The sequence below is a fragment of the Nonlabens xylanidelens genome (assembly GCF_002934445.1).
GTDB lineage: Bacteria > Bacteroidota > Bacteroidia > Flavobacteriales > Flavobacteriaceae > Nonlabens > Nonlabens xylanidelens.
Genome location: NZ_PTJE01000001.1, coordinates 115,343 through 173,013, shown reverse-complemented (window position 1 = coordinate 173,013; position 57,671 = coordinate 115,343). Strand labels below are relative to the sequence as shown.

The 57,671-nt window shown below is 35.4% G+C and carries 45 protein-coding genes and 1 tRNA gene (2 of these 46 running past the window's edge); 27 read left to right on the top strand and 19 right to left on the bottom strand.

Annotation, left to right across the window (positions count from 1 at the left end; genetic code table 11):
• The 7 genes from LY01_RS00780 to LY01_RS00750 form a co-directional block, all read right to left on the bottom strand.
• Nucleotides 1–1,732, bottom strand: partial view of a tetratricopeptide repeat protein gene (locus LY01_RS00780; protein ID WP_146080352.1) — the 5' portion only. 59 nt of this gene lie to the left of the window's left edge; only the first 1,732 of its 1,791 coding nucleotides appear in the window; it begins with the start codon at nt 1,730–1,732; its stop codon lies off the left edge, out of view.
• Nucleotides 1,733–1,744: 12 nt separating this feature from the next.
• The gene (gene serS / locus LY01_RS00775; RefSeq protein WP_104513911.1) at nt 1,745–3,016 is read right to left on the bottom strand and encodes a serine--tRNA ligase; all 1,272 of its coding nucleotides are present in this window, start codon (nt 3,014–3,016) and stop codon (nt 1,745–1,747) included.
• 412 nt (nt 3,017–3,428) lie between these two features.
• Complete coding sequence (locus LY01_RS00770) at nt 3,429–4,763, bottom strand: HTTM domain-containing protein (RefSeq protein ID WP_104513910.1); 1,335 nt, start codon at nt 4,761–4,763, stop codon at nt 3,429–3,431.
• The gene (locus LY01_RS00765) at nt 4,744–5,679 is read right to left on the bottom strand and encodes a bifunctional riboflavin kinase/FAD synthetase (protein WP_104513909.1); all 936 of its coding nucleotides are present in this window, start codon (nt 5,677–5,679) and stop codon (nt 4,744–4,746) included. Before LY01_RS00765 ends, LY01_RS00770 begins: the two co-directional genes overlap by 20 nt.
• 146 nt (nt 5,680–5,825) lie before the next feature.
• Complete coding sequence (gene pth, locus LY01_RS00760; protein WP_104513908.1) at nt 5,826–6,464, bottom strand: aminoacyl-tRNA hydrolase; 639 nt, start codon at nt 6,462–6,464, stop codon at nt 5,826–5,828.
• A gap of 67 nt (nt 6,465–6,531) precedes the next feature.
• Nucleotides 6,532–7,152, bottom strand: a complete 621-nt coding sequence (locus LY01_RS00755; protein WP_104513907.1) for a 50S ribosomal protein L25/general stress protein Ctc — start codon at nt 7,150–7,152, stop codon at nt 6,532–6,534.
• A gap of 24 nt (nt 7,153–7,176) precedes the next feature.
• The gene (locus tag LY01_RS00750) at nt 7,177–8,118 is read right to left on the bottom strand and encodes a ribose-phosphate pyrophosphokinase (RefSeq protein ID WP_104513906.1); all 942 of its coding nucleotides are present in this window, start codon (nt 8,116–8,118) and stop codon (nt 7,177–7,179) included.
• 133 nt (nt 8,119–8,251) lie between these two features.
• Between LY01_RS00750 and LY01_RS00745 the strand changes: the two genes are divergently transcribed.
• The 6 genes from LY01_RS00745 to LY01_RS00720 all read left to right on the top strand — a co-directional run bounded on the left by LY01_RS00745 (nt 8,252) and on the right by LY01_RS00720 (nt 11,769).
• Nucleotides 8,252–8,333: transfer RNA gene (locus tag LY01_RS00745), tRNA-Leu, on the top strand.
• 276 nt (nt 8,334–8,609) lie between these two features.
• On the top strand, nt 8,610–9,353 hold the full coding sequence (locus LY01_RS00740; RefSeq protein WP_104513905.1) for a MotA/TolQ/ExbB proton channel family protein: 744 nt from the start codon (nt 8,610–8,612) through the stop codon (nt 9,351–9,353).
• Nucleotides 9,354–9,375: 22 nt separating this feature from the next.
• On the top strand, nt 9,376–9,849 hold the full coding sequence (locus tag LY01_RS00735) for a hypothetical protein (protein ID WP_146080351.1): 474 nt from the start codon (nt 9,376–9,378) through the stop codon (nt 9,847–9,849).
• Nucleotides 9,850–9,852: 3 nt separating this feature from the next.
• Complete coding sequence (locus LY01_RS00730) at nt 9,853–10,482, top strand: ExbD/TolR family protein (protein ID WP_104513903.1); 630 nt, start codon at nt 9,853–9,855, stop codon at nt 10,480–10,482.
• A 2-nt stretch (nt 10,483–10,484) separates the two neighbouring features.
• Nucleotides 10,485–10,970 (top strand): ExbD/TolR family protein, encoded by a 486-nt coding sequence (locus LY01_RS00725; protein ID WP_104513902.1) that lies wholly within the window; start codon nt 10,485–10,487, stop codon nt 10,968–10,970.
• A gap of 88 nt (nt 10,971–11,058) precedes the next feature.
• Nucleotides 11,059–11,769: a porin family protein gene (locus LY01_RS00720; RefSeq protein WP_104513901.1), complete on the top strand. Its 711-nt coding sequence runs from the start codon at nt 11,059–11,061 to the stop codon at nt 11,767–11,769.
• Between the two features lie 16 nt (nt 11,770–11,785).
• Here LY01_RS00720 and LY01_RS00715 read toward each other — a convergent pair whose 3' ends face one another.
• The 7 genes from LY01_RS00715 to pyrH all read right to left on the bottom strand — a co-directional run bounded on the left by LY01_RS00715 (nt 11,786) and on the right by pyrH (nt 21,693).
• The gene (locus tag LY01_RS00715) at nt 11,786–12,391 is read right to left on the bottom strand and encodes a hypothetical protein (RefSeq protein ID WP_104513900.1); all 606 of its coding nucleotides are present in this window, start codon (nt 12,389–12,391) and stop codon (nt 11,786–11,788) included.
• 6 nt (nt 12,392–12,397) lie between these two features.
• Nucleotides 12,398–13,855 (bottom strand): RNA polymerase factor sigma-54, encoded by a 1,458-nt coding sequence (rpoN, locus tag LY01_RS00710; RefSeq protein ID WP_104513899.1) that lies wholly within the window; start codon nt 13,853–13,855, stop codon nt 12,398–12,400.
• A 165-nt stretch (nt 13,856–14,020) separates the two neighbouring features.
• Entirely contained in the window at nt 14,021–15,469 is a 1,449-nt protein-coding gene (gene asnS / locus LY01_RS00705) for an asparagine--tRNA ligase (protein ID WP_104513898.1), read from the bottom strand.
• A gap of 124 nt (nt 15,470–15,593) precedes the next feature.
• Nucleotides 15,594–17,984, bottom strand: a complete 2,391-nt coding sequence (locus tag LY01_RS00700) for an efflux RND transporter permease subunit (protein WP_104513897.1) — start codon at nt 17,982–17,984, stop codon at nt 15,594–15,596.
• Between the two features lie 82 nt (nt 17,985–18,066).
• A complete protein-coding gene (locus tag LY01_RS00695; RefSeq protein ID WP_104513896.1) occupies nt 18,067–20,256 on the bottom strand; it encodes a DUF5686 family protein in 2,190 nt (729 codons plus the stop codon).
• A 131-nt stretch (nt 20,257–20,387) separates the two neighbouring features.
• Complete coding sequence (frr, locus tag LY01_RS00690; protein ID WP_104513895.1) at nt 20,388–20,942, bottom strand: ribosome recycling factor; 555 nt, start codon at nt 20,940–20,942, stop codon at nt 20,388–20,390.
• Nucleotides 20,943–20,985: 43 nt separating this feature from the next.
• Nucleotides 20,986–21,693, bottom strand: a complete 708-nt coding sequence (gene pyrH / locus LY01_RS00685; RefSeq protein ID WP_104513894.1) for a UMP kinase — start codon at nt 21,691–21,693, stop codon at nt 20,986–20,988.
• Nucleotides 21,694–21,935: 242 nt separating this feature from the next.
• Here pyrH and LY01_RS00680 point away from each other — a divergent pair, with 242 nt between their 5' ends.
• From LY01_RS00680 to LY01_RS00665, 4 genes are all read left to right on the top strand, one after another.
• A complete protein-coding gene (locus LY01_RS00680) occupies nt 21,936–22,499 on the top strand; it encodes a DUF3109 family protein (RefSeq protein WP_104513893.1) in 564 nt (187 codons plus the stop codon).
• 354 nt (nt 22,500–22,853) lie between these two features.
• Nucleotides 22,854–23,846, top strand: coding sequence for a ribonucleotide-diphosphate reductase subunit beta (locus tag LY01_RS00675; protein ID WP_104513892.1), 993 nt, complete (start codon nt 22,854–22,856; stop codon nt 23,844–23,846).
• A gap of 148 nt (nt 23,847–23,994) precedes the next feature.
• Nucleotides 23,995–26,601, top strand: coding sequence for a ribonucleoside-diphosphate reductase subunit alpha (locus tag LY01_RS00670; protein WP_104513891.1), 2,607 nt, complete (start codon nt 23,995–23,997; stop codon nt 26,599–26,601).
• A 285-nt stretch (nt 26,602–26,886) separates the two neighbouring features.
• Nucleotides 26,887–27,333: a ferritin-like domain-containing protein gene (locus tag LY01_RS00665; RefSeq protein ID WP_104513890.1), complete on the top strand. Its 447-nt coding sequence runs from the start codon at nt 26,887–26,889 to the stop codon at nt 27,331–27,333.
• Between the two features lie 125 nt (nt 27,334–27,458).
• On the opposite strand, the gene LY01_RS00660 is transcribed toward LY01_RS00665, so the two are convergent.
• Nucleotides 27,459–28,376: a hypothetical protein gene (locus LY01_RS00660; protein ID WP_104513889.1), complete on the bottom strand. Its 918-nt coding sequence runs from the start codon at nt 28,374–28,376 to the stop codon at nt 27,459–27,461.
• 407 nt (nt 28,377–28,783) lie between these two features.
• On the opposite strand from LY01_RS00660, the gene dnaE reads away from it, so the two are divergent.
• From dnaE to LY01_RS00635, 5 genes are all read left to right on the top strand, one after another.
• Complete coding sequence (gene dnaE, locus LY01_RS00655; RefSeq protein WP_104513888.1) at nt 28,784–33,133, top strand: DNA polymerase III subunit alpha; 4,350 nt, start codon at nt 28,784–28,786, stop codon at nt 33,131–33,133.
• 141 nt (nt 33,134–33,274) lie between these two features.
• Complete coding sequence (trxA, locus tag LY01_RS00650; RefSeq protein WP_104513887.1) at nt 33,275–33,595, top strand: thioredoxin; 321 nt, start codon at nt 33,275–33,277, stop codon at nt 33,593–33,595.
• Nucleotides 33,596–33,736: 141 nt separating this feature from the next.
• Nucleotides 33,737–34,477 (top strand): hypothetical protein, encoded by a 741-nt coding sequence (locus LY01_RS00645; protein ID WP_104513886.1) that lies wholly within the window; start codon nt 33,737–33,739, stop codon nt 34,475–34,477.
• Nucleotides 34,478–34,652: 175 nt separating this feature from the next.
• Complete coding sequence (locus tag LY01_RS00640; protein ID WP_104513885.1) at nt 34,653–35,651, top strand: NADP-dependent oxidoreductase; 999 nt, start codon at nt 34,653–34,655, stop codon at nt 35,649–35,651.
• A 124-nt stretch (nt 35,652–35,775) separates the two neighbouring features.
• A complete protein-coding gene (locus tag LY01_RS00635; RefSeq protein WP_104513884.1) occupies nt 35,776–36,705 on the top strand; it encodes a DUF58 domain-containing protein in 930 nt (309 codons plus the stop codon).
• A gap of 500 nt (nt 36,706–37,205) precedes the next feature.
• On the opposite strand, the gene LY01_RS00630 is transcribed toward LY01_RS00635, so the two are convergent.
• Nucleotides 37,206–40,088 (bottom strand): SusC/RagA family TonB-linked outer membrane protein, encoded by a 2,883-nt coding sequence (locus LY01_RS00630; protein ID WP_104513883.1) that lies wholly within the window; start codon nt 40,086–40,088, stop codon nt 37,206–37,208.
• A gap of 665 nt (nt 40,089–40,753) precedes the next feature.
• Between LY01_RS00630 and LY01_RS15210 the strand changes: the two genes are divergently transcribed.
• From LY01_RS15210 to LY01_RS00580, 11 genes are all read left to right on the top strand, one after another.
• Complete coding sequence (locus LY01_RS15210) at nt 40,754–40,975, top strand: hypothetical protein (RefSeq protein WP_211289254.1); 222 nt, start codon at nt 40,754–40,756, stop codon at nt 40,973–40,975.
• Nucleotides 40,976–41,047: 72 nt separating this feature from the next.
• Nucleotides 41,048–42,475: an alpha-amylase family glycosyl hydrolase gene (locus tag LY01_RS00620; protein ID WP_104513882.1), complete on the top strand. Its 1,428-nt coding sequence runs from the start codon at nt 41,048–41,050 to the stop codon at nt 42,473–42,475.
• A gap of 346 nt (nt 42,476–42,821) precedes the next feature.
• A complete protein-coding gene (locus LY01_RS00615; protein WP_104513881.1) occupies nt 42,822–43,532 on the top strand; it encodes a DUF2064 domain-containing protein in 711 nt (236 codons plus the stop codon).
• Between the two features lie 74 nt (nt 43,533–43,606).
• Nucleotides 43,607–46,588, top strand: a complete 2,982-nt coding sequence (locus LY01_RS00610; RefSeq protein ID WP_104513880.1) for a TonB-dependent receptor — start codon at nt 43,607–43,609, stop codon at nt 46,586–46,588.
• Between the two features lie 69 nt (nt 46,589–46,657).
• A complete protein-coding gene (locus LY01_RS00605) occupies nt 46,658–47,878 on the top strand; it encodes an ABC transporter substrate-binding protein (RefSeq protein WP_104513879.1) in 1,221 nt (406 codons plus the stop codon).
• 126 nt (nt 47,879–48,004) lie between these two features.
• Nucleotides 48,005–48,865, top strand: a complete 861-nt coding sequence (locus LY01_RS00600; RefSeq protein ID WP_146080350.1) for an ABC transporter permease subunit — start codon at nt 48,005–48,007, stop codon at nt 48,863–48,865.
• Nucleotides 48,865–49,632, top strand: a complete 768-nt coding sequence (locus tag LY01_RS00595; RefSeq protein WP_104513877.1) for an ABC transporter permease — start codon at nt 48,865–48,867, stop codon at nt 49,630–49,632. Before LY01_RS00600 ends, LY01_RS00595 begins: the two co-directional genes overlap by 1 nt.
• Before the next feature lie 5 nt (nt 49,633–49,637).
• Nucleotides 49,638–50,363 carry an ABC transporter ATP-binding protein gene (locus tag LY01_RS00590; protein WP_104513876.1) on the top strand — a complete coding sequence of 242 codons (726 nt, stop codon included), beginning with the start codon at nt 49,638–49,640 and terminating at the stop codon, nt 50,361–50,363.
• 112 nt (nt 50,364–50,475) lie between these two features.
• Nucleotides 50,476–51,435: a radical SAM protein gene (locus LY01_RS00585; protein WP_211289253.1), complete on the top strand. Its 960-nt coding sequence runs from the start codon at nt 50,476–50,478 to the stop codon at nt 51,433–51,435.
• A 162-nt stretch (nt 51,436–51,597) separates the two neighbouring features.
• Nucleotides 51,598–51,768: a hypothetical protein gene (locus LY01_RS15055; RefSeq protein ID WP_170034452.1), complete on the top strand. Its 171-nt coding sequence runs from the start codon at nt 51,598–51,600 to the stop codon at nt 51,766–51,768.
• A 65-nt stretch (nt 51,769–51,833) separates the two neighbouring features.
• Nucleotides 51,834–52,862 carry an App1 family protein gene (locus tag LY01_RS00580; protein WP_104513875.1) on the top strand — a complete coding sequence of 343 codons (1,029 nt, stop codon included), beginning with the start codon at nt 51,834–51,836 and terminating at the stop codon, nt 52,860–52,862.
• A gap of 120 nt (nt 52,863–52,982) precedes the next feature.
• Here LY01_RS00580 and LY01_RS00575 read toward each other — a convergent pair whose 3' ends face one another.
• From LY01_RS00575 to LY01_RS00565, 3 genes are all read right to left on the bottom strand, one after another.
• Nucleotides 52,983–54,083 (bottom strand): DUF4407 domain-containing protein, encoded by a 1,101-nt coding sequence (locus tag LY01_RS00575; RefSeq protein ID WP_104513874.1) that lies wholly within the window; start codon nt 54,081–54,083, stop codon nt 52,983–52,985.
• 107 nt (nt 54,084–54,190) lie between these two features.
• Complete coding sequence (locus LY01_RS00570) at nt 54,191–56,287, bottom strand: M56 family metallopeptidase (protein WP_104513873.1); 2,097 nt, start codon at nt 56,285–56,287, stop codon at nt 54,191–54,193.
• 2 nt (nt 56,288–56,289) lie between these two features.
• Complete coding sequence (locus LY01_RS00565; protein WP_104513872.1) at nt 56,290–56,655, bottom strand: BlaI/MecI/CopY family transcriptional regulator; 366 nt, start codon at nt 56,653–56,655, stop codon at nt 56,290–56,292.
• 426 nt (nt 56,656–57,081) lie between these two features.
• On the opposite strand from LY01_RS00565, the gene LY01_RS00560 reads away from it, so the two are divergent.
• A protein-coding gene (locus tag LY01_RS00560) for a cell wall anchor protein (RefSeq protein ID WP_104513871.1) crosses the window boundary here: on the top strand, nt 57,082–57,671 show its 5' portion. 883 nt of this gene lie beyond the right edge of the window; only the first 590 of its 1,473 coding nucleotides appear in the window; it begins with the start codon at nt 57,082–57,084; its stop codon lies beyond the right edge, outside the window.

The following is a 57,671-nucleotide window of genomic DNA, read 5'->3' as shown; positions in this document are numbered from 1 at the left end:
CAAAGTGAATACTGTCTGCGTGTGAAAATATTATTTTTTCAAAAAGCTCCTTGGCTTTTAATGGGTTTTCTAGGTGTTCTTGATACAATAGGCCTAGTCTGTAAATAGCGTCATCTGCAAGAATACCATCGCTGTAATTATCAATAATAAGCTGGTAATTATCTCTAGCTTTTTCAAATTTGCCATCTATTTCATAAAGCTGTGCTTGTTTTAATAAAGCTTCATCTTCGATAGGGTCTCCTTTGTGATCTAACAGTAATTGATCGTAAAGAGTTATGGCCTCAGATCTTTTATTCTGGTATTGTTTTAATTCCGCTTTCGCGAAAGCTTTTAACGCAACAAACGTCGTGTCTTCTACAGAGTGGTCTGCAATAGTCAGGCTTAACTCCATGGCATCATTTGCGATTAACTTACTGGCAGCGCTGCGCAATACTTTTAATTGAGTCAGACTCCAGGGAAAGTCACCCTGATAATAGCTGGTACGTGCTACTTTAAATTGAGATTCTTGAGCACGCAGGTCGTTAGGTAAGTCGTTTTGTACCTGACTGTAAAATATAAGTGCTCTGTTAAATTGCTCCTGTAGAACGAGTATGTCGGCAAGAAGTATTTTTACATCTGCTTTTTGAAATTTACTTAAATTAGTTTTTTCTAGAGCTATCAATAAATCGCTAGCCGTTTGAGGTTCGTTAGTTTTAAAAGCTAGAAAATCTGCATAGTCCAGTTGTAGTCTAAAAGTTTCTTTGTCCCTACCATAAGTAGTAAGTAGATTTTCATAATCTAATTTAATAGATTCAAACTCTTGAGCAGTAGCTGCGTTTGCACGCAATTTAATTTTTAAACTTTGCGCGATGTATTTAGTACTTAAAGATTGCGTTTCTTCAATCATGTAATCAAGAATGTCCTTTGCAGCTTCTAGATCATTTTCATCTATAGCAGTTATTACAAGATCTCTAAGGTTGTCCATATTAGATTCCTCACGTTTATAGATCGCTTTTTCTTGTATAAATGCTTTTTTAAAATCCTTTTGTTGCACAAATAACCAAGAGAGCAATTGATTATAAATAGGATCTGGATTTTCACGCAAGCGCAATAAAAGCACCTTTCTTAATAATTTGTTGCCTTCATTATCTGGATTATCGGTAACATATTGAGCAAATATAGCTTGTGCTCGAGAGCGGTAAACAGCATTTTGTTCTATTAAGGTCACGTTAGTGTCGAACATCTTTTCTAGATCACCTTGTTCACCATATAATTTAGCTAGTTGATAATTGTAGTTGAGTTTATCGTTGAGAGCCATTCCTTTTTCATAGGACAGTATAGCTTCTTCTAGCTCATTACGCTTTTCAAATCTATAGGCTATTTGATAGGTAAGTTGTGGTAAGGAATCTATAACATGAATCGCTTTTTGGTAATAGTTAGTTGCGATACTGTCTTTGCCTTGTAGCGTTGCATTATAACCACGTTCTATGTAAAATTGCTCTTTGCGAGGGGTGCTTTTTTGTGCAATATCGATAATAGAATCTACACTAGAATAACGTTCTAACTGTTGATATACTTCAATAAGCGCAAACACCGCTCTGGGATTGCGCTTATTTTTATCGTATATTTTTTGATAGATTTTTAATGCCTTATTGTACTCACCTTGATCCATGTAATTTTCAGCAAGTTTAGAATCTTGAGCAAAACTAAAGGTGCAAAAAAGTGCCGTAAAAACTACAAAAAGGTAACGCATAAGGTTTTAAAGTTAATCTATAGTATCAAAACCACAATAAGGAATCAATACTTTAGGAATTTTAATTCCACTCTCTACTTGAAAGTTTTCTAGAATACTAGCAAGAATACGTGGTAATGCTAGTGAGCTACCATTTAAAGTATGTGCCAATTCTGTTCCTTTTTCTCCACTTCTATAACGCAATTTCAAACGATTTGCCTGAAAAGCTTTAAAGTTAGAAACACTACTTACTTCTAGCCATTTCTCTTGTGCCGTACTGTACACTTCAAAATCATAAGTTAGAGTAGAGGTAAAACCTAGGTCACCACCACAAAGGCGTAAAATACGGTAAGGTAATTCTAGTTCTTCTAGAATTTCCTGTACATGTGATACCATGTTATCTAGTGCTGCATCACTATTTTCTGGATGCTCGATACGTAAAATCTCTACTTTATCAAACTGGTGTAAACGATTAAGACCTCTTACATCGCTACCATAACTACCAGCCTCACGACGAAAACATGGTGTATAACCAGTCATTTTAATAGGGAAATCTTTATTATCTAAAATACTGTCTCTATAAATGTTAGTTATAGGTACTTCTCCAGTTGGGATTAAATAAAGGTCGTCCACACCTACGTGGTACATCTGTCCTTCTTTATCTGGTAATTGTCCAGTTCCATAACCACTAGCTTCATTTACAAGATGCGGTACTTGCATTTCTTCATATCCAGCAGCGGTGTTTTTATCTAGAAAGTAATTGATTAACGCACGTTGTAAACGAGCACCTTTCTTCTTATAAACAGGGAATCCAGCACCAGTAATTTTATTACCTAGTTCAAAGTCTATGATATCATAATCTTTTACTAGTTCCCAGTGTGGTTTTGCACCGTCATGTAAAGTAGGTATTTCTCCATGTTGAGATATTACCTCGTTATCTTCATCACTGTTCCCAGCTGGAACGCTGTCTTGTGGTATGTTAGGAATCGTGTATAAAATGTTTTGTAACTCTTCTACGGCAGCATTTAATTGCTCACCTATTTCTTTTGAAGATTCTTTTAAACCAGAAGTTTGTGACTTTAGTTCATTTGCTTCAGCACCTTTTCCAGATTTAAATAAATCTCCTATTTCTTTAGATAGTTTATTGCTTTTTGCAAGAATTTCATCTAGTTGACCTTGTAGGTTACGTCGATTTTCATCTACAGCAATAGCGCTCTCTAATAAAGGAAGTGCATCGATGTTTCTCTTTTGCAATGCGATTGCAAACGCGTCTTTGTTTTCACGTATTTCTGCTATTTGTAGCATGTGATCTGATTTAAAGTATGATGGTAAAATTAGGGATAATCGTTAACATAACGATAGGAACAGCTGCTTAGTTTTTAAGCGTGGGAATTTCTTCATAAAGTGAAGGCAGTAATTCCCTTCTTTAAGGTAGAAAAGCAATTTTGTTGCGTTTCGCTTTCGCGAAAGATAGTTAACAATAGCTCTCGATTATTGGTATGACGTACTTTGAATATATTTTCTCTATTAACACTACAAATACCCAACTCTTATCTTCTCTCAAGAGAAGACGGTATTTTCTCAATAGCATTAATTTACAACTGTAGCTAGTTATTAAGGTTTCCCTTGAGGGAAATGTCCGCATGACAAAGGGTGTTGCGATGCCAGATTTAAATAAAAGCTCTGTTTTTATATAAATGAGACATTATTTACCCTATTAATCCAGTTGTTTTTCTTCATAAAGTGAAGAAGGCATAATCCAAGAATGGTGTTTAAAGTGGCTCCATTCTTCTTGTGTAAGATCTACCGTGGGATCAGTAAGTTGTTTTCTAGGTCTTCCATTTATAGAAACCTTTATGTCAGCATAGACCTCTATTTCTTTACCTTCTTCGGCATAGATTTCTTCTAGCTTTTGTGCAAACTGCCAGATAAAATCAGGTTTAGATTGTACAGAACGTTGTTGCTTTTTACTCAAATACTGGTTTACATGTACAGGCATCTTTTTGCCATTTTCTTTATCTACTACATAAAAAGTACCATATCCAGACCTGCTGCGCAACATCATGCGCCAGCTTAATCTATGTCCTTCTTCTGTCCATAATACATCGTCTTTTATAACCCAGTGTCTTAAGGGTAGTAAAAACATGGTGATTAAAAACGTGACGGTACAAAATAGGATAACAGGTTTTGTTTTAGGTACAATAACCTCTGCTGCGGCATAATAGGCTTTTTTCCAAATCAATCTTTTGTGTAATACCTCGGTGGAGAAAAAGAACAGTAAAAAGGATAGTGCGAGATAAGGGAAAATACCTATTTGAAAAACAATACTATTAAATATATGGAAGAAGATAGAAGCGATAATGGCTATCCATCTTGTTTTTTTCCATAATAAGAAAGGGACGATTAACAAATCAAAGAATAAACCGAAATACAATATCGCCTGATGTGACCAATCGTGTTGTAAAATTTCAAAGGACTTACCTCTTGTGCTCATTAAGTATTTTGCAAAACTACCGTCTAACCAATCTGGGTAGAACTTTGCGATACTTGCATAGGCATAAACGATCCATATAAAGGTAATTATAAAGGCGTAAATCCATCTAGACATGTGCTCTTTTCTATAACTGTCGTCTAGTCTCGCGTCTATGGAGGTAGATCTGTTTGCAGGTAAAAAGATCATGATAAAGTTAAGCAACATAAGTAGGTAACAATGGTTGTTATAACTACTCTTTTGCAATAAATAAACATAAGCCCAGCTTATAGCATAAAATATTATCGCCATGCGGTATTTGTAGCCTACCATAACCATTAAACCAGCGATTCCCATAATCGAGTACAGTACATACATCCAGTTACCAGGCAATGGTTCTAGAAATTCAAAACCTATAAAAGTAAATGTGAAATCTGGCTCTATAAATAATCTTCTCACGGCACCTAAGGCAATGGAACCAAATGCTTCACAGGCTATAAGTAATCCAAAAATCATCCTGAAAAGGACTAGAGCAGTATTGTCTACCTGTGTAAAAAGCCATTTATCCCACTTGCTGTACATAGGCTCTTGTTTTATGCTCGTCTAGTTGCATAGCTTTTACTAGATCGTCGAGATGATTAAATTTTTCTTCTTGTCTCAATCTTTTATGAAAGAATAATTCTAAATTCTTACCATAAAGATCTTCATTAAAGTCTAGGTAATAGGTCTCTATAGTTTGAATAGCTTCGTTAGAGACAGTAGGATTTACACCTATATTAGTCATTCCATACACACGTGTGTCGTTGATAATAGAACTCGTGATGTAGACACCTGGCGCAGGAATAAGTTTATAAGATTCTTTAATCATTAAATTTGCAGTAGGATAGCCTATAGTGCGGCCCACTTGTTTTCCAGTAACTACAGTGCCGTGCATGCTGAAATTGCAGTTTAAATATTTATTGGTTATTTCTATTGCTCCTTTTTCTAAGGCATGTCTAACCTTGGTACTGCTTACAGCAACTTCTTCTACTTCTTTTTTTGAAATTTCTATAACCTCAAAGTCATATTCTTTAGAATATTCTATGAGTTGTTCAATACTAGCAGATCTATTGATTCCAAAACGGTGGTCATAACCTATAACTATTACCTTGGCTTTCAGTTTATCTACTAGAATGTCCTTAACATAATCTATCGCAGTTGTTCTAGAAAATTCTTTAGAAAAGGGGTGTATGACGATATTCTCGATACCTTGATTTGCAACTAGATCGACACGCTCTGCGATAGAATTGATTAATTTCAGATCATGATCTGGCTGTAATACCATTCTAGGGTGTGGGAAAAAGGTTAGAAGAAGGCTCGTTAGATTGTCTTCATCAGCTTTCTTAACTACACGTTGCAAGATTTTCTGATGTCCTTGATGCACGCCATCAAAGGTTCCTATAGTTACCACTGCGCCTTTTACAGCTTTATATTTATCAATATTATCGTAGGTATTCAATTCAGAGTTTTCTTTTGAGAACTTGCAAATTAAAATAATCTGCGCATATTTTTATGTTTTTAAGAGCCTTTTAATGAGTGTGATGGTGGTTGCTGTTTCGCTTTCGCGAAAGCGAGATCTATATACACCCATTATTAAGTGTCCAGCTACTTGCCATTGTATTGATTCATGGTGTTAGCTAGTCCTGCGTGAGTGAAGGATAGCGCCATGTCTGCAGTAGTGCTGAGGCGTTCTGGAAGGTCTTTTTGTTCTTCTTTATTCCATTCTCCAAGTACATAATCTACCTGTCTGCCGCTGGAAAAAGTATTGGAAATACCGAAACGTAAACGTGGATATTTAGGTGTGTTAAGTGTGATTTGAGTGTCTTTTAAACCATTGTGGCCGCCATCGGTTCCTTTTGCCTTCATGCGCAGCGTACCGAATGGTAGGTTCAAGTCATCGGTGATAACAAGTATGTTCTCTATATCGATACCTTCTTGTTTCATGTAGTATTTAATCGCTTTACCGCTTAAATTCATGAAAGTGTTAGGTTTAAGCAGGATAACGCTTTTACCCTTGTGTTTAATAGATGCAACGTCGCCTAGTTTTAGAGTTTCAAAACTAGCCTCTTTTAATGAGGCGATTTCGTCTAGTACTTTAAAGCCTATATTGTGTCTGGTCTCTGTGTATTTTGCGCCTGGATTACCCAAGCCTATGATCAAGAATTTCTTCATGGGGTCTTCTTTCTTTAAGATGATAGTGGTTTGAGGTTCACTATTCCATATGTTTTGTAACCATTTAAACATGCTGTAAAAATAAAAAAGCTGCAAGAAATAAATCTTGCAGCTTTTAAGAATATTAAAAAGATACTGATTATTCAGCAGCTGATGGAGCTTCAGCACCTTCGGCTGGGGCTTCTTCCTCTTCCTCTTCTTCATCTGCAACAGCAGTACGAGACGTTTTGATCATACAAACTACTACAGAGTCTTGGTGCATGATTTCATATTCATCTACTCTTAAGTCACGTACGTACTTCTTAGCACCAATTTTCATTGGAGAGATGTCGATTGTGATGTAATCTGGTAAGTTAGCTGGTAAAGCTTTTACTTTTAATTTACGGTTGTTACGACGTAAAACACCACCATTAAGTACACCTCTTGCAGAACCTTCAAGAATAACAGGTACTTCCATAGTTACAGCTTTATCATCAAATATTTGATAAAAATCTGCGTGTAAAAGTAATTCTTTTACTGGGTGCCATTGCATATCTTGAGCGATTGCGTTGAACTGTCCGTCTTTTCCTAAATCGATAACTACAGTGTGTGCATCTGGAGTGTAGATAAGTTTTTTGAACGCTTTTTCTTCTGCTGAGAAATGTATTGCTTCGTCTCCTCCGTAAATTACGCAAGGTACCAATCCAGCATTACGTAGGGCTTTAGTTGCCTTTTTGCCCACGCTTTCTCTTTTAGATCCTAAGATCGTGATTGATTTCATGTTATATATATTTAGTTAATGAAATTACATTATAAAGTTGTCACTGATAGATTCATTGTTTTGCACGCTTTGCATAACGCCTGCAAATAATTCGGCGCAAGATAACACTCTTATCTTATTACTTTGCTGCTTTAAAGGAATCGAGTCTGTAACGATTAATTCTAATAATTGTGAGTCTTCTATGCGTTCATATGCTTTACCAGATAAAATAGCGTGTGTACAAATTGCTCTTACACTTTTTGCGCCTCTTTCCATCATCACATCTGCCGCTTTAGTAAGTGTGCCTGCTGTATCGACCATGTCATCTACTAAGACTACGTTTTTACCAGTTACATCACCTATAAGCTCCATGTGAGATATCACATTTGCTTTCTGACGTTGTTTGTAGCATACTACTACATCACTTTCTAATACTTTAGCATATGCATAAGCACGTTTTGATCCACCCATGTCTGGAGATGCTATAGTAAGGTCGCTTAAATTAAGACTCTTTAAATAAGGTATGAATAAAGAACTTGCAAAAAGATGATCTACTGGCTTTTCAAAGAAGCCTTGTATCTGGTCTGCATGTAGGTCCATCGTTATAATACGAGTTGCTCCAGCAGATTCTAGAATTTTTGCGATCATCTTTGCACCTATTGGTACACGAGGCTTGTCTTTGCGATCTTGTCTAGCCCAACCGAAATATGGTATTACTGCTGTGATGTGTCTCGCGCTTGCGCGTTTTGCAGCATCCATCATTAATAGCATTTCCATTAAATGGTCACTACTAGGTTGTGTAGACCCTATAATAAAGACACGGCGGCCTCTTATAGATTCTTCAAAAGAAGGTTGGAATTCTCCATCACTAAATGTAGAAAAATTTACCTTACCTAAAGTTGCGCCGTACTTGTCTGCTATAGCAATAGCAAGGTCCATACTTTGGCGACAGCCGAATAACTTAGCGTTGTTTAAAGGGTAGTTCATATTAAAATCCTTTAGGTCTTGATTTTAAGGCTGCAAATGTACTTATAATTTTAGAGAAGGCTCTCTAAATAAGAGTCAAATTGTATTTAAAAATAATTTTAATGTATTACTTTTGCCGCTCCAATTGATTAATGCCTCAGTGGTGGAATTGGTAGACACGTTGGATTCAAAATCCAATGCTTCACGGCGTGCCGGTTCGATTCCGGCCTGAGGTACAAAAGGAGTATTCTGTATAATAAGGATGCTCCTTTTTTTTATTTAGAAGCAGATTTTTAAATATTAACATTTACATAACATCACATCTTTTGATTAGATCTAAACTTCTGAAAGTCTTACGGTTTCTAGCAGTTTTTCTTACCGTTGAAATAGCTGTTCCTATACGTTTACTAGAATATTTAATTATAGATTAACATTAGTTGTGCTATTTTAGCTCAAGAAATTATATATTTACCTCCTTTAATCTGAAAATTCAAATAAATCAAATAAGTCAAATGAAACGATCACTTTCAATTTTATTCACGGCAGCCATGACATTAGGTGTTACTGGTGTTGCTTCAGCATCTGCATTAATTCAAGAAGCTCCAGAGGTAATTAAGACAGAGTCTTTCCACCAAGTTTTAAAGAAAAACTTTATTGATGGAGGACCTGGATTCATGGCCATCGTATTAGTATGTCTTATATTAGGACTTGCAGTTGCTATAGAAAGAATTATTTATTTAAATCTTTCTACAACAAATTCTAAGAAACTTGCTGCTGATGTAGAGCAAGCTCTAAAAAGTGGTGGTATAGAAGCTGCTAAAGATGTGTGTCGTAACACAAAAGGACCTGTAGCATCTATCTACTATCAAGGACTTGATAGAGCAGATGAGAGCATTGAAGCTGCTGAAAAAGCTGTCGTAGCTTATGGTGGTGTTCAAATGGGTCAATTAGAAAAGAATGTATCTTGGGTATCTTTATTTATCGCTCTTGCACCTATGTTAGGTTTCATGGGTACGGTAATAGGTATGATTGGATCATTTAACAGTATTGAAGAAGCAGGTACTATGGAGCCTTCTCTTGTAGCTGGTGGTATTAAAGTAGCACTTCTTACAACAGTATTTGGTCTTATCGTAGCGATTATCCTTCAAATCTTTTATAATTATATCGTTTCTAAAATCGATAGTATTGTAAACGATATGGAAGACGCTTCTATTACTCTTATCGATATTCTTGTAGACTATAAGAACGGTAAGTAATTAACCATTACAAAAACAAATCATGGTTTTACATAAAGTATTAAAATACCTAGTTCTTCTTTTGAGCCTTATAGCGATGGGATTCTTTTTCTATACGCTAGCTTTAGGTGATGAAGCAATTGAACTAAATACGGAAGGCAGCCAGGCTGTTACCGTATCGCCATTAATCTATTTGGCTTATATTTCGTTAGCTCTTATCGCTGTTATAGTGATAATCTTTGTTTTCAAAGGACTTTTCTCTAGTGCTGAGGTTTTAAAGAAATCTTTGATTTCTGTTGGACTTCTTGCAGTTGTTGCATTGGTGTCTTATTTCGTTCTTGCAGATGATAGCGTTTTAGATGCGTCTGGCAAGGTTATTGAGTTAGAAGATGGAGAGCTGTTAACTGCTGGAACTTCTAAATGGATAGGTGCTTCTTTATATATGTTCTACATATTAGGAGTAGTTGCTGTTGGAACAATAGTATGGGCAGGAGTAAGTAAACTTATAAAAAAATAAATTATGGCTAGAAGATCTGCACCAGAAGTAAACGCGGGATCGATGGCAGACATCGCATTCCTACTATTGATCTTCTTCCTGGTTACTACCACGATTGAAGTGGATAGTGGTATCGCAAGTAAATTGCCACCACCTCTTCCTGATGAGGTTCAGCCGCCATTAATTAAGGAGAAGAATATTTTCCAAGTAATTGTGAACGCTGAGAATCGTCTACTTGTAGAAGATGCTGACATGGATATCAAGGATTTGACTGCAGCTGCTGTTAAGTTTTTAGATAACGGTGGAGGAACAGATGCTAGAAATGCTTGTACGTACTGTAGAGGTGCTAAGGATCCAGAATCTTCTGATAATCCTAAGAAAGCAATTATTTCTTTAGTTAATGATAGACAAGCGTCTTATAAGATGTATCTAGCGGTGACTAATGAGCTGGTAAGAGCTTATGCTACTCTTAGAGATAGAGAAGGGCAGCGTCTTTATAATGAGACTTATGGTTCTATGACAAAAAGATTGTCGGATTGGCCTGCAACAGAAGTTGAGTCTCCAGAATATGAAGAGCTAAAGGGTAAAATTGATAAAGTGAGAGAATTGTTTCCTAGAAACCTTTCTGAAGCTGAACCTCAAAACAGAGAATAATTATGTCTAAGTTTAAGAAAAAAAAGAGTGGTGAATTGCCAGCTGTTTCTACAGCATCTCTTCCAGATATTGTTTTCATGTTATTATTCTTCTTTATGGTTGCGACTGTAATGAGAGATGATGAACTACAAATTGAAAACAAATTACCACAAGCTAATCAAGTTGAAAAGCTAGCGGAAAAGAAGAAGGTAGTTACTATTTACATAGGTAAACCTAGTCCTAACTTCCAAAAGACTTATGGTCTTACTGAAGTTGTTCAATTAGGAGATAAGATTGCCCCAGTCAGTGATGTTCAAACCTTCGTTAATACTAAGAGAAATCTTATGGACGAAGATGATAAGGATGCGATGACTGTTTCTTTAAAAGTAGATCAGAATTCACAGGTTGGTATTCTAACTGATGTTAAACAAGAATTAAGAGATGCATATGCTCTTAAAATTAGTTACACTTCAGTAGAAGGTGATCCTTTAAAAAACTTAAAGAATTAATAATAAGTTCTTTAATTTAATATTAATAGCCGTTCTTTTTTAGAGCGGCTATTTTTTTGCTTTAACTTTACGGCCTTATCTTTTCATTATGAGATTATTTTTGCTTGTTTTATTGTTTTTAACCGCTTTTACAGTTGTAAGAGCTCAAGATGTTAAACGTTCTGAAAATGCTATTCCTACGGTAGTTGATTCGCTTTATAGAGAAGATCAATTTTATGTAGCTTTATCTTTTAACCTTATTAATAACGAGCCTGATTCTTTTTCTCAAAATGGATTTTCTGGTGGTTTAAGTCTTGGTTTTATTAGAGATATGCCGGTAAATAAACGACGTAATATGGCTTTAGGCGTTGGTCTTGGGTTTTCTACAAATTCCTATAATTCTAATTTGTTCATTGGAGAAGACCCTTCGGGAGCAACAGTTTTTAGTATTCTTGAAGATGAGGATAGTGTAGATAGAAATCGTTTTTACACGAATTTAATAGAGATGCCTATACAATTTAGATGGCGTACTTCTACAGCTACCAATACTACATTTTGGCGTATATATAGCGGTGTGAAATTATCTTACATGTTCACCCATAGAGCAAGCTTTAAAGATGACGTTTCTTCGGTTAAGAAAACTTCTATTCCAGAGTTGAATAGATTTAGATATGCTGCGACATTGACCTTAGGTCATGGTAGTTTTAACGCATTTGTTCAATACGATCTAAATACTTTATTTGACGATAACGCAGTAATAGGGACAGAGCGTGTTAATCTACAGCCGATAAAATTCGGAATTGAATTCTACTTATTATAGCTTTAGTATTCTTTGGTTATGTCGTCATATAACTAAATGCTAATACCTGACTTAAGAGTCCTAATAGAAACCCAAATATTAGCTGATGGCTATTATGTGCCTTCATGCTTAATCGAGATGTAGCTGTAAGACCAGAAATAATGCCTAGCGCTGCAATTTCTATGAGTAGATTAATTCCTAAAGTATAAGATAGCATTATTAAAAAGCCTAATGTGCCACCTGTAGCCATTAAATGAAGGCTTATTTTGTACCTAATAGATGTGAGTATTGTGGCTACTATTGTGGCAATTAAAGTACCTAAAAAGAAGTTGTATAAAGATAGGTGTAAACCGTTGACAAAAGCGGTTCTCAATAGCATGATCAGTAAAATAGCATACACAATTAAAGGTGTTATTCTCTCACCAGTAGTAGATAGATGTACACTTTTTACAATTCCTAAGACCTTCAATATGCTATAGGTAAATAACGGTATAGCAGCGGTAAGAATTACAATTAAATACAGTTGTAATTTGACACTGTCAGCATCACTGTAATAACTGAAGTTAAAATACCATAACGATACTAAGGAAGGAATGAATATAGGATTTACTATATAGCTCCATAGTGTGAGAAACCACTTCATAAGATTCTAGATCTCTTTTCTTAACCTTGCTACTGGTATGTCTAGTTGTTCTCTGTATTTTGCAACAGTTCTACGTGCAATAGGGTACCCTTTTTCTTTTAGCAATTCAGCTAGTTTTTGATCAGTAAGGGGTTTTTTCTTACTTTCTTCTCCTATAACTGTTTCTAGAATTTTCTTTATCTCTCTTGTAGAAACCTCTTCACCATCAGAATTAGTCATTGATTCTGAGAAAAATTCTTTAATCAATTTAGTACCATATGGTGTGTCTACATATTTAGAATTTGCAACTCTTGAAACTGTAGATACATCCATGTTGATCTTATCTGCGATATCTTTTAAGATCATTGGTTTTAAATTACGTTCATCACCTGTAAGGAAATATTCCTCTTGATAATGCATAATCGTAGACATGGTTACAAAAAGTGTTTCCTGACGTTGTTTTATCGCGTCTATAAACCACTTTGCACCATCTAATTTCTGTTTAATAAACATAACCGCATCTTTTTGAGATTTGGTCTTTTCTTTGGCTTCTTTATAACCTCGTAACATGTTAGAGTAATCTCTAGAAACATGTAATTCTGGAGCATTACGACCATTAAGAGTTAATTCTAGGACGCCATCTTTAATTCTAATATTAAAATCTGGTACTACTTGTTCTACTATTCTTGTACTTCCACCAGTGTAAGATCCTCCTGGTTTTGGATTTAAATGCTCAATGTCATCGATAGCGTCACGTAATTCTTCTTCATTGATATCGTATTTAGTCATTATTTTAGAATAATGCTTTTTACTAAATGCGTCAAAGTAATCTCTAATCAACTTTATGGCTAGTTCATTACTCTCTGATTTTGTTTTGCGTTTTAATTGCAGTAGTAAACATTCTTGCAGGCTTCTAGCTCCTACACCTGCAGGATCTAGATCATGAACTACTTCTAGAACTTTTTCTACCTCTTCAACATCGGTATATATGTTCATAGTAAAAGCAAGATCGTCTGCAATGTCTTCAATAGATCTTCTTATGTAACCACTACCGTCTATACTACCCACTAGAAACTCTGCTATTGCTCTATGTTGCTCACTTAGTCTTCTAGTGTTTAATTGCTCTACTAGGGTTTGTGTAAAGGACTTACCAGCTGCATATGGAACGCTTTTATCGTCGTCGTCAGCACTGTAGTTATTTACTTTTGTGCGGTATTCGGGAACATCGTCATCACTTAAATAATCATCAACATTGATGTCGGTTTCTATAGTTTCATTACCGTCGTCATAGTCATCTTGATTAGAATACTCGTCGTACTCGTCTTCAGACTTTTCCTTTCCGCTGTCTAGAGCAGGGTTTTCTTCTAGTTCAGATTTTACACGTTGTTCAAAAGCCTGTGTAGGCAATTGTATCAACTTCATCAACTGTATTTGTTGAGGAGATAACTTCTGAGATAATTTAAAATTTAAAGACTGTTTAAGCATGTTTGTTTTCTAACTATGTAAAAATACTAAAAGCCTATTTGATAAGTGCTAAAGTTGTTAAAATTATAAGTAATCATAGATCATGTTGCTTTTAAATACTTGCTTTAATTAAAAAGTCCCGATTTCTAAATTAGAAATCGGGACTTTTATTAATCTTTATGCTATTTAAAATTCAGCATTTCCAGGAGTACGTGGATAAGGAATTACATCTCTTATGTTACCCATACCAGTTACAAACATTACGAGACGTTCAAACCCTAGTCCAAAACCACTATGTACCACACTACCGAATTTGCGCATCTCTAGATACCATCCTAGTTCTTCTTCAGAGATTTCCATGTCGGTCATTTTCTGTTTTAAGACATCATAACGCTCTTCACGTTGTGATCCACCTACCATTTCACCTATTCCAGGGAAAAGGATGTCCATGGCTCTTACCGTTTCATTTCCGTTTGCATCCTTATCATTAAGGCGCATGTAGAATGCTTTAATTTTTGCAGGATAATCAAAAAGAATTACAGGACATTCAAAGTGCTTTTCTACTAAGTAACGCTCGTGTTCTGACTGTAAGTCTGCACCCCATTCATTAATAGGATATTTGAATTTCTTCTTTTTGTTAGGCTTAGAATTTCTAAGAATATCAATAGCTTCCGTATAAGAAACACGTTTAAAGTTATTCTTACCTATAAACTCTAGCTTCTCACGTAGTGGCATTGGACTACGTTCTGCAGCTGGCTTTTGTTTGTCTTCGTCGGCTTGTCTTTTTTCTAAAAATGCAATATCATCTGCACAATTTTCTAATGCATAATCAATAACAGATTTTAAGAAACCTTCTGCTAGGTCCATGTTAGCATCTAGATCGTTAAATGCAACCTCAGGCTCTATCATCCAGAATTCTGCAAGGTGACGAGATGTATTAGAATTTTCTGCTCTAAAAGTCGGGCCAAAGGTGTATACCTGACCTAATCCCATAGCATACGTTTCGGCTTCTAACTGACCAGAAACAGTAAGGTTTGATTCCTTCTCAAAGAAGTCTTGTTTGTAATCTATGTTTCCTTCTTCATCCAGCGGCGGATTCTTAGGATCTAACGTAGAAATGCGGAACATTTCTCCAGCACCTTCTGCGTCACTACCTGTAATTATAGGTGTATGCGCCTGATAAAATCCTTGTTCTTGAAAATATTTGTGTACCGCAAAAGATAGTGCTGCTCTCACACGCATCACTGCGCCGAAGGTGTTAGTACGCACACGTAAATGCGCTTGTTCTCTTAAGGTTTCTAGATTATGCTTCTTAGGCGATAATATAGTTTTCTTCACCTCTTCAGGGTCTGCAGTGGCAAGTATTTCTATTTTAGTAGCCTGTAATTCTATGCGCTGTCCAGAACCTGCACTCTCTGTAAGTGTACCTGTTACAGCAACTGCTGCGGCAACATTAATTTGATCTAGAAGATCACGATCATAATTTTCCGGCTCTATTACTGCTTGTAAGTTATGTATGGTAGACCCATCGTTTAATGCTATAAATCTATCGTTTCTAAAACTACGTACCCATCCTTTTACGGTTATCTCGATCATACTAGGATCAGACTGGAGTATTGCTGCTATTCTTTTCATTGGTTTACTTGATGAATTCAGTACGGCAAATATAATTTTTATGGGCCGTAAGCACAATTAATAATGATTGTAAATGTGATGGTGTTGGTGTTTATCTCGCTTTCGCGAAAGCGGAACTAAAATCCTACTCTTCTATACCATCTGTATCTTGTGCGATTAATGGAATCGCTGGTTTTTTAAAGGTGCGCTCATTTGCAATACTTTTTTCTAATGAAAGCAACATACTAGGTAGTAATAATAAGTTTGCTGCCATTGCAAAAAGTAAAGTAGCACTTACCAAAGCACCTAACGCTACGGTACCACCAAAGCTGGATGCGGTAAAAGTCAAGAAGCCAAAGAATAAAACGATAGATGTGTAAAACATACTCACACCGGTTTCTTTTAAGGCGCCATAAACTGACTTTTTAATCTTCCAGTCGTTTGCGATCAATTCCTGACGGTATTTTGCCAGAAAGTGTATCGTGTCGTCCACTGATATTCCAAATGCGATGGAGAATACAAGTATAGTAGATGGTTTAATAGGTACGCCTAAGTAGCCCATAAGTCCAGCAGTAATTAATAATGGCAACAAGTTAGGAACGAGTGACACAAAAATCATGCGTAGAGACTTGAACATCCATGCCATGAATACGGCTATAAGCACGATTGCAAGTGATAGGGATAGAATAAGATTGTTGATAAGGTAGTTGGTCCCTTTTTGGAAAACAAGTGCTTTACCAGTTAGGGTTACTTCATAACGTTCTTCTGGGAATATGGTTTTAATTTTCTCTCTTAGGTTTTCTTCTACACGTTCCATGCGATCAGTTCCCATATCTTTCATGAATGTGGTGATGCGAGCATTTTGTCCGGTGCTGTCTACAAAGCTTTTCATTAGAGAGATGTCGTTAGAGCTTTTCTTTACCAGCTTAGACATAGTAACTGCATCATAAGTAGATGGTAGGTCAAAGTACTCTGGATCGCCACCATAATGTGCCTGTTTGCTAAATTTTACAGCAGATACAATGGACATAGGTCTGGACAGTTCTGGAGTCTCAATAATGTGTTCTTCTAGTTTATTAAGTCTTTTAAGTGTCTTTAAGGAAGTTACTTTTTCATTTTTACTCTCGACAAGTATTTCTAATGGCATGATACCGTCAAAGCTTTCTTCAAAAAACTTAATGTCTTTATAGAACTGCATACTTTTAGGCATGTCTTCAATGAGACTACCAGAAACTTTGATCTGATATATACCTATAAAGCTTAAAATAAGAACTACTACACTAGTAATGTAAATAGGAATGCGCTGTTTTTTTACCATGCGTTCATTCCAGTCTACAAATTTGTTGATCCATGTTTTACCTAAGTGTTTTAAGTGACGTTCTTTAGGAATAGAGAGGTAACTATAAATGATGGGTATGATCATTAAACTAAGTAAGAATATGGCGATAATACATATACTTGCTACTACACCGAATTCTACTAACAATTTACTTTGTGTAAAGATAAATGTCGCAAATCCACTGGCAGTGGTTAGGTTGGTCATTAAAGTGGCGTTACCGACTTTAGTAATTACGCGCTGTAAAGATTTTGCCTGGTTACCGTGTTTCTTGATTTCTTGCTGGTACTTATTGATTAAGAATATACAGTTAGGAATCCCGATTACGATAATAAGCGGTGGTATTAATGCGGTAAGCACGGTAATCTCATAACCTATCCAGCCTAAGATACCAAAAGCCCACATCACACCTATAACAACGGTTACTATGGAGATAAAAGTAGCGCGCCAGGATCTAAAGAAAAAGAAGAAAATACCAGAAGTAATAGCTAGAGCGGCCAGTAAAAACATTCCTATCTCGTCTACTATGTTTTGAGAGTTAAGAGTTCTTATGTACGGCATACCAGACACTTTAATGTCTAGCTGATTATCGCTAGCATATTGATCTAGAACAGGTTGAAATTTATCGATTATAAAATCCTTGCGCAGGATAGTATTTACGATATCCTTTTTTATATAAACAGCGGTGCGTATAACGCTATCATTTTCTGAGTAGATTAGGTTTTTATAAAAAGGTAGTTCATTAAAAAGTTTCTTTTTAAATGCAGCTAATTCTTGATCGTTTTTAAGAGGTTCTTGAAGAACAGGTTCTACTATAAACTTTGTGTTATCGCTGTTTTTAGTAAGGTTAGGCAAGTTAGAGGTGGATAAGACCAGCTCTACTTCTTCAAATGTTGCGAGAGAGTCTGCAAGTGCGTTCCAGGCATTGAACCTTTGGTAGTTGTCAAGATTATTGTTTTCAACACCTAGAATAATTAGATTTCCTTCTTCACCAAATTTGTCTAGAAATTTATTGTATTCTTCATTAACAGGATGGTCATCAGGCAGTAAGTTAGCCTCTGTATGAGTAAACTGCATGTATTTCCATTGTGAGGCTAGTGCAATAGTTGCGATAACTATTAAGGCTAGAATCACTTCTCTATTGCGCAGTATAAGTCTAGCGATACTATTCCAAAATCTAAAACTAAATAACTTTTGCATGGCTCAATTTAAGGCGCGCAAAGGTACTTTTAAAAGACGTAATTAAATAAGGAATGAAGACTTAATTATGCTTAAAACACTGTTATAGCTCTAGGTAGAATGTAAACTTGAGGGCGAGGTTGTCTGCAAAATCAGGTAAATGATAGGCTCCATAGCGGTAACTAGCACTTAAACCGAATCCAAAGATGAGTTTATTTAATTCAAAACCGCTCTCTAAATAACCTTTTTCTAAGGTGTTAAAGCTTATGTTTTCATGACGTTGCTCGTTATCTAGATCGCCCCATGCGGCTTTTGATATCAATACCAGTTCTGGTTGCAAAAACGAGAAGATCTTAAATGGAGCAAACCTATGTTTTACCTGTCCTATTAAAAGTTTATCAGAGAAAAACTCATTAAAATACATGGTTTCAAAACTGCGTCTACCAGCTACAGAAAAACGTTGTAGGATCTCATCTTTATTAGGCGCGTTAGGGTAGGCGTGATACAAATGTGTTAAAGGTACTTCTCCAGCGCTGTAATGACCTTCTATCATAAAATCGGTACTAGTTTTATTGGGCCTATTTATGGTGTATTCTGCTTTTCCAGAAACTTTAAGATAATTAAAGTTACTCTCTGCGAGGCCTTTTATTCCTTGTGTGATTTGCCCACTTAAAATAGGGTAACCTCTTGTTATTTCTTGATAACCTTGTGGCGTGCGCATAAACTCGCTTACGGGACTCCATCTAGCGCCTAGAGATATTTCTGATAATACATAATCAGAAAAAGGATCTCCTGTTGGGTTAAATTGGTAATTTGTTGTTTGGGTGATTCGCTTTCGCGAAAGCGAAACCTCACTAATAACAGATGGAAATAATCGTTGTTGTAAAGACATACCATACTGTTTATATAAATAAAAGGTAGGTATGTTGATTAATCTAGGTTCAAAAAGAGAGTAAACCCTTGCATCTGTCAGAAAACTTTCTGCAGCAAACTCGTTGATATCATCTTGTTTATAGATGTTTAACCAGGTGTTTTTTTCTTTGTTAATACGGTAGCCTATTCCTATTTTATGTTTAAAAACAGCATCGTTAGTACCGTAGGCCAGGTATCCATTAATCCTAAATTTTTCACTTAACTTTTCATTAGTTTGCCCGCCTATACCTATTCTAAACGCTTCATAATCATTGAATTTAACTAAGTATTTTAAATCTACATCAAAGAAGCTGACAGGAAAATAACCTACCTTAAATTTATCTAGAGTTTCTAGCTTGCGAGTGATTTTGGACGCTGCGACTATACTGTCTAGATCCATAAATCGAGCAAGCTCTGTGGTAGAAAAGGCGTCATCTCCACGGTATTTATCCCAGTACTGTTCTTGTTGTGTTATAGCGCTGTCCTGTACTTCTATTTTAAGACCTTTTCTACCGTAATTAATTTCTTTATTGGTTTTAAAATTGGAGTTTAAGGCTTCTATTATAAGGTAGAGTTCTTCAGAAGCATTTTGATCATCACCTACTTTTTTTTCTATACCTACTTCTAGTCTTGCACCTAGTATTTCTAATTCTTTTCTAGTTTTCTCTTTTCTTACATAGAGTTTTCTAGAGCTGTTGAACCATAGTGATGTGGTAGGGTCATAAATAAAATCATGATATGCGATAATGTTAAGATCGCCTGTTTTTTTAAAAACAGCCTTTGCTACGCCATTAGTTTGATGATCTATATATAAGGAGCCGTAGAATAATTGTGCTTCTTTCTTATATCTAGGAGTAAAGATGATTTTAGAAACAGGCCTGTCATTAATTATCGTGTCTTTCTCTATTTTAAAATCATATAAAGAAGGAGCCTTTTCATTAAGTGGGCTTATAAACTCTTGGTCAAATATTATGTAGGTGTTGTCATATATATTTTCTGATTGAAAATCTATATTGTAAATAGGGTAGACTGGTTTTTCAAATCCAGGCATGTTTGCCCCAGTGATAACCTCTTTGTAGCCTTCTATGTCATCATAAATGTGTTGTGATGTTTTTTCGGCAAAGAAGACTCCGGTTTTCTTAAGCGTTTTCCTTAATTCTGTTTTTTTATATCCTGGTCCGGTAAGTGCTTCTGGATCTCCAGAAACCTTAAGATTCTCATAAGCATCGTACTTATAGGAATTCAGTTTATGAGTAGGGTCATTTTTTTTTGAAGAGATAAGTACCTTGGTCATTAACATCTCGGCCTCTCTGGTACTTTGCTGTTGTGCAAACATACCTATAGATAAAAGCAAAATAAAAATACCAAAAACTAACTTCATAAAATGATTTGCTTAGAAAGGTTAAAAATAGAATAAGCACAGTTATAAAACTACGGTACTTATGAGAATATTGTGAGCGTAAAAAAACGCCAGTGGTGACACTGGCGTTTTGTTAAATAGATAGCAATCTATTATACTTTCATAATCTCTTGTTCCTTAACAACTAGATGCTCGTCTATTTTAGCAACATATTTGTTAGTTAAGTTTTGCACATCGTCTTCAGCATTTTTAAGTAAATCTTCAGAAATATCAAGTTTCTTAAGATCATTCATAGCCACCTTACGGTCGTTACGGACACCTATTTTTGCTTCCTCACCTTCAGCTTTTGCTTGTTTTGCAAGGTCCTTACGTCTTTCTTCTGTAAGAGCAGGTACGTTTATGATAACGCTCTCGCCGTTATTCATAGGGTTTAAACCTAGGTTAGCATACATGATTCCCTTCTCAATTTCGGTAATCATACCTTTTTCCCACGGCTGTATAGTTAACGTACGAGCGTCTGGAGTAGAAACGTTTGCTACCTGTGATAAGGGCGTCTGGCTACCGTAGTAGTCTACCATTACAGTGCTTAACATGGCAGGAGATGCTTTTCCTGCACGTATACTTAAAAGTTCTTTTTCTAAGTGTGTGATAGCGTTATCCATGTTTTCCTTGGCGCTATCTAGTATAAAATTAATTTCTTCAGTCATCACTAGTATTTTTATAATATGCTATGCAAATATATTGCCGTTTTTACATTTGTACTTTAGTACCTATGTTTTCACCACTCAATAGCTTAATTAAGTTGCCATTTGTGTTCATGTCAAAAACAATAATAGGTAATTCATTTTCTTGACTTAAAGTAAATGCCGTAGTGTCCATTACTTTAAGGCCTTTGCTCAATACATCGTCAAAGGATATAAAATCAAATTTAGTTGCCGACGCATCTTTCTCTGGGTCTGCAGTGTAAATACCATCTACACGAGTACCTTTAAGAATAACATCTGCCTCTATTTCTATGGCTCTAAGAACAGCGGCGCTGTCTGTAGTAAAGTATGGGTTACCTGTTCCACCACCGAAAATTACTACGCGTCCCTTCTGTAGGTGTCTCATCGCCTTGCGACGTATAAAAGGCTCTGCTACTTCATTAATTTTAATCGCAGTCTGTAATCTAGTCGGTACATCAGCATCTTCTAGAGCGCTCTGTAAAGCAAGACCATTAATTACAGTTGCTAGCATTCCCATGTGGTCACCTTGTACGCGATCCATACCATTACTAGCTCCAGCAACACCTCTAAAAATGTTACCACCACCTATAACTATGGCTACCTCTATACCTAGATCGGTAACTTCTTTTATTTCCTGAGCATATTCTGCCAGGCGTTTAGGGTCGATACCGTACTGTCGTTCACCCATTAAGGCTTCTCCAGATAGTTTTAATAAAATGCGATTGTATTTCATAACATAGATGTGTGTGCTGCAAATATAAATGAATTAGAAATCCTATTAAATATTTATTTAGGTATCGCTTTCGCGAAAGCGATATAAGAATAATCATCTCTACATATTAAAGAAACAGTCCTAAATAATAGCAGTCGTTTCATATGTATCTGCGATTTATTTAAATGCTTGGTATTTAGAGTCTGAGATTAAATCTCAAATTCAGGTTCAAAAGCTATCTTTGCAATCTAACTATTTACCTTATGTTCCAGCTGGGAAAAACCATTGTGTCAGACGATCTTCTTGAAAAAGACTTTGTATGTAATCTTACTGCATGTAAAGGAATTTGTTGTGTAGCAGGAGAGGCAGGCGCGCCTCTAGAGCAAAAAGAATTAGATATACTAGATCGTGAGTATGAGAAGATAAAACCTTATTTACGTCCAGAAGGTATTGCGGTTATAGAGGAGCAAGGTACATGGATAGAACGTGAGAATGGAGAGTTAGAAACTCCACTCGTTAATAATGAAGAGTGTGTTTATGCTACTTTTAAAGAAGATGGTACAGCGTTGTGTGGTATAGAGTCTGCTTATAGAGATGGTAAAACGACTTTTTATAAACCTATATCTTGTCATTTATACCCAGTACGTATTCAAGAATATACCGATTTTAAAGCGGTGAATTATCACAAATGGCAAATTTGTGACGACGCCTGTGCGCTAGGTGAAGAATTAGGCGTGCCAGTTTATAAATTTTTGAAAGAACCACTGACCAGAAAATTCGGTCAGGAATGGTATTCAGAATTAGAAGAAATTGCAAAGGATTTTTAGAGCGTTAATTCAAAATCTGCGTTTTCAAAGAGCGTTTTTTATAGTTCTCCTTTTGTGAAACCGTGAATAACTTCTTGTAAAAAATATGCTAACTAGACGTAGGAAAAGTCTTCAAATCGAGGCTCAGTAGTGATGAAATAAGTGATTTAACATTTCTAAATTGAGTAAAAAACCATTCATCGAAACAATATGTTAAATGGCTGTCAGTTAGTTTTTTGTGGTAAATAATTCACAAAAGTTCTATGTTGAAAACTTGTGAAAAAGGCAAATGTTAAAACCTCCATATCGCCTCAAACTTTAGCCATCTTTGTTACTCTTAAGTTTTAAGAAATTAACGAGATAATTAAAGGCCACATGCAGACGACTCCAGAACCTATTTTACAAGAGAATCCAGATAGATTTGTTATTTTTCCTATTCAACATGATGATTTATGGGAATGGTATAAGAAGCAACAGGCATGTATATGGACGGCAGAAGAAATCGATTTGCAAGTTGATATTACAGACTGGGAACAATCTCTTAATTCTGACGAGCGTTATTTTATAAAACACATTCTTGCATTTTTTGCAGCGAGTGATGGTATTGTAAATGAGAATCTAGCAGAGAACTTTGTAAATGAAGTTCAATATTCTGAAGCTAAGTTTTTCTATGGTTTCCAGATCATGATGGAAAACATACATTCAGAGACTTACTCTCTTCTTATTGATACTTATGTAAAAGACGATAAAGAAAAAGATCAGCTTTTTAGAGCTATAGAAAATTTCCCTGCGATTAAATTAAAGGCAGACTGGGCAATGAAATGGATCGATAGTCCATCATTTGCAGAGCGTCTTATTGCATTTGCAGCAGTAGAAGGTATTTTCTTCTCAGGTGCTTTTTGTTCTATTTACTGGTTAAAGAAGCGTGGTTTAATGCCAGGACTTACTTTTTCTAATGAATTGATTTCTCGTGATGAGGGTATGCACTGTGATTTTGCAGTACACCTACATAATCACCACCTAGTTAATAAAGTGCCTAAAGAACGTATCACAGAAATTATTGTGGACGCCTTAAATATAGAGCGCGAGTTCATTACAGAGTCATTACCTGCTAGTTTAATAGGTATGAATGCAAAATTAATGACTCAATACCTAGAGTTTGTAACAGACCGTTTACTAGTAGAATTAGAATGCGAGCCTGTTTATAACGTGACTAATCCGTTTGATTTTATGGATTTAATAGGTATGGAAGGTAAGACCAACTTCTTTGAAAAAAGAGTAGGTGAGTACCAGAAAGCTGGTGTTATGAACAGTACTAAAGAAGATAAAGATTCTATGGATTCTTTTTCTTTAGATGCTGATTTCTAGAGCAAAGCTTATTTAGACCTTACAACTGCAACAGTTGTTCCATTATAAATTACCGAAAATATGTCAAGATATTTTCACTTATGTTAACCCAATTACAAGAGAAAGGGAGTAGAATCCTTATCTCTTAACCCAAATAAAACAGTTCAATATGTTTGTAGTAAAAAGAGACGGCCACAAGGAGCCAGTGATGTTTGATAAAATCACAGCGAGAGTACGTAAATTATGTTACGGTTTAAGTAATCATGTAGACCCAGTAAAAGTAGCTATGCGTGTAATCGATGGGTTATATGACGGTGTTACTACTAGTGAACTTGATAACCTAGCTGCAGAGACTGCTGCAACTATGACTACTGCACATCCAGATTATGCACGTCTTGCGGCACGTATCTCGGTTTCTAACCTGCATAAGAACACAAAAAAGACCTTCACTGACGTAGTAACAGATCTTTATCAATACGTAAATCCACGTACAGAGAAAGCTGCACCTATGATCTCTGACGAGGTGTATAAAGTAATACAAGATAATGCAGACCGCTTGAACTCGGCCATTATCTATAATCGTGATTTTGGGTACGATTACTTTGGGTTTAAAACATTAGAACGTAGTTATTTATTAAAAATTAACGGTCAGATTGCAGAGCGTCCACAACACATGTTAATGCGTGTGTCTGTAGGTATTCATATAGACGATTTAGATGCAGCTATAGAGACCTATGAGTTGATGTCTAAAAAGTTCTTCACTCATGCAACACCTACATTATTTAATGCAGGTACACCTAAGCCTCAAATGTCTTCTTGTTTCTTATTAACGATGCAAGATGATAGTATAGAAGGTATTTACGATACATTAAAACAAACAGCAAAAATCTCACAAAGCGCTGGTGGTATAGGACTATCTATTCATAATATACGTGCGAGAGGTTCTTACATAGGTGGTACTAACGGTACTTCTAACGGTATTGTGCCTATGCTTAAAGTATATAACGATACGGCACGTTATGTAGATCAAGGTGGAGGAAAACGTAAAGGTTCCTTTGCTATTTATATGGAACCATGGCATGCAGATATATTTGATTTCCTCGATCTTAAAAAGAATCACGGTAAAGAAGAAATGCGTGCACGCGATTTATTCTATGCGATGTGGATCTCAGACCTTTTCATGAAAAGAGTAGAGACTAACTCTACATGGACATTAATGTGTCCACACGAGTGTCCAGATCTTTATAACCTTCATGGAGATGAGTTTGAAGCATTGTATACTAAATATGAGCAAGAAGGAAAAGGTCGCAAGACTATCCAGGCTCGTGAGTTATGGGATAAGATACTAGAATCTCAAATCGAGACAGGTACACCATACATGTTATATAAAGATGCAGCAAATAATAAGTCTAACCAGAAGAATTTAGGTACCATCAGGTCTTCAAACCTATGTACAGAGATCATGGAGTATACATCTCCAGACGAGGTTGCAGTATGTAACCTAGCCTCTATTGCATTACCTATGTTTATTAAAGATGGTGCATTTGATCACAAAGCATTATATAAAGTAACAAAAAGAGTAACTCGCAACCTTAACAAAGTTATCGATCGCAACTATTACCCAGTAATTGAGGCGAGAAATTCTAACATGCGTCACAGACCAGTAGGATTAGGTATTCAAGGTCTAGCAGATGCTTTTATCATGTTACGTCTTCCATTTACAAGTGACGAGGCAAAGAAATTAAACTCAGAGATTTTTGAGACCTTATACTTTGCAGCTTGTGAGGCTTCTATGGAAATGGCTATTGAAGAAGGACCTTATTCTACATTTGCCGGTTCACCTATGTCAAAAGGAGAATTCCAGTACAACATGTGGAATGTAAATGATACAGATTTAAGCGGTCGCTGGAACTGGGCAGATCTAAGAACTAAGGTAATGGAACACGGTGTGAGAAACTCACTATTAGTTGCGCCTATGCCTACAGCCAGTACTTCTCAAATCCTTGGTAACAATGAGGCGTTTGAGCCTTATACTTCTAACATTTACACACGTAGAACACTCTCTGGTGAGTTTATCGTCGTGAATAAACATTTATTAAAAGACCTAGTAGATTTAGGACTTTGGGATGATAGCTTAAAGAACGCGATCATGAGAAATAATGGTTCTATACAAGCGATAGAAGGAATTCCAGCAGATATTAAAGAGCTTTATAAAACAGTGTGGGAATTAAAGATGAAGGACATTATCGATATGTCTCGCGAGAGAGGTTTCTTTATCGACCAGTCGCAATCCTTAAACCTATTCATGGAAAACGTGACTACTTCTAAGCTTACCTCTATGCACTTCTATGCGTGGAAAAGTGGTTTAAAAACAGGAATGTATTACCTAAGAACAAAGGCAGCAGTAGATGCAATTAAATTTACGGTAACAAAGGAAAAGAAAGCAGCACCTATCGCAGCACCTGCAGCAGTAGAGGTTCCTGTTCTTAATACAACAGCGCCAGCACAAGCAGCAAGCACACTAAGAGCACAACAGCAAGTGTCACAACCTGCTCCTGTTCAGGCTCAAGCAGCAGCTCCAGTACAGTCTCAGTCTTTATTTGTAGAAGATAGTGCTCCAGCAGCGGCAAACGTTATGAATCAAACGCAGCCAGTTGTAAATACTAACGTAGTTACAGAAAACGAAGAAATGACTGCCGAAGAATATAAATTAATCTTGCAACGTGCAAAAGACGCTGCCAGTAATGGTGACGACTGTGAGATGTGCGGTTCATAATTTTTATTACATTTATTACTAAAACGTATCAAAGCCCAATCCTGTGATTGGGCTTTTTTATGTTCTATAGTTTCGCTTTCGCGAAAGCGGAATGATAAACTACTTTAAGAAGTTGTTTTGAAAGACATAAAAACCTTAAATCTCTTAACATAAAAGCGGGATAAAGTAAGCTAATCTTAAATCTCTACTAAGCTTTTTTTAAACCTGTCTTAATCGGTCGTTTGTAACTGGTTCATTGTTATATGTTTGTGGTATAATTAATTATTAACCATACAAACAAATATTATGAACTACACAAAAGAAGTGTCCCAAAAATTAAATGATTTACTAACTAAAAACTATGATGCAGAGGCTGGATATAAACTAGCAACAGAGCAAGTGAATAGCAGTAGATTAAAAGATTTTTTCTCAAAACAACAAGAAGAGCGTTATAATTTTGGACATGAATTAAAAGAAGAGATTAAAAGTTATGGAGAGAGTCCAGAAAAAGGGACAAGTTTAAAAGGAGATGCGCATCGCACCTGGATGAACATAAAGTCTACTTTTACTTCAGATAAAGAAGAAGCAATTCTAGAAGAGGCCGTAAGAGGTGAAAAAAGCGCAGTAGAAGAATACAATGAGATTATTGCAGAAACTACCTTGCCGCCATCAACAAAAAACGTGTTGATAAAGCATAGAGATACTATTCAAAATGCATTAACTAGAGTAAATGCAATGGAAGAAATAGCCTAATAGAAAAGGTGTAAAATAGTAAAAGCTCGATCTTTTAAGATCGAGCTTTTTTATGTCCTATTTTTTAGAGTTTATAGAAGCGATTTTCATGTAAGAGTTCTCTTCTATAAAATAGAACTAACTAATTATTTTGCTTTCTTAGAACCGACTGAAAGCGAATAGGTCACTCCTAGATTAAAATAATTAGAATCTCCTACATTGCGTCCGTCGACTAGTGTTCCATATCCAGCACTTAATCCTAATGATGGAAGTACAGGTACATAAGCAGTAACACCTATACGTGTGTAATCTACTTCTGTCTCTGGAAATCTACCACCAAAATCTGCGTCAGAAATATCTCTACCGTCAGAAGAAGACTGGTAATCCATCCATGCTTCTACATAAAAAAGTGCGTTAGAATATCCTATTTTACCCATGAATAATAAAGCATCTGGTACATCTAGATCGTTACCACCATTAACACCTAGATTATCATCTGCATCACCACGTAGACTGTATCCTGCAACTGCAGTAGCAAATAAACCAGAGTCTGCTTGTAAGTGAGCACCTAGATGTAAGTTAGTCGTTACCGCTCCAGAACCTAGAGATAGTATTCCATTAGGCTCATAACCGCCAGGTAGTGTAACACCTACAGCACCTAGACCGTCTAATCTTGCTTTACCTAGTTTTGTACTGAAGGCTCTGTATTTACCATATAAACTTATATCTTGAAAGTCAGATTGCTCTGTAGTCCCATTTACTGGGTCTGCAGCGCCATTTCCTTGAGCACTTATATAAGGTGCGTTTGCGATAACAGTAAAGTTGTCTGTGATGGAATATTTTGCATAGAGATTATATATGTCTTGATCTATTTCATTGTGAGCAGGTATAGGGTCTACTTTATCTTTTCCTATATAAAATGCGTCAAAGGTGCTGCGTGTATAACTAGCCGTAACAGATAAATCGCCTTTAGGATTAAAAAAACCATCTACTAGTCCTTGAGAAAATACAGTAGATGTAAATACTACTGATAGTAATAGTGAAAATAAAAAATTTGTTTTCATGATAAAATTTTAAAATTGAAATTTAAGTTCGAGTTGTTATGTGAAACAGTAAGAGTTTTTAATTCTCTAAAAGCTTACTGTTTTTGAACACAACAAATAGCGATTTTTTAATTCACGATTGCCTCTCGATTTCATTTCATTTATATCACATGTTATTGCAAGATTGTGACAATTGTGTCGGGATAAGTAAGAAATATTTTGTTTTTCAATTGTCTATAGTCTTTACAAGAGCTGTAATTTTAACTAAGATTGTTCATAACTCTACTTTCAAAAAGCAACTCAAAGACCTATATTTAAAATCCGAAAAATAATTAGATTACAGATTTCATGCTATTGATAATCAGATTTATGTAAATATTTTTCAATTCCTTTTATAGAAGTAATTTCATCTTTTAGAACGCGCGCTTATGTACTTAATTTTTGACACAGAAACTACTGGATTACCTAAACGCTGGGATGCACCTTTTACAGATGTAGATAACTGGCCTAGGGTTATACAGATAGCGTGGCAGTTACATGACGAGATGGGTAACCTTATAGAGGCTCAAGATTATTTGATACAACCAGACGGTTTTGACATCCCTTATGATGCAGAGCGTATACATGGTATCTCTACAGCACTTGCTCAAAAAGACGGTATTCCTCTAGTGGAGATGTTAGAGAAATTTAACATAGCACTTAGTAAAACAAAATTTATTGTAGGTCAGAATTTAAAATTTGACCTTAATGTTACTGGAGCAGAATTTGAGCGCACTCAAATAGGTAACGATTTACAAGAGTTACCTGTTCTAGATACCTGTACAGAGCACACGGCAAATTTATGTCAGATTCCCGGTGGGCGATATGGTAAATTTAAATTACCGACACTTACAGAGCTGCACCAGTTTCTGTTTAATCAGCCCTTTGGAGAAGCGCACAACGCGACTGCAGATGTGGAGGCAACCACGCGTTGTTTCTTAGAATTACTTAGAAAAGAGCAGTACTCGCTAGAACAACTAGGTTTTGAAGATGGATATTTTTTACGCTTTCGCGAAAGCAACCCTACAACCATCGCACCGGTAGGAATAAAGCATGTCAATCTTAAAAAAGCATCAGAAAGATTAAAGTCCAACGATAGTCCAGAGATATCTAAGGCAGAAATTAAAGAGAACTTAAATGAATTAAGAGATGCGAGTTTTGCACATTTACACAGTCATAGTCAGTTTTCTATATTACAATGTACAGCTAGTGTAAAAGATCTAGTTACAGCTGCTGCGGCAAATAATATGAATGCCGTTACCATGACAGACCATGCAAACATGATGGGAGCATTCCATTTTGTACGTGCGGTAAAAGCACATAATGCGAGTCTAGCAGATGCGGAAGAAGGAGAAGAAAAAGAACCTATAAAACCTATAATAGGTTGTGAGTTCCAGGTGTGTGAAGATATGTACGATCGTACACACAAGGATAATGGATACCAGATAGTAATTCTAGCCAAAAACAAGAATGGATATCACAATCTAGCAAAAATGGCAAGTAAAGCCTACACAGATGGGTTTTACTACATGCCGCGTATAGATAAAAAACTGGTAGAAGAATATAAGGAAGACCTAATTGTTCTTACAGGAAACATGTATGGTGAGGTGCCTTCTAAGATTTTGAACTTAGGAGAAAATCAGGCCGAAGAAGCACTATTGTGGTGGAAAAAGCACTTTGGTGACGATCTTTATGTTGAGGTAATGCGCCATGGTCAAGAAGATGAAAATCGCGCAAATGAGGTGTTAGTCAGCTTTGCTCGTAAACACGATGTAAAAATAGTAGCGACTAATAATACGTATTACATACATAAAGAAGATGCAAATGCACATGATATTTTACTTTGTGTAAAAGATAATGAGAAGCAAGCAACGCCTATAGGTCGTGGTCGTGGTTACCGTTATGGATTGCCTAATCAGGAGTATTATTACAAGTCTGCTCCAGAGATGAAAGAACTCTTTAAAGACTTGCCCGAGGCGATACTTAATGTACAAGAAGTAGTAGATAAAGTAGAGGCATATGAGCTTGCGAGAGATGTACTGTTACCTGCCTTTGATATTCCAACAGAGTTTGTAGATGAAAATGACGCAGTTAATAATACTAAGAATGGTGAGAATAGCTATTTGAGACACCTTACTTATGAAGGTGCAAAAATACGTTATGGTGAGATCACTCCAGAAATAGAAGAACGACTAGAATTTGAATTAGAGACAATTAAAAAGACCGGTTATCCTGGTTATTTCTTGATTACTTGGGATTTTATAAAAGCAGCCAGAGACATGGATGTGGCTGTAGGACCTGGTCGTGGTAGTGCCGCTGGTAGTGTGGTAGCCTATTGTTTATGGATTACAAATGTAGATCCTATACATTACGACCTGCTTTTTGAGCGTTTCCTAAATCCAGATCGTGTATCCATGCCCGATATTGATATAGATTTTGATGATGAGAACCGTTACAAAGTAATGGACTACGTTATTGAGAAATATGGAGCGTCACAAGTAGCACAAATTATTACCTATGGTACGATGGCGGCAAAGTCGTCTATTAGAGATACAGCTCGAGCACTAGATTTACCATTACAAGACGCAGACCGTGTGGCAAAATTAATTCCTGATTTTGCTAAGTTGAAGAAAATGTTTGCTCTAGAAGATAATGAAATCGCAGGAAAATTCCGTGGTGATGATGCAGACATGGTGCGAGAATTAAGAAGCCTAGCTGAGGGAAATGATCTTATCGCAGAAACTATACAGAAAGCTAGAATTCTAGAAGGATGTGTGAGAAATACCGGTGTACACGCCTGTGGTGTGATCATTACACCAGATGACCTTACTAATTTTGTACCTGTAGCAACAGCAAAAAATTCAGATCTTTATGTGACTCAGTTTGATAACGAGGTCGTAGAAAGTGCTGGACTGCTTAAGATGGATTTCTTGGGATTAAAAACCTTGAGCCAGATTAAGGATACTGTTGCGATTATAAAAGAACGTCATGGAATAGAGCTGGATATAGAATCTATACCGCTAGACGACGAGAAGACTTATGAGCTTTTCCAGCGTGGAGAGACTACTGCCATTTTTCAGTATGAAAGTTTGGGGATGCAAAAATATATGAGAGAGTTAAAACCTACTCAATTTGCCGATCTTATTGCCATGAATGCCTTGTACAGACCTGGTCCACTAGAATATATTCCAGAATTTATTGATCGTAAACACGGTCGTAAAGAGATCGTTTATGATCTAGATGCGATGGAAGAATACCTAAAGGAAACGTATGGTATTACTGTTTACCAAGAGCAAGTAATGCTACTCTCTCAAAAGCTGGCAAACTTCTCAAAAGGTGATGCCGATGTTTTGAGAAAAGCTATGGGTAAAAAGCAAATGGCAACGCTACAAAAAATGAAGCCTAAATTTCTAGATGCTGGAGAAGGAAATGGGCACGACCGTACGGTATTAGAAAAAGTATGGAAAGACTGGGAAGCCTTTGCATCTTATGCCTTTAATAAATCTCACTCTACCTGTTATGCATGGATAGCCTATCAAACAGCTTATTTAAAAGCAAACTATGGAGCAGAGTTTATGGCAGCAACCTTGTCTAACAATATGAACCAGATCAAGGATGTGACTAAATTTATGGATGAGTGTCGCCGCATGGGACTCGATGTATTAGGTCCAGATGTAAATGAATCTAACTATAAATTTACAGTAAACCCTAAAGGTGCTATACGTTTTGGTATGGGAGCTGTAAAAGGTTTAGGCCATGGTGCGGTAATGACTATTATTGAAAATAGAAAAGATGGTCATTATAAGAGCATCTTTGATATGGCAAAGCGCATAGACTTGCGTGCTGCAAATAAAAAATCTTTTGAAGCACTAGCTTTAAGCGGTGGTTTTGACGGATTAGGTGGAGAGAATCGTGCGCAATTTTTCCACGAATTTGATAACGGACAGATATTCTTAGAACAAGTAGTTAAGTATGCACAGAAGTTTCAAGAAAATGAGAACAGTGCTCAAGTAAGCCTTTTTGGTGAGGCCAGCGATGTGCAAATTCCAGAGCCACAACTACCTGTTTGTGAAGATTGGGGAACGATGGAGAAATTGAAAAGAGAACGAGAAGTAGTAGGTATTTACATATCTGGTCATCCACTAGACGATTATAAGCGAGAGATGAAATTCTTTTGTAATGCAAACCTCGCTGCTATGAAAGATCTCACACCTCTGGTAAATAGAGAGCTTACATTTTGTGGGGTGATATCTGAGGCACGACACATGATGAGTAAAGCAAATAAACCTTGGGGTATTTTTACCATGGAGGATTATGACGAGTCCTTTGAATTCAGAATGTTCGGTGAGGATTATTTAAAATTCAGACACTTTTTAGTGCCTAATAGTTTCTTACATGCCAAGGTTAAAATACAACAAGGCTGGATAGATAAGAATACTGGTAAGCCGCGAGATCCACGTATTTTATTTGTTCAGATGGCACAGTTACAAGATGTCATGGCGCAAGCTGCAAAGAAACTTACTATAGAATTTCATGTAAGTGAAATACTAGAAGAACGCATTGCTCTATTAAAAGACGCACTAGATAAACATCAAGGAGATCATAGACTGCTCTTTAATTTAAAAGATCATGAAGAAAAGATCTCTATAGATATGTCTGCTAGATTACAAAAGGTAAACGTCAGTGCAGAGCTGTTGCAACTGCTAGATGATAACGACATAACTTATGGGGTGAATTGATTTATTCCTGATATGATATTTCACCTATTATATAGTCAGCATTAATAAGTGAAATATCAATATAAGTAACTACAATACCAGACTAGTGTGTATGGCGTTAGTTTTGTTTAAATTTGTATATAATTATTAAAGAAAAATATCATGGCACTAGAAATAACAGATGCAAACTTTGAAGAAACAGTATTAAAAAGTGAAAAGCCAGTATTGGTTGACTTTTGGGCAGCGTGGTGTGGACCATGTCGTATGGTAGGACCTATCATCGACGAGGTTTCTACTGAGTATGCTGATAAAGCTGTAGTAGGTAAAATGGACGTAGATGCAAATCAAGAATTTGCTGCTAAATATGGTGTACGTAACATCCCTACAGTATTAGTTTTTCAAAACGGTGAAGTAGTAGGTCGTCAGGTAGGAGTTGCTCCTAAAGATGCTTATACAGACGCTTTAGACTCTCTTTTGAACTAGTATTCAAAATATAAAATAGATAAGCCTGCTCATTTTGAGCAGGCTTTTTTTGTTAAAAATATTTAAATCTTTGTTAACTTTCTTTACTTTCGAGTTATGGCCATAACTAATTACTAGCTTAATTAATTAAAATGTGAGTAAATGAAAAAAATAATAAACTATACAGCTATATTACTAGGTATAATAGCTTTTAATTCATGTAGTTCTGATAAAGTTTCTGGCTCTATTGATATTGAATCATACATTTTTAAGTCCGCCTTGTCTTCTGCCGAAAATCAAGTTTTTGTAGAAGTTACTGGAGCTAATAATGTTGAAGGAACTCATAATACTGTTCAAGTTGATTTTGTGGGGGATGATATTCAACCTTTTGCAATTGATGGTAGTAACTTCATTACTGATTTGTTTTCTGAAAATATTTTATACATAGGTGCTGGAGAAAATATGAACATGACGAATGTTACTTCAATAGGGAATGTAAAGGAGGTTATTTATCAAGGAATTAGTGAAGAAGTATATGTTCCTAGGTTAGTTGAAGTGCCGGAAAATTTATTTACTAATGGCTTATTTGTTGATATTTCAAAGGAAAATGGTATTACTATACCTTGGACACAAGACAGTTATAATCCTTTTGGTAAAATCTTCTTAGTAGTAATTAATAGAGGAGAACGTTTTTCAAACATTGAAGATAATCCATTTGGTGTCATAAGCGAGGTGATTACTGATGATGAGGAATCTTTTACTATTAGTCCAGATGCATTAGCTGATTTTGAAATTGGTGATGGTCTGGATATTTATATAGCTAGAGGTAATGAGGTTCAAATTAATGATACAGCTTTTGTATTTTATAATATTAATTCTTTCTTTGGTAGAATAATCAATTAAGGGAGTGTCTCTTAGTAAAGCCTGTTCATTTTGAGTAGGATTTTTTTTGCTCTTTTCTTAAAAAAACAGATGATCATGATCTTGTTTAAAGTTTAACCATTTTAGGTTCAATTTTAATATAACCCTAATACTTTTCTAGAGTATTTGGGTTAATTTGAAAATAAAATTAATGATTATGAGCAAGACTATATTGTTGAAAAATAGACCGCAAGGAACACCACAAAACAGTAATTTTGAATTCATAGAAGAAGAAAAGCCATCGCCTAAAGATGGTGAGGTTTTATTGAGAACTAAATACGTGTCAGTAGATCCTTATCTACGTGGACGTATGCGAGATGAAAAATCTTATATAGAGCCTTTTGAAATAGGTGCTCCCATAGCATCTGCAATTGTGGCTGAGGTTGTAGAAAGTAACAATGACCGATTTGAAAAAGGAGATTTTCTAACAGGGTCATTAGAATGGAAAGAATATCAAACAAGTACTGCAGAGAATTTACGTAAAGTAAGTAGTGATGAAAATTCATTAAGTGCAAATCTAGGAATTCTAGGTGTGACTGGACTTACCGCATACTTTGGACTAGATAGAATAGGAGAGCCTAAAGAAGGAGAGACTTTACTAGTCTCTGGTGCAGCAGGTGCCGTAGGATCTGTAGTAGGGCAAATAGGTAAAATAAAAGGACTTAAAGTCATAGGTATCGCTGGGTCTGATGAAAAAGTGGAGTTACTTAAGAGTAAATTCGGTTTTGATGCATCTATTAATTATAATAAAACAGAAGACCTAGCTGCTGCGATTAAAGAGCACGCGCCAGATGGTATAGATATTTATTTTGATAACGTGGGTAGCTACACGCTAGATGCAGCTATGAAAAACATAAACCGCTTAGGTCGTGTTATAAACTGTGGTGCGATCTCGTTATATAATGAGACTGAAAAGCCTACTGGGCCTAGATTAGAAACTACTATTGTAAAACAAAGCGTGAAAATGCAAGGTTTTATAGTTAGTAATTATCAAGAGCATTTTCCTGAAGGTGTAAAGCAATTATCGCAATGGTTAAATGATGGGAAACTGGTAAAGGAAGAGACCGTTGTAGAAGGTTTTGACTCCATTCCACAGGCATTTATTGATTTATTTGAAGGGAAAAATAAAGGTAAAATGGTGGTTAAAATCTATTAATAACGTTTTTAGCACGATACTTTTTTAAGATTCGCTTTCGCGAAAGCGGAACAAATTTAAACCCCATAAATAAAACAAGCATGATCGTCAATTAAGATGGTCATGCTTTTCTTATCTTCACACTATGGATGTACAAAAGGAACTCAATAAAACTACTGGCTTTAAAAACCTGCAATTACTGGCTAGTCAGGTAGTAGAAGGTTATATAAGTGGTATGCATAAATCTCCTTTTCATGGTTTTAGTGCAGAGTTTGCAGAACATAAAATTTACAATCCTGGTGAGAGTACACGTCATATAGACTGGAAGTTGTTTGCAAAAACAGATAAGCTTTACACAAAACGTTATGACGAAGAGACTAATTTGCGCTGTCATCTTATCGTAGATAACAGTCCTTCTATGCACTATCCACTGACTAAAAAACAAGAGATAGGCTCGCTTAATAAAATAGGTTTTACAGCGCTGGCAGCAGCAAGTGTTATGAACCTGCTTAAGAAGCAAAGAGATGCGGTAGGAATGAGTATTTATGCAAATGAGTATGAATATTATGCGCCAGAAAAAGGTAGCGAGAGACATCACAATATGCTTCTAGATCAACTGACTAGAATAAGTAGTGAGAAACCTAGCGGGCAAACTACAGATACTTACAAATATCTGCACGAGATAGCAGAGAATATAAAACGCAGATCGCTTATTTTTCTCTTTACTGACATGTTTCAAAGCGATAGACATGAAAACGAACTCTTTGAAGCGCTTAGGCATTTAAAATATAACAAACATGATGTGGTACTTTTTCATACCTATGATAGTGCTACAGAGGTCAACTTTGATTTTTCTAACAAGCCTACACGATATACAGATGTAGAAACAGGAGAGCATATCAACCTGTATGCAGATAATGTTAGAGAAGATTATCAAAAAGCGATAAAAGAATATTTTGAAAAACTAAGAGTACGTTGTGGACAAAATAGAATCAAATACATGCCGGTAGATATTCAACAAAACTTTGATGTGGTTATGACTACCTTTTTATTAGAACGACAACTTTTTAAATAAAATAAAAGCCTGTCAGGGACAGGCTTTACGTAACCAATTGAATTATGAAAAGAGTAAAGGGTTACTGCAAAGTAATTATTTAAAAGATTTAGGGAATCTGATAAACATCTCTCTTTGGTAAAGCAAAAGTAAACTTCACTTTAATAATAACTTAAACCTCTTTTTATAAATATCACTTATCTTTAAAAAGTAGAAAAACAGGTTGAATTACATTTTTATTAATTTTTCTACCTGTGTTTGATCTGCGGTTGTGATTTTTATAAAGTAAATATATTATTTAAAATTGCTAAGATCTGTACTACCATCTTCACCAGAATGTTCATCTAGAAGACGATTTGCGTAAGTTTTTTACGATAGTACCTAGGTAAGTTGTGGATCTTGAAATAATTCTGTTTTGCAACTCGATTGTCTCTTGACTCTACCGTAAATATATTATCGAAAACTATGAAAAGAGCTAAGTCGAAAAATAATTGATTTGTACATTTTCATAGTGTTGCTTTTTAAAATTTAAATCCTAATCCAAAGATTAGACCTCTATTACGAGGGAATAGGTTATTATCGATACCACCAAATACTTCTGGATCAGTACCATCATAATCAGTGATAGTTAATAAGTTAGTTCCTGTAATAGAAGCTCTTATATCTACGTTTTCACCTGGGAAATTATACCCTAACGATACATTATCTAATTTGATAAAGTCAGCTTTTTGTATATAATAGTCAGACTGTAGTCTTTGTTGAGAAAAATTAGTATTTAAAATATCTACAGTTGAATTTACATATATAGGAGTTTGCGTGTTAGTAGGGAAGATACTTCCATAACTAGCAGAATTAGAGTCTACGTTATTATAGTTGTAACCACCAGCAGCACCTCTAAATGTGAAGCTAAAATCAAGATTCTTATAATTAAAATTAGAAGTTAAACCGAAGTAAACATCGTGATTTGCTTTTTTGTACCTTACTCTATCTGCGTCATTAATAATGTTATCACCATTAGTATCTACGTACACACCATCTAATGGATTACCATCCTGATCATATACCTGACGGAAAACATGAAAAGAGGTAGGGTCAGATCCTACAGCCCATTCTTGAATCGTATTTCCTGTACCACCAGATATTCCTCCTACAGGAACAGGTGCGTTATCTGCACCAGCTAGGTCTGTAATTTCTATTTCTTGAACAGTCGCATTTGCAGACAGTGTCCAGTTCATATTTTCTGTTTGAATTATTTTTCCTGAAATACTAGTTTCAATACCTCTACTCAAAGTAGAACCTGCATTTTGAAAACTACCATTTTCTAATCCACCTGCTGGAAGTGGACCGAATAATAATAAATCTTTAGTCTCTCTATAAAAACCATCTACACTACCAGTAATACGGTCATCAAAGAATCCTATGTCGATACCAGCATTCCATTGGTCTGTAGTTTCCCATTTAAGATCTATGGATCCTTCTGGACGTATAGTGGTTACAAATTGATCACCGAATTGTACAGCTGCTTGTGGCTGTCCAGGAGTGAAAACAGATAAGTATGCAAATGATGCGTCTATATCTTGCTGCCCAGTCTGACCAAAACCACCACGTAGTTTTAACTGTGATAAGAATCCACTGTTTTGTACAAAGTCAGTGTTGGTAAGTTTTATAGCAGCACTTGCTCCATAGAAGTTAGCCCATCTATTTTCTTTAGAAAATCTTGAACTACCATTGCGAGATGCACTAGCAGATAAAACCACTAAATCTTTAATATCAAAAGAAGCTCTTGCAAATGCAGTAACTAATGCAGAGTCATCTATAGCAATAGGATTTTCTTGAAGTTCGTTGTTTACTGTAGAATGACTTGTGCTTTGACGTGTGAAATCTTGAAAACTACCTCCTAGAGTAAGATCCATGTCAGTGTCTAGAGATTCTAAAGTTCTTTTGTATTCAAAACGACCATCTAATAATTGGTTTCTTCTGAATCCTTCACCAAAGCTTCTGTTGTTTCCACGAGCCCCAGCACCAGAGTTAAAATCTCTAATCGTGTACTCATCAAACTCATTATAATCGATACCTGCGTTACCAGTAAATTTTAAACCAGGCACTTGTCTTATATTATAGGCAGCATTAAGATTTAATCTCGCTTGCTTGTTATCTAGTTGAGAATCTAAACTATTTAATAACCCTAGTGGATTACGAGGTGCATTACCTTCTGGTCCAGTCGAGTTAGTGTACTCGAAGAAACCGCCGAATTCTCCTGTATTATTAAATATAGATTGTGTAGGATCAAAAACAACTGCTGCCCCTACAGCACCTTCATCTGCTCTTCTTAATTCTTCTTGAGCTAGTTGAGAAGTAAAGTTTAGTTTTAAATCTCCTTTTAAGAAGTTTTGTCTTACGTTAAGACCCAAAGTAGCTCTTTCATAACCAGATCTTAATAAGGTACCATTCTCGTTAGTGTACCCTAAAGATGCTCTAATAGAAGTTGCTTCATATCCTTTTTCTACGGTAAGATTGTGAATAGCTCTTGTTCCGTTTTGATAAATTTCATTTTGCCAGTCTGTATTAGCATCTCCTAATACAGCAGGGTCTCTACCTTGATCAACAACTAGTTGTCTAAATTCATCTGCATTTAATACATGAGCATAATCTTGAACTTGATTTACAGCAAACTGTACATCATACCCTATTTTGAGATCACTATTAAGTTTAGCTTTTTTAGTCGTAATTAAAACAACACCGTTAGATGCACGGTTACCATAAATAGCAGTAGCACTGGCATCTTTAAGAATAGTAAAGGATTCAATGTCTGCTGGGTTAATAGTATTTAGACTAGCGTTGCGTTGATCTAGTGGTACACCATCTACTACATAAAGAGCATCTTGATTACCACCTAGTGTAGAACCTGGACGTACTCTAATAACAGGTCCATCACCTGGACGACCAGAAGCTGCTGTAACTTGTACACCGGCTACTTTACCAGATATTAACTGACCTGGTGAGGTGATCGCACCTTTGTTAAACTCTTCTGCTTTTACAGTAGTTTGTGCTGCGGTAACGTTTGCTTTTTTAGTGCTACCATATCCTATAAGAACGATGGTGTCTAATTCTGATGGGTTCTCTGCTAGTGTTATGTTGATAGAAGTCTGTCCATTTAAAGGAATCTCTTGTGTCATATAACCTATAAAAGAAAATACGATTACGGCATCACTAGGTACATTATTTAAAGTGTACTTTCCATCAAAGTCTGTCGATGTACCATTTGATGTGCCTTTTACAGATACAGTTGCTCCTAAGGCTGGTAGGCCGTTAGATTCCAGTACTGTACCAGTAATGACACTTTGCGCAAATGCAAAAAATGGTAGTAAAATTAACAGTAAAACTGTTTGTAATTTCTGATTCATTTTTCTGATTTAGTTAAAAATTAATGATGTCTTCTTCTCACACGACGGCTAAATTATATAAATTAAACGTTTTCGTTAATCGTTATTGATTTTTATCGCAACTTCACTTTTGCGAAAGCGAAACAAATAATAACTCCTGAAATAAGTTATAATGACGCAATAGAGTATATTAAAAATAAATATATTAGGGCTTAAAAGTTTCTTTATCAAATGTGTAAAGAGATTTAAAAGGTTGTAATCACTTTAGGTTATATGAATTTATTGAGATTGAGTATTTAAGGTTTTACAGAAAGCAACAGAGCTAGTTATGAAAGTTTGCTTAAATTGCAGGAAGATTCATGGCGCAAATTTTTAGCCATGGCAGACGTTACTGTAGACGATGATCTCAAATTAAGGAGTACGCTTTAAGATCTTCCAGTTGAATCAGACATGTTCAGGTAAAGATTGTCTTTTCTAACATAGGTTTCAATGGATTTGTAGGAGAGAAATATGTGTTTTGCCTATTGAGATACAGAAACTTATTGTATTTCATTCTACATGACTACCAAAGACCAACAGGTAGCTTGTAATTATTAAGATATAGATATGAGCAGCTAGACAAGGCCGTTGAAAATGCTAGGAAACTAGAGTTTTCTTCTGGAGCTGCTCTATATCTTGTGGTTACCATGAATGGTTTGTTGAACATAGAACGTCATTACTTTAACGAGAGTACAAAGGTGTTTTTTAATGAGAATTCTTTGATACTTAATGTGGGTTTAAATAATGCACGCTTTCGCGAAAGCGGAACCGCAATAAATGCCATAGTAACGGATAAGAATATTCAGATACGACCTGGTAATTTTGTTATTCTACAAATGACAAATGTTCAAAATAAAGATTTTAAATAAGATATAGAACTCCTACATTTGATACCTGAGCATAAGATTAAGAAAACCAACTATTAATAAAGTACTAGCTTAATGAAAAAATATATTTTAGGATTACTAGCCATAACAGCATTATTTGCTTGTAAAGAAGAGGTGAAAGAAGAAACACTTGCAAAAAAAGATGAGGTTAAAGAATACACTCCTATCCAGGATAAAGACTTAGAAAATGCAGTGATATATGAAGCAAACATAAGACAGTATTCTCCAGAAGGGACTTTTAATGAATTTACTAAAGATATTCCAGAACTTAAGGAACTAGGTGTTAAGGTAATCTGGTTGATGCCTGTTTTTCCTATTTCAGAAAAGAATAGAAAAGCAAAAGCTGACTTAATGGTAGAGGATATTAAGGACCCTAAAGAAAGAGAGAAGTATTTAGGTAGTTACTATGCGGTAGCAGACTATGAAGAAGTAAATCCAGATTTAGGAACGCCTGATGATTTAAAGAATCTTATAAAAACAGCACATGATAATGGTATGTATGTGATCCTGGACTGGGTTGCAAACCATACAGGATGGGATAATAGATGGATTAAAGAATATCCAGACTTTTTCACCAAGGATAAAAATGGTAAAATGATGCATCCTGAAGGTACAGACTGGACAGATACTGTAGATCTTAATTATGATAATAAAGACTTGTGGACGTATATGACACAAGCTATGGCGTCATGGATAGAAAGATATGACGTAGATGGTTTTAGATGCGATGTGGCTCATGAAGTTCCTACTGAATTTTGGAATTATGCGACTAAAGAATTAGAAGACCGCAAACCCTTATTTATGCTAGCAGAGAGTGAAAAGAAGGATCTTTTTAAAGAAGCATTTGATATGGGGTATAATTGGGAAGGACATCATTTAATGAATGAGCTGACTAAGGGTGACTTTGATGTTAAAGAATGGGATTATTACATGGAACGAAATGAGAAAAATTATGAGAAGGATGATATCTTAATGAATTTTATCACTAATCATGATGAGAACTCATGGAATGGATCTGTAAAAGAAAGAATGGGATCTAAGGCAAATACCATGCTTACATTTAGTTACATGATACCTGGTATGCCATTAATTTATTCTGGTCAGGAGTATGGTATGGATTACAGATTAAAGTTTTTTGAAAAAGATACTATCCCTAAAACTAAAGGGGAGACTTGGGATCTTATGAAAAAACTAGGTGAGTTAAAAAACAATAATGCCGCACTTAATGGTGGTAAAAACCCTGCTAGTTATACCAGACTAGAAACAAGTAATGATAATAGTATTTATGCTATTAAGAGAGAGAAAAATGGAGATGTTATTTATTACATTGTAAATTTATCTACAGAGAGAGAGAAAGTAAAAGTAAAAGGCTTGTCAGGTAGAATAACTGATGCGATACGTGGTGGTAGTGTTGATTTTAATGAAGGTGACTTTCTTGATTTTCCACCGTATGGATATCGTATTTTTACTGTAGAAAAATAATACGGTTTTCAACAAAAATGTAAAAAATGCTTCTCATTTGGGAAGCCTTTTTTTATGATATCTAGTGTCAGTCATAGAATTAAGAGTAGTATGCCATGAAGTTACTTATGTGATTATTCACTTTGCTTTTTATCTGAATTTTTAGAATTCATGTATGCTAATATGTATCAAAAAGTAAAAAGTGAAACTTTCGTGACAATTTTATTGTAATTATGCAAATATCATAGAGTAATTGTCATTTTGTAAAACCTGAAGAGGGAAGTTTTACGTATGTAATGCCGTAGTTTCTATTCCATGAATGCGAGCTTATTTTGAATGATAAAAATGTAACGGTTAAAATTAAAAATTGATTTTTAAGAAATCTTCTCATACTGCTATTCTAGTCTTTGCCGCTTCTGGTAAGAAAGATGCGTGGCGTAAAGGTATTAAAGGCGGTGATGTGCTTTTTGATACACTTACAGATCAAACGGTTGCTCTAGCGAGTAAAACTGGTTTACCATATTTTGTACATACAGAAAAGCAACAAAAGGGATTTGATTTTGGTTCTAGGCTAAGTAATTCTATTCAGGCAGTTTTTGAGCAAGGATATGATAATGTAATAGCCATAGGTAATGACACGCCGCATTTAAAATTATCACATTTTAAACAGGCTATTGGTAACCTAGAACAAGGGGTTGCTACAATAGGTCCTTCCCAAGATGGTGGTTTTTATCTTCTAGGAATTAATAAAGCTACTTTTTTAAAGGTAGAAAATAAAGAAAATAAAGAATCTAGCTTTTCTAAGTTACCTTGGAAAACGTCTCGATTAACATGTTCTCTTACAGATAGTTTTAGTAACGGTCTAGTTTTATATAAAATGCTAGATAAGTTAATAGATCTAGATGCAAGTGTAGATTTAAGGGCGATTTTAGATTACTCATTATCTTTAAATGAAATAATACTTCAACTCATTTTATTATTAGTTGAGAGCGATAAAAGTATAGCGTCTAATAGTAGTGTCCTTTACTTAATTAAGGATGCTGATGTTTATTATAACAAGGGATCTCCTTGTTGTTAATGTCTATATGTATTTATAAGCGCGTGATTTAGAAAATAAATTTGCGTGCATTTTTATCACTTTACTTTTATTAAATGAAACAATTATCCTTTTGGGTAATGCTACTTATGTGCATTACCGCATTCTCTCAAGATCTAACAGTTACCGTAACTGATTTCTCCACTTTTCAAGGTTTACCTGAAATTAAGGTTACTTTAATTAATAGCTCTAGAAATATTTCAATGGAGCAAACTACTGATGCTTCAGGAAAAATAACTTTTAAATCTTTACCTACCATCAATGGTTATGTGGTAAAATTTGAAGGTAACGACCAGTATGAATCTGCAGAAAGTTCTGTTATTAACATACGTTCTAATGAGAACCCATCTGTTGTATTAAGTATTCTCTCAAAAAACGATGATAATACATTAGATACTGTTGTTATTAACTCGCAGACTAGTAACCGTATTAACCGTCGTGATGCTGAGGTTTCCTTTGAACTAGAAGCTGCCGAAATTCAAGAAATACCTGTAGAAGGTCGTGATATCACTAGAGTTCTATACCGTCTACCTAACGTTACACAAGCAACAGGTTTCTTTCCAGAAGCGCCTAATGTAAGTGTAAATGGAGCAAACCCATTATTCACATCATATACTATTGATGGTATGGATAATAATGAACGATTTTTAGGAGGGCAGAGATTTGCGATTCCTTCTGGTTTTGTAAATGACATTACTGTTTTTACTAATAATTATAGTGCAGAGCAAGGTCTAACAGAAAATGGTGTTATAGACGTTACTACAAAGTCAGGTACCAATAAATTAACAGGAGAAGCCTTTTTTATCACACGACCAGGTCCTAGTATAGATGGTACTAGTCAGTTTGCACAAAGAGATTTATCTGGTAATCAGGTTAAAGATGGATTTGCTAGATATCAAGCAGGTGTAGGAGTAGGTGGTGCTTTAGTAAAAGATAAAACCTTTTATTATTTGAACATAGAACATACTACAGATGTAAAAGATAATTTATTAACGTCTCCACAATTAGGAGTGGCAGAAACTGTTGAAGGAACAAATACCTTTAATTATCTATCTGCAAAAATTGATCATAAATGGTCAGATAGTTTCCGTAGTTCATTGAGAGCAAATGTAGGTTTTGTGGATATAGAACGTCAGGGTGGTGGACTAGATGGCGGTGCGTTATTTCCTAGTGCAGGAGATACGCAAGAAAGAAACTCTATCAACATCGCTTTAAAGAACAGTTATAATATAGGAGATGTATTTGCCGAATCTAACATTCAGTACTCTCGTTTTAGATGGAATTATTCTCAAGCAAATAACTTTGGTAGTCCTCAAGTAACGGTAAGAAATCCAGCAGATGAAACCATAGCTATTATTGGTAACCCAGGTTATATTTTTGACGCTTTAGAAAACACAGTGCAATTTCAACAGAAATTTAAATACTACTTAGATAACCACTCTCTTAAAGCAGGATTAAACTACATACGTGGTGATCATGAATTATTAGGTGGTGGTAATCCATCAGGTAATTATACGGTAGATTTAACTCAAGCTCAATTAGATGCATTAAGAGCAAGAAATCTAGGTGGCGCTCTTAATATTAACGACCTACCATCTGACGTAGAAGTGACTAACTATGGTGTAGAATTAAGACCAGCACAATACGGTACCGACCAGTCTATTTATTCTGTTTATGCAGAAGATCTTTGGTCAGTTTCAGATCGTTTAAACGTGACACTAGGTTTGCGTTATGATTATGATAACCTTTCTAAAGGTGGTAGTGACGAAGGTGATAAAAACAACTTTGCACCTCGATTAAATTTAAACTATAAACTGACAGAGAAAAGTAGTCTACGTGGTGGATATGCTGTTTCTTATGGTAAAATACCATATGCAGTATATAGTGATGCTTTACAACAAAACACAACTAGTGAAGATTATCAAGCGCAAATTCAGGAATTTGTAGATTTAGGAATACTTCCTTCAGACACTAACATTGATAGAGTAACCTTTGATGGTAACCTTACTGCAAACGTAGCAGGAGTATCTTACCTTAATGGACCTACTGCAGCATCTTTACAAGATCAACGTGAAGGTGTTTTCTCAAATGAGAGACGTATACTTAATCCTAATGGATATGATAATCCATACTCACACCAGTTTGCTATAGGATATCAAGTACAGGTAGAAGAAGATAAACTGTTCTTTGTAGACCTTATTCATAATAGAGGTGAAGATCTTTTAAGATTAAGAAACTTAAATGCCGCTGCAGAGTATACGGTGGATCCTGATAACGTAGTAGTAAGAACACAAGCAGAGGCTGATGCTACACGACCTATTCCTATTTCTAATAACAGTGCCGTAATAGACGGGCAGACTAGAACTGGTGTTGCTAGAAGTGTTGTTATTACAGAAAATGGTGGTAAATCTCGCTATTATGCTGCTAGTTTTAATTTACAGAAATCTCGTGGAGAGGACAACTATTCTTACCGTGTTAACTATACACTAGCTAGTTTAAAAAACGATACAGAAGATATTAACTTCCGTGCACAAGATGGTAATAACTATGGAGATGAATATGGAGCATCTATCAATGATAGAAGACATAACATAAACAGTATTTTTAATTATTATCCACTAGAAGGAACGACCATAACACTTGCAAACATCCTGCAAAGTGGACAGCCTATTAACCGCATTCCAGATGCTTTGTTATATGGAACAACAGATTTAAATGGTGACGGTAGTGGTTTTGGAGATGCATACCAGGGTAATAGTGATCGTTCTCCGGGAGAGGCTCGTAATAACGACCGTCTTCCATGGTCCGTTAACTTTGATCTAGGTGTACAACACCAGTTTAAACTTAAAGGCGATAAAAAACTAGAACTAAGAGCAGATGTCTTTAATGTTTTTAACGTAGAGAATTTGAGTGGTTATAGTAACAACGCAACACAGTCTAATCAAATTCAGGCAGGTCCTGCTTCTAGTGGCCGTTTTGTCCAGCGCAACGCAGGTCCACCTAGACAGTTTCAATTTGGTGTTAGATATTTGTTTTAGAAAATTGAAAAGTTCCGCTTTCGCGAAAGCGGAACTTTTATCAAGCTTAATATAAGATGTAAAGAATCTATGAAAAAAGTACATATTTACCTTATCCTAATCACAGCGGTTTTAATAACCGCTTGTGGTGGTAAGGAAAAGGAAGAAAATTCTATAGATCTAACTAGTGCTAGCTGGGAAGAAATAGAAAAAGAAGCGCATGGTAAAACTGTAAACATGATGATGTGGAGCGGTGACCCTAAGATTAATTCTTACATGAAAAACTATGTCGCACCAGCGATGAAAGAACGTCATAATATAGATGTAGAATTATCTAACGGTCAGGGAAATGCAGTTGTGCAACTGATCATGACAGAAAAACAAGCTGGTAAAAAGAGTAACATAGACATGATGTGGATTAATGGAGAGACATTCTACCAGTTAAGACAGGTTAAAGGTTTATACGGTCCATTTGTAGATCAATTACCTAATGCGCAATACATAGATCTAGATAACCCATTTATAGGAACAGATTTTCAAGAACCTATTAATGGCATGGAAACACCTTGGGGAAATGTGCAAATGACTCTTATTTACAACAGTGATAACGTGACTGATTTACCTCAATCACGTGAGGATTTACTTGATTTTGTAAAAGCAAACCCAGGTAAATTCACCTTTGATAATCACTTTACAGGATTAACCTTTTTAAAGGCTTTATTAATCGATATCGCTGGTGGTAAAGATGCACTAGCAGGAGATTTTAATGAAGAAAAGTATAATAAGTACAGCGCTCAATTATGGAGTTATGTTAAAGAATTACAGCCTTATCTATGGAAAAATGGCGAGGCATTCCCACAAAACGTGGCGCAAATGCACCAGCTGTTTGCTAGTGGAGAGTTGCTGTTTACCATGAGTAATAATGATGCTGAGGTAGATAACAAAATTAATGAAGGTGTTTTTGCAGCATCTTCTAGAGCTTATGTACCAGAATTCGGTACCATACAGAATAGTCATTATTTAGGTATAGCAAGTGACGCAGTAGATAAAGCTGCGGCTATGGTCATGATTAATTTTATGATCTCGCCAGAGGCACAATTAGAAAAGCAAAATCCAGATGTGTGGGGTGACGGTACGGTTTTAAAATTGGATAGATTATCACAAGAATTCCAAGAGAAATTTCAAAACATACCTTCTAGAAAACAAGCTCCTAACAGAAAAGATATTCAAGAAAAAGCACTTCAAGAGTTAGCACCTGAGTACATGATAAGACTAGCCGAAGATTTTAGAACAGAAATTATAAATAGTTAGATAGAAGAATACAATTTAAGAATAAGTTAAATAGGTGTATATTATTTACCAGTTCATTTATTCTTGTTCAAAATTAATAGCATTTTTTATTTATCATATTAAACAATAATAACGCAACATAAAATATTGAAATTTAAGTCAAAACATATCTCCATTACTATTTTTATCCTATTTGCAGCAGTGCCTGTTCTCTTAGGGTTTGGATATGCTTTGTTGTATAGTTTTGGGCTTACAGGTATTTTAAGTGAAGGTTTTACAACAGAGTATTGGGAGAAAACACTACTAGCTACAGAGTTCTGGAAGTCCTTAGGTTTCAGTCTTTTTATAGCTGCAGTAGTAATGACTACTTCGTTGTTCTTTTCTTTATGGATAGTAATCTCGTGGACTAAGAATTTATATAAAGGACTGCTGTCTTATGTGACCTATTTGCCACTAGCATTTCCTGCTATTGTAATGGCATTTTTTAGCTTTCAGTTGCTTTCTAAAAGTGGTTTTATAAGTCGTGTCATTTTTAATTTAGGATGGATAGATGACCTAAGTCAGTTTCCAGACTGGACTAATGATGCTTATGGAGTTGCAATTATATTCAGCTTGTGCCTACTGATCACGCCGTTTTTTATCATTTTATATTCTAATTTATATCAAAACGAGCGCATTCCAGAACTTAAAGCACTTGCTCAAACCTTAGGAGCAAAGAAAAATCAAATCACTACCAGAATAATAGTACCTATCTTATTAAAAAAGAGTGCTTTTACAATTATGTTGTTTCTCATATTTGTGATGGGAACTTATGAAATACCGCTATTGTTAGGTAGACAAGATCCATCTATGCTATCGGTTTTTATAATTCAAAAACTTCAAAAATTTAATCTGGCAGACATACCACAGGCATATGCGGTGTCAGTTATTTATATACTTTTAATAGCAACCTTAATAGCGGTAGTTTATAAAACGAGACCAGCATTCTTTAATCCAGAAAAAAACTGATGAAGAAAGCCCTCCAAATATTATTTATTCTATCGATCTTTTTCCCGATCGCATTCCTGCTATTACTTAGTCTAGGACGCAACTGGCCGTATCCAGAATTGTTACCGCAATCACTGTCCCTAGAAAACTGGGAGTTTTTACAAAAGTCAGATAGTAAACTATTGCAAACATTTTTCTTGTCTCTAGGTATTTCTATTCTAGTGGCAACGGTAACTACTGCGCTTGCTTTTATAACGAGTAAACATATCGCATTGAGTAAATACCGCAATAAATTAATGCTGCTGGCATACATTCCTTATGTGTTATCGCCAGTTATACTGGCAGCGACACTACATTTCTTTTTTATATATGCTGGTATATCAGGTAACGTGAGTGGTGTGTTGCTAGCGCAGTTTTTTATAGCATATCCCTTTGGAGTTATTATTCTCAATAACTTCTGGAATCATAAAACTAGAGCGATAGAAGAGCTATCTAAAACATTAGGCAGCAGTAGCTGGCAAACGTTTAAAAATGTTTTATTACCCATTTCAAAAAACGCATTGTTACTATGTTTTTTTCAAACATTTCTAGTATCGTGGTTTGAATTTGGGCTCACTAACTTAATAGGAGTAGGAAGCGTGCAAACCTTAACGGTGCGCGTTTTCAGCTTTGTAAATGAGGCAAATATATTTTATGCAGCACTAGCGAGTTGTTTATTAATACTACCACCCATGATTCTTATATGGATCAATAAGAGATACATATTTGCCACAGAAACCGTAATTTAAGACCATTGGAACCACTTTTACACATAGATAATATTACCAAAAGCTTCGGCAGTGAGACCGTTTTACACAACGTTAGTTTTATGCTGCAAGAACATGAGGTGCTCAGTGTTTTAGGAAAATCAGGTAGTGGTAAAACGACTTTATTAAAAATATTAGCTGGATTAGAAAAAGAAGATGATGGTACTATTTCGCTTTCGCGAAAGCGGATGAACGACACGCCACCTAATAAAAGAAACATAGTTTATCTATACCAAGAACCCTTGCTATTTCCTCACCTTAATGTTTCAGAGAACATAGCATTTGGTTTAAAGATACGTAAGCAATCACCAGATGTGATTAAAACTAAGGTGGAGCACATGCTTGCAGAAATAGGTCTAGAAGAACATGCAGAGAAAATGCCTCACCAGCTTTCTGGTGGACAGAGACAGCGTGTGTCATTTGCAAGAGCATTAATCATTGAGCCCAAAGTATTGCTGTTAGACGAGCCATTTGGAGCGCTAGATGCTGAGACTCGTGTGCAAATGCAAGAACTATTTAAAAAGCTCTCTAAGAAAATGAAGCTTACTTCTATATTCATTACTCATGATTTAAAAGAAGCACTGACTATGGGAGATCATATAGGTAAAATAGAATTAGGTCATTTTAAAAGATATGAATCTAAGCAAGATTTTTATGATGACGTAGATAGCGGTGCACAACAAGAGGCTGCTTTCTGGAAACAGTTTAATTAATAGCGATTTAAAACAATTAAAATAAAGAAAGACCGTGGCACTTCTTTCTTATAGATAGAGTACCTCGACATGAGGAAAATGGATTGCTAGCAACAGTCTATAAAAAGATAAAATGATGACAGAAATTAAAAAAGATTTTAACCATTTACAGTCCTTATACTGGGTGTTTACACAGCTGTGTAATGACGATTGTGACCACTGTTATAATGATTCAAGTCCATTTGGGAAACGTATATCTCAAGAAGACTGTATGGCGATAATCGATAATATGCCAGACCATATAGAGCGTATTATCTTAAGTGGTGGTGAGCCTCTAGCCGATATTAAACTGCTACATGCTATTCTTGATAAAATCCAAGACAAGTATAAAGGTAAGACCCAAGTAATGATCCAGACTAACGGTGATTTATTAAATCCTGCAAAGTTACAAGTCCTTATAGATAAGGGTGTTTCTAGATTTGACATCGCATCTATAGATAGATACCATAAAAAAGCTGGTGGTAGATTAATGGAGCTAGCAGATATTTTTGATACTTGTGGTGTGGTCGGTACAGAAAAAGATCCGCTTATAGAAGGTGGTCATTATCTAGCCGAAAATCCTTTAAGTTGGGGTTATTGGGGTGCTAGTGAAGAAATGTGGTTAGGTGGTAACTGGGCCAGAGGTAAAGCGATGAAGCACGATATATGGATGAAGGATCCTGAGCATAACTTTTGTACCATTTTAAGTGGTGCAAGAAACTTCTTAGGTGGTCATGAAGATATACCTAACGAGATAAGCATACAGTTATGGCGCATTAATCCATGTTGTCCAGGTACACATTTCCCTATGGGAGACGCACGTAAACAAAAGGTGAGTGAGGTACTGGATAGAGCAAGTAAGAACTTTGTTTTTAAAATGCTTAATGAAGGTGACCCACTTAAAATGGGATTAAAACTAGGTGTCTCTGAAGCAGATGCAAAAATTAAGAATGAAGAACTTAAAAATATCTGTCTATACTGTGATCATTTCTTAAAATGTAATAAAGATAAAATCTTCAATAAAGATGGCGTCATGGCAGACGTTGTTGAATAACACAATAATGTAATAAAAACTTTAAAAGCAAGGTGTTAGATATGCTATTACCTTGCTTTTAAAGTTTCATATAGAGTGCTATTTATCATAAGTAATAAGATAAGCTAGTTTTCCTTACTAGGCTTTATTTCTTAATTTTGTCATTTCTCTTAAAATCAAAATATGATTCCAGACTGGTTTTACAAATTACTTATCGTCATGTGTGTCATAAGTTTGTGCATCTTAGGTTATAAAATCGCCGACGGTGAACAAAACCGAAGTTTTATCTGGTTCGGCTTTTTATTCTTAATGGCTATCTGGTATGCATTAAGGCAATTAAGAAGTAATAAATAAGCTTTTAAACTTTTATTAACCAGCATTCTATAAGACAGTTGGTATAAAACGATTATTTTCACAACATGGCAATTTTTAAACGTGATCCTTGGATTCTCGACATTTATCGTACGTATAGTGGTGCAAACCATTTGTATATACGTGGTCGCGCGCTAGAAGACCAGCCATTAAAACATTATGAACAACAGACCTTGTATCAGACGCTGCGTAATACCTGGCGTACTTTTGCTACAGATGAGATAAGAAATGCTCAGGTAAAATTAACTTTGCCTAACGGTAAGTTTTTTGAAGTAAAAGCAGACCACGAAGGCTATTTTCTCTTCAATATTAAAACTGATATAGACCTTGATGCATTAACAGATAAAGAAGGATACTTATCCTTTACGGTTAGTTTTGATGAAGATAATTCCGCTTTTGCGAAAGCGAAACGACAAAAACGTCTCAAAATAAATAAATTCTCTGGAGAGTCATTAATACCTCTAGAAACTGCGGCTTATGGAGTTATAAGTGATATAGACGACACTATAATGCATACTGGTGTGACTAGTTTTCTTAAAATGCGAGTGGCTTTTAATACCTTTTTTAAGAATTATGACCGTCGTTTACCCTTAAAAGGTGCTGCTAGTTTTTATCAATTATTACATAGAGGCTCGTCAAGTAACGATCAAAACCCAATGTTCTATTTGAGTAATAGTCCATGGAATTTATACAAATACCTAGAGAAATTTCTTGACTTTCATGGGTTTCCTAAAGGACCTATTTTATTGCGAGATTTTCCGACTCCATGGGATAGAACGCCCAAATTAAAACGACCTCATAAAGAGCACGAACTTATCAATATCTTAAAACACTATCCACATATGAAGTTTATTCTTATAGGTGATAGTGGAGAGCACGATGCAGATTATTATAAAGACGTCGCACAACAATTTCCTGATCGTATAATGGCTATTTATTTAAGGTCTGTAGATCACAAAAAGAAAATGTTGAGAGTAAAATCCATTGCCGACGGTTTTACCATATGTCCTATGTTATTAGTAAAAGAATCTAAAGAAGCCGTTACTCACGCTCGTGAGAATGGATGGATTGTGTAAGAAGCTGAATTCTAAAGAAGATTCAAGAAATTAGATTCAGGAATCGAGATTTATTTATAGCGATTCTGCTCTGCAGCGGAATGACAAATCAAAAATCAGATATCGTTAATCTCCAATCTTTTACCCTAAAATTCCATTCTGTTTTTTATAGAAAGCATCGGCTTGTTTTTGCATGAGTTCTCTTGCTATTTTCTTTTTGTAGGTATAGAGTTCGTCCTCGTCTGCGATGTCTTTATAGACTCGGTTATTTAATTCTTTATCAGTTTGTGTAAGTACGGTTTGCTGTTGCTTTTGTTGTGTTACCCATGATATAACGAGATCTTCTCGCTCTGCATATTTGTAATCATACTCACCTCTAGGGGATAATAATTTGGCAATGATAGGAGATGTTTCTATGGCTAGAAACAGTAAGAAGATAAAAAATGATGTGATAAAAGGCAATTTATTTAAGGCTTCAATACGCGCCATGAGTCCGTCTACGTTTTCTATGATCGGTTGTGATGCGGCTAGTTGTACCGTTTCTTTAGTGTTTAAGTCGGCTAGTTGTAATTCTATGGCCGCTATTTTATCGGCATTTGAAGCTTTTAGTTCTTTAAGTTCTGCCATAGCAGCATCATGCTTTTCTCGTTTCTCCTTGTAAACCGGTCCTTTTCCTAGTTTGTTAGTTCCAGATGTTCCTTCGGCTTCTGTAATATACGTGGAGTATAAGGCTTCTACTTCGGCTTCTTTTGTGGTGATTTCAGATTTTAATTCTTGTATCGCTTTCGCGAAAGCGGACTCCTCAACAGCAAATAAACTAGCAACTTGCTCTTGATTATTTAAGGTCATCGCGTTTTTCTCTTCCAGAAGAACCTGATCGATTTCTTTCTCAAATATTTTTAATTCAAGAGGTTTTGAAATCACAACAGCAATAATAAGTGCTAAAACAATACGAGGTGCCGCCTGCCATAATTCATTGATTTTGCGATCACTTTTCTTAAGTGTAGAAACAATGTAACGATCCAGATTAAAGATCAATAAACCCCAAACCAATCCAAAAGCACCGGCTATCCAGTAACTATCAAAAACGGTAAATAGCGCATAACTGGCTGCAAAAAATGCCATAAGTGCGGTAAAGAAAACCGTTGCGCCTATACCGGCATACTTATTACGCTCGCCTGCGCTGCACTGATCAAGTAACTCAGCATCAGCACCGCTGCAAAAGATGAAAAAAGATTGCATAAAAAAACGTTTATAAAAGGGTTGTCTTTTATAAACGCTTGAAATTGTGGATTGTTACAGTTAATATTAAATCTTAACTATTAATTATTAATTACTTTTTAAATCTACTAGCAACCCCTCGTAAAAATATCTTTTGGTCCCATAGCTGCATCATAAGTATAAATCATTATGACTTCTTTATCACTAATTTTGTCTAGATAAATTTTCCAGTTGTCATTTTTTAAAATGATAAATAGTGCGTCTTCATGACTCTTTATTCTACCATCCACATAATAATCGTATTTATCTTTATGAATGTTTATAATATCAACAGGGTCACCTATTAATGTTTGGGCGGTTTCACTTTTTGAAGACCCTTCTTTTAAATGTTTTTCTACATCTTCCCATGTGCTACCTTTGACTGCTTTTTTATCTTTCTTATATATGCTTTTAACCCATTCATTTACTTCTTGCGCTTTTTGTTGAGCACTATATCCTTTATCAAAATCTTTTACCCATGTTATAGTATCGTTACTGGTACTTTTAAAATCATAATCTGGGTGATTTTCATTAAAATACATTTTCAAAGAATTCACTCCATTGACTGGCATGATCTGTACTCCTTTGTTTCCGTTTTTTTCTATGAATTCTTTTGCCTTCTCTTTGGTAACTTTTATGTTATTAATGTAATAGTTCATATTATCACCAGAGTTTTTTATATAATCCATAGGATTTGCAGGTGGCGGTGGCGGCGGTAAATCTTTTTGATCTAGATATTCTACGGTTTTATCCTTCACATCTATCTTATTTCCCCAGCGATCATAAAAAGCCTTTTCATTATTTTTTAAGGTATAATAGTGAATTCTACCATCTACTTTTATATATCCGTGATCTTCAGACGGAGAAGCTGGCGGCGGCGGTGGAGGAATATCTCCTGGAGTCATATCATTATCCCAATATAAATAAGGCCATGGTTCATTTTCTGCTTTTTGCTGGTCATTCATAGAATTAAAAATAAGTTGCATGCGTTTTGTGTCTTCTTTAAACACTACTACGTGGCCTTTTTCTTCTATAAATTTTTGATGCTTTTTTGCTTGAAAATTATATTCTTCAATGTCTTTAGAAGTTACATTTTCAAGAACTTCAATGATCTCTATCTCTTCATCTGTTCTTCTTATTTCATAACCTTGACTTTCAAAATCTTGAAGCTCATCCAAGGAGTTATAAATATCTATTTGATCACCATTGATCTTATAGTAATGAGGTTCTCCGTTTATGACGATTTTACCTTCAGGATCGTTAGGATCTACTATAATGTACTTTTTGTTTGAATCGTCTTCTACGATTACAATTTCTTCGATTTCTTGAAATTCGGTTTCTTCCTTACCACAACTTATAATAAGTAAGGCAAGAATAGGTATAAGCGCTAGACTTCTTAGGACTAGGCTGGTATTTGATGTATGTGTTTTCATGATATTAAATCTTTTTTTGATGATAGGAAATGTAAACGTGTTTGCCATCGCCTGTTGGTAGCTAGTGGTAGCATGTTTTAATAAAACCTCTTGATAGGATACCGTAGAGATTCCTTGGTTTAAAACAGCGCTGTCTGCAAGGAATTCATGATTCAGCTTTATGGAATACCTGATGATGTATAACAATGGGTTGAACCATAGGACAATTAAAAGCAGCTCAATAAATAGTATGTCTAGTGAGTGCTTTTGATCTAAATGCGCTTTTTCATGTTCTAGAATAACCGTGGGTAAGTTGTTGGATTCATGGTCTTTCTTTGAAATAAAAATGCGCTTGAGAAATGAATGCGGTATAGTCAGTTGATTGCGCAAAATAAGTTGATAAGCTTTGTAAGAACTGATCTCATCTTCTTGTTGGATTCTAAAAGAGCTCAAATTCTTGCCAAAACGCCACAGCATAATTGCAACACCTATAACGTAAATACCACTGAATACATAAAACCAATTGATCTCAAAACTAGGCTGATCTACCATAGTTTCTGTTAGTACTAGAGGACTATAATTTACAAATGGAATTTCTTCCATAGGTATAATTACAGTTTTGACAACTATAAAAGGTATGATCAACGATATGATAAGTGCACCTATCAAATAGAACCTTTTAAAAGTATGCCATGAAGTATTTTCTATTAAAAGCTTGTAAGCTAACCATAAAGTAAACAAGCAAGCTGTAGAGTTGATTAAGAAATGTTCCATAACTACTTATCTTTTATTTGTTGATCGATAATTTTTCTAAGTTCTTCTAACTCGTTTTTAGTCAAGTCGGTTTCCTTAGTAAAGAACGAGGCAAATTGTGAAGCGCTATCATTAAAGAAATTCTTGATCAACCCATTTACATGTTTAGAGAAATAGTCACTTTTCTTAACCAGTGGTTTATACTGACGGCTTTTACCAAATAGTTCATAGCCTACAAAGCCTTTGTCTGTCATACGTTTTAAAAGAGTAGCAATAGTTGTGGTTGCTGGTTTAGGCTCTTCATATTCTTCTAACAGTTCTTTCATAAAAGCTTTTTCTAGCTTCCATAAATGACTCATAAGATCTTCTTCGGTTTTTGATAATTTCATTTTCTCAATAATTTATTAGAATCCAACTCTACAAATGTAGAACAATATTTTAATTCTACAAGTGTAGAGCATTTAATTTTATATTGATTGCAGTTTTAGTATGGTAAAATGGCTTAGCTTTTTATTAAATGTATTTCTTTTTAATCGGTCTGGGAGCCATAGATGTAGGGTGTTTGTCAGAATCTTGTACCTATTTATGATCACATATGTGAATTAAAAAGTTCCGCTTTCGCGAAAGCGGAATTATTAAAACAGCTTTTAATCGTGTTATTTGTGTATTAAATCGACAAAGTGAGTTAAAAACATGAGTAAAAACGTTAAAATTCTAAAAGTTATTTTAAAATAAAGGTGAATATTAACTACTGTTAATTTATTTGAAGAGTTGTTTTTATTATCTCTCTAATTTTGTAACACAAAGACGACTATATGAAATCAGCTATTACATTTATCATATTATTTGCTACCGGAATAGTTTTCTCACAGGTAGGGATTAATACTAATTTACCAGACCCTAGTGCTATGTTAGATATCTCATCTGACGATAAAGGACTTTTAGTGCCTAGAATGACCACGGCCGAAAGATTATTAATAACCGCGCCGGCAGATGGTTTAATGGTGTACGATACAGACTTACAGGATTTTAAATACTATCGTAGTGGCGAGTGGAATTATATAGGCAGGTCGCAAATAAGAGAAAACTATAAACTAGTAAAAGATATTTCAGATTTATCTGACGAGTTGATCGCAGGGTCTGGCTCTCAGTATTTATTAAATACAGATTTCTTATATGAAATTAATGGAAGTGTGACATTTGACTTTCCGATTAATTTAAACGGTGCGTATGTGGAAGGTGTAGATTCTGGAGAAGATGTTATCATAAACGCTAGTGGTGCGGCATTTTTTCAGGGAACGTCTGGTGGTAGTTTAAGGAATTTAACTGTTTCTGGTAATGGGAATCCTATTTTTGATATTACTGGTTCAGGGTCAGAGTTATTAGTTAGTAACAATACTATTTA

Excerpts from the sequence above, each read along its gene's own strand:
- serS (WP_104513911.1), bottom strand. The coding sequence starts at position 3,016 with ATGCTACAAATAGCAGAAATACGTGAAAACAAAGACGCGTTTGCAATC.
- LY01_RS00770 (WP_104513910.1), bottom strand. The coding sequence starts at position 4,763 with ATGTACAGCAAGTGGGATAAATGGCTTTTTACACAGGTAGACAATACT.
- pth (WP_104513908.1), bottom strand. The coding sequence starts at position 6,464 with ATGTTTAAATGGTTACAAAACATATGGAATAGTGAACCTCAAACCACT.
- LY01_RS00755 (WP_104513907.1), bottom strand. The coding sequence starts at position 7,152 with ATGAAATCAATCACGATCTTAGGATCTAAAAGAGAAAGCGTGGGCAAA.
- LY01_RS00750 (WP_104513906.1), bottom strand. The coding sequence starts at position 8,118 with ATGAACTACCCTTTAAACAACGCTAAGTTATTCGGCTGTCGCCAAAGT.
- LY01_RS00740 (WP_104513905.1), top strand. The coding sequence starts at position 8,610 with ATGAAACGATCACTTTCAATTTTATTCACGGCAGCCATGACATTAGGT.
- LY01_RS00735 (WP_146080351.1), top strand. The coding sequence starts at position 9,376 with ATGGTTTTACATAAAGTATTAAAATACCTAGTTCTTCTTTTGAGCCTT.
- LY01_RS00730 (WP_104513903.1), top strand. The coding sequence starts at position 9,853 with ATGGCTAGAAGATCTGCACCAGAAGTAAACGCGGGATCGATGGCAGAC.
- LY01_RS00725 (WP_104513902.1), top strand. The coding sequence starts at position 10,485 with ATGTCTAAGTTTAAGAAAAAAAAGAGTGGTGAATTGCCAGCTGTTTCT.
- LY01_RS00720 (WP_104513901.1), top strand. The coding sequence starts at position 11,059 with ATGAGATTATTTTTGCTTGTTTTATTGTTTTTAACCGCTTTTACAGTT.
- LY01_RS00715 (WP_104513900.1), bottom strand. The coding sequence starts at position 12,391 with ATGAAGTGGTTTCTCACACTATGGAGCTATATAGTAAATCCTATATTC.
- rpoN (WP_104513899.1), bottom strand. The coding sequence starts at position 13,855 with ATGCTTAAACAGTCTTTAAATTTTAAATTATCTCAGAAGTTATCTCCT.
- asnS (WP_104513898.1), bottom strand. The coding sequence starts at position 15,469 with ATGAAAAGAATAGCAGCAATACTCCAGTCTGATCCTAGTATGATCGAG.
- LY01_RS00700 (WP_104513897.1), bottom strand. The coding sequence starts at position 17,984 with ATGCAAAAGTTATTTAGTTTTAGATTTTGGAATAGTATCGCTAGACTT.
- LY01_RS00695 (WP_104513896.1), bottom strand. The coding sequence starts at position 20,256 with ATGAAGTTAGTTTTTGGTATTTTTATTTTGCTTTTATCTATAGGTATG.
- frr (WP_104513895.1), bottom strand. The coding sequence starts at position 20,942 with ATGACTGAAGAAATTAATTTTATACTAGATAGCGCCAAGGAAAACATG.
- pyrH (WP_104513894.1), bottom strand. The coding sequence starts at position 21,693 with ATGAAATACAATCGCATTTTATTAAAACTATCTGGAGAAGCCTTAATG.
- LY01_RS00680 (WP_104513893.1), top strand. The coding sequence starts at position 21,936 with ATGTTCCAGCTGGGAAAAACCATTGTGTCAGACGATCTTCTTGAAAAA.
- LY01_RS00675 (WP_104513892.1), top strand. The coding sequence starts at position 22,854 with ATGCAGACGACTCCAGAACCTATTTTACAAGAGAATCCAGATAGATTT.
- LY01_RS00670 (WP_104513891.1), top strand. The coding sequence starts at position 23,995 with ATGTTTGTAGTAAAAAGAGACGGCCACAAGGAGCCAGTGATGTTTGAT.
- LY01_RS00665 (WP_104513890.1), top strand. The coding sequence starts at position 26,887 with ATGAACTACACAAAAGAAGTGTCCCAAAAATTAAATGATTTACTAACT.
- LY01_RS00660 (WP_104513889.1), bottom strand. The coding sequence starts at position 28,376 with ATGAAAACAAATTTTTTATTTTCACTATTACTATCAGTAGTATTTACA.
- dnaE (WP_104513888.1), top strand. The coding sequence starts at position 28,784 with ATGTACTTAATTTTTGACACAGAAACTACTGGATTACCTAAACGCTGG.
- trxA (WP_104513887.1), top strand. The coding sequence starts at position 33,275 with ATGGCACTAGAAATAACAGATGCAAACTTTGAAGAAACAGTATTAAAA.
- LY01_RS00645 (WP_104513886.1), top strand. The coding sequence starts at position 33,737 with ATGAAAAAAATAATAAACTATACAGCTATATTACTAGGTATAATAGCT.
- LY01_RS00640 (WP_104513885.1), top strand. The coding sequence starts at position 34,653 with ATGAGCAAGACTATATTGTTGAAAAATAGACCGCAAGGAACACCACAA.
- LY01_RS00635 (WP_104513884.1), top strand. The coding sequence starts at position 35,776 with ATGGATGTACAAAAGGAACTCAATAAAACTACTGGCTTTAAAAACCTG.
- LY01_RS00630 (WP_104513883.1), bottom strand. The coding sequence starts at position 40,088 with ATGAATCAGAAATTACAAACAGTTTTACTGTTAATTTTACTACCATTT.
- LY01_RS15210 (WP_211289254.1), top strand. The coding sequence starts at position 40,754 with ATGAATGGTTTGTTGAACATAGAACGTCATTACTTTAACGAGAGTACA.
- LY01_RS00620 (WP_104513882.1), top strand. The coding sequence starts at position 41,048 with ATGAAAAAATATATTTTAGGATTACTAGCCATAACAGCATTATTTGCT.
- LY01_RS00610 (WP_104513880.1), top strand. The coding sequence starts at position 43,607 with ATGAAACAATTATCCTTTTGGGTAATGCTACTTATGTGCATTACCGCA.
- LY01_RS00605 (WP_104513879.1), top strand. The coding sequence starts at position 46,658 with ATGAAAAAAGTACATATTTACCTTATCCTAATCACAGCGGTTTTAATA.
- LY01_RS00595 (WP_104513877.1), top strand. The coding sequence starts at position 48,865 with ATGAAGAAAGCCCTCCAAATATTATTTATTCTATCGATCTTTTTCCCG.
- LY01_RS00585 (WP_211289253.1), top strand. The coding sequence starts at position 50,476 with ATGATGACAGAAATTAAAAAAGATTTTAACCATTTACAGTCCTTATAC.
- LY01_RS15055 (WP_170034452.1), top strand. The coding sequence starts at position 51,598 with ATGATTCCAGACTGGTTTTACAAATTACTTATCGTCATGTGTGTCATA.
- LY01_RS00580 (WP_104513875.1), top strand. The coding sequence starts at position 51,834 with ATGGCAATTTTTAAACGTGATCCTTGGATTCTCGACATTTATCGTACG.
- LY01_RS00575 (WP_104513874.1), bottom strand. The coding sequence starts at position 54,083 with ATGCAATCTTTTTTCATCTTTTGCAGCGGTGCTGATGCTGAGTTACTT.
- LY01_RS00570 (WP_104513873.1), bottom strand. The coding sequence starts at position 56,287 with ATGGAACATTTCTTAATCAACTCTACAGCTTGCTTGTTTACTTTATGG.
- LY01_RS00565 (WP_104513872.1), bottom strand. The coding sequence starts at position 56,655 with ATGAAATTATCAAAAACCGAAGAAGATCTTATGAGTCATTTATGGAAG.